The sequence below is a fragment of the Halorubrum trueperi genome (assembly GCF_042662525.1).
In the GTDB taxonomy this organism is placed as follows: domain Archaea; phylum Halobacteriota; class Halobacteria; order Halobacteriales; family Haloferacaceae; genus Halorubrum; species Halorubrum trueperi.
On the sequence record NZ_JBHSXI010000023.1, the window covers coordinates 127714 to 185059 of the forward strand.

Below are 57346 nucleotides of genomic sequence, written 5' to 3' on the forward strand. Positions count from 1 at the left end.
CGAGCACGCGATCGCCCGCGCGGTCGCCGACGACTGCGCGCTGTACGCCTGTGCGAGCAACCGAAACCCGGGCATCCGTCGGCTCGCGGACGGGTTCGAGAGTATCGAGGAGACGGACGGCGGAGCGATCGCGGACTACGCGACCGCGGTCGGGGCGGACCTCGCGGTGATCGGACCCGAGTCCGCGCTCGCCGCGGGCGTCGCGGACGCGCTGGACGAGGCCGGCGTGTACGCCTTCGGCCCGCGAGCGGAGGAGGCGCGCCTGGAGACGGACAAGGCGTACCAGCGTGAGTTCATGGACGAGGAGTCGATCCCCGGCTGTCCGGACTACGCGGTGTTCGACGACATCGAGGCCGCTTGCGCGCACGTAGACGAATACGACGGCGACCTCGCGGTGAAGCCGGCCGGGCTCACCGGCGGCAAGGGCGTGAAGGTGATCGGCGACCAGGTGACCGCCGAGGAGGCCAAAGCGTACCTCCGGGACTCCGACTACGACCGCGTCGTGCTCGAAGAGCGCCTCGTGGGAGAGGAGTTCACGGTGCAGGCGTTCGTCGCGAACGGCGAGATCCGGACGACGCCGGCGGTGCAGGATCACAAGCGTGCCTACGAGGGCGACGAGGGGCCGAACACGGGCGGGATGGGCTCGTACACGGACACCGGACTCTCGCTGCCGTTCATGGCCGAGGGCGACTACGACGCCGCCGTCGACGTACTGGAGGCCGTCGTCGACGCGCTCCCCGACTACAAGGGCGTCCTCTACGGGCAGTTCATGCTCACGGACGCGGGCCCGAAGGTCGTCGAGTTCAACGCGCGGTTCGGCGACCCCGAGGCGATGAACACGCTGCCGATGCTCGACACGCCCTTCGTCGACGTGCTGACGGCCGCGCGCGACGGCGACAGTGCGGCGCACAGCGCCGCTGGCAGCGAGGGACACAGTCCCTCGGGCAACCAGGCTTCGCCCGGTGACAGCCGGACGCAGTCCGGCGACGCACTCCCCGAGCTCTCCTTCTCCGGCGAGGCCACCGTCTGCAAGTACGCGGTTCCGGAGGGGTACCCGACCGATCCCGACGCGGGCGCGAAGATCGAGGTCGACGAGGAGAGCGTCGGCGACGCGCTCCTGTACTACGCGAGCGTCGACGAGCGCGCCGACGGGCTCTACACCACGACCTCGCGGTCGTTCGCGGTCGTCGGTCTGGGCGACTCCATCGCTGCCGCGGAGGCCGAAGCCGAAAACGCGCTGGCGGCCGCCGGCGACCGCGTCCGGATCCGCCACGACATCGGTACCGCCGACCTCGTCGAGCGTCGGATCGAGCATATGAACGAACTCCGAGAATGAGGTGGTCTCGAGACTGCTCACCGTCGGCACAGAGTCACTGACGCCGACGCGGCGAACCCACAGCTGTCGATACCGAATGGCGAACAGGCGGTCATCGATCGCGTCCGCACGGCGGTCGACCGCGCACCCGCCTCGGCCGGCCGTGGGCCCTCGTCAGGTCGTGGGTGCACTGGTCGCGGCATCCGGTTTGAACCCTCACGTCGAGTCCGATGTCGAACGTCGATTTCGCGCCTGTCTCACTGAGAGCGTCGGCGAACCTTTTATATATGCCGTCCGAACGTCCGCTCGTGACTCACGAGGACGACGGCGCGGCGGCGGACGCGACAGAGTACGCGGACGGTAACGAGAGTCCCGACGACTCTCGCGTCGACCGGCTGGAGCGGCATCCGACGAGCGGACCGCACAACTCGCTGTGGTCGTGGCCGGACGCGAAATCGCCGCCGACCGTCGTCCGCAACTACGCCGTGATCGTGCTCGCGCGGATCTGCCCGAGTCTCCGGCTCAAGAACTGGCTGTTGCGCCGGATCGGCGTGACCGTCGGTGCCGGGGTCGCGTGGGGGTTGGAGTCGACCCCCGACGCGTTCTGGCCCGAGCGGATCGTGGTCGGCGACGACGCCATCGTCGGCTACGACGCCACGCTGCTGTGTCACGAGTTCCTCCGCGACGAGTACCGCCTCGGCGACGTGGTCGTCGAGGCCGGAGCAATGATCGGGGCGGGAGCGATCGTCCTTCCGGGCGTCACGATCGGGGAAGGGGCCCGCGTCGCCGCCAACTCCCTCGTCGCCGAAAACGTCCCGCCCGGGACGACCGTCGCCGGCGTGCCGGCCGAGGTCGTCTCGCGGGCGAGCGGGGTGAGCACGGAACGTATCGCGCGTGGTGAGAACGATGCGAGTGGTGAGAACGATGCGAGTGGTGAGAACGATGCGAGTGGTGAGAACGATGCGAGTGGTGAGAACGAGCAGAGCGAAGCGGACGACGACTGACGAACCGGATCGGATTCAGCGTTCGTCGTCGTCGGTCGGCGCACCGTCGCTTTCGCTTCCGCTTTCACCGCCCGCAGCGGGCTCCTCCCCCCCGCTTCCCCCGTCGTCAGCGGCCGCGGCCGCCTCCTCCGCGTCAGTGATGTGCGCCTCGGTGCTCACGCTCTCCAGGTCGACGCCGACCTCGCAAGCGACGGCGTCGAGGACGGCCCGCTGTTCGGCCATCTCGTTTTCGAGCGCCTGCACGCGGTCCGAGGTGTCGATGACCGTCGTCTGAGTCTCCTCGACCTCGTCGCGGAGTTCGTTGATCTTCTGGTACGTGCGCTCCGCCCTGTCGGCGAGCGTCTGGATCTTCTTGGCCGTGTCGCCGAATCCCATACCGGGTCGATGGTCCCCGCGATACGTGTGCCTTTCCGTTCGTCGCGGTCGGCCGACACCCGCGCTGACGACGGTGGACTTTTGGCCGAACCGCCCGACGGGACCGTATGAGCGTCGAGCGGATCCTGTTGACGAACGACGACGGCGTCGACGCCGTCGGACTCCGCGCCATGTACGAGGCGCTCGCGGACGACTACGAGGTGGTGGCCGTCGCGCCGATCGGCGACCAGTCGTCGACCGGCCGGACACTGTCCGACGAGGTCGACGTCCGCGAGCACCAGTTCGGGTACGCTGTCGACGGAACGCCGGTCGACTGCGTGGTCGCCGGGCTCGGCGAACTTGTTCCGGACGCCGACGCGGTCGTCGCGGGCTGTAACGAGGGGGCGAACCTCGGCGCGTACACGCTCGGACGGTCCGGCACCGTTTCGGCGGCCGTCGAGGCAGCCTTCTTCGACGTGCCCGCGGTGGCGACCTCGATGTACGTTCCGGGCGGCGAAGACTGGTGGAAGCGGGAGCTGAAGCCGGCGGAGTTCGCCGAAGCGACCCGCGCGACGCGGTTCCTCGTCGAGGCTGCCGACGACGCAGAGGTGTTCGATCGCGTCGACTACCTCAACGTCAACGCCCCGATTGCGGTCGACGGAGCCGAGGTCCGGTGTGACCGCGCGCCGATGCGCGTCACCGCGCCCTCGGAGTGGTACGGGATGGAAGCCGTGCGGAACGGCGACGGGCGCGTCGCTTTCTCCGACCCGATCTGGGGGCGGATGAACGCGACCGACGTCCCCGATCCGGTCGGGACCGATCGCCGGGCGGTCGTCGACGGCGAGGTATCGGTCTCACCCCTGTCCGTGCCCCACGCCGCGGAACCGAACGCCGGACTCGACGACCTGGTGGAGGCGTACGCGAACGCCGACTAACGGTCCCCCGATCGCTTCGCTACTCCTCGTCGGCGCTGACCGTCACCTTGGCCTCGCTGACCACGCGGTCACCCATCTCGTATCCGGGTTCGTACACCTCGTGGACCGTCCCGTCGGGTTGGTCGCTCTCCACGCGGAGCATCACTTGGTGGCGGCCGGGGTCGACCTCGTCTCCGGGATCGGGGTCGATCGGCTCGACGCCCTCGTCGGCGAGCACCTCGTCGAACTTCTCCAGCGTCGACTCGACGCCCGGACGGAGGTCGCTCCCCTCGTCTTGGTCGAGCGCGCGCAGCAGATCGTTCCTCACCGGGGTGATCCGCTCGACGAGCGACTCGGAGGCGCGCTCGCGGATCTCCTCCTGCTTCCGTTTCGCGCGCTGCTTGTAGTTGCTGAAGTCGGCGCGGACGCGCGCGAGCTTGCTCGTCAGCTCCTCGACCTCGGCTTCCTTCTCCAGAAGCTCCTCTCGCGTCTCGTCGAGCTCGTCCTCCAGCGCCTCGACCTCCGCCGCGAGGGCCTCGTCGTGCTCGGCGACCGCGTCGGCGACGGAGTCGACGTTGGCGACTGAGTCGTCGTCGGCCGCAGCGGGGGCTTCGTTTTCGGGCTCGTCTTCGACCTCGCCTTCGGCTTCCGTCGCGACCCGCTCGGCGGTCGCCGCCGTGCCGTTCGTTCTCGCCGCGGACGCGTCGGCCTCGGTATCGTCCGGGGACTCGACCTCGACGTCGACGGCGTCGTCGTCGCTCATGTCCGATCGAAGTCGGTCGGCGGGCATAAGCGTTGCAGAACGGAACGGCGAGCGGAGCGGCTATCGCTTCGCCGAGCCGCGACCGATCCGCCAAACGGACCGCTGGACGGATCGCCGAACGGACCCGCCGATCGGCGTTCGCGGCGACGCCGACCCGTGGGAGTATTTAAATCGTGACCCCAAAGCGGGAGCAATGACCGCGCCGAACCGGAACGCGCTGTGGGCGCGCGCCCTCGTGGACGAGCTCGTCGCCGCGGGCGTCGACGCCGTCGTCGTCTCGCCGGGAAGTCGCTCGACGCCGTTGACGGTGGCCGCCGTTCGACACGACGACCTCCGCGTCTTCTCGCAGTTGGACGAGCGCTCGGCCGCCTACTTCGCGCTCGGTCGCGCGCGGCGGACGGGAGAGGTGACGCCGCTGATCTGCACCTCCGGCACCGCCGCCGCGAACTACTATCCGGCCGTGATGGAGGCGGACAACGGTCGCGTTCCACTGTTGGCGCTCACCGCCGACCGCCCGCCGGAACTCCGCGATTCGGGCGCGAATCAGACCGCCGACCAGGAGAAGCTGTACGGAGACGCCGTCCGCTTTTATAAGGACCTCCCCGAGCCCGCGCCGAACGGCCGCGCGCTCCGCTCGCTGCGAACCACCGTCGCCAGGGCCGTCGCAGTCGCGGCGGGAGCGGATCCGGGGCCGGTCCACCTGAACGTTCCATTCAAAAAGCCTCTGGAGCCGACGCGGGTTGCAGGCGACGTGCCGGCCGACCTCGATCCCGTCGCGGAGGCTGGACGTGACGGCCCCTACGTCGACGTGACGCGGGGAGCGCCGGAGCCTGGAGACGACGAGCTACGGCGGCTCGCGAGGGATCTGTCCGAGGCCGAACGCGGGCTGATCGTCGCCGGTCCGGCGGATCCGCCGGGGCTCGACGCCGAGGCAGTCACCGCGCTGTCGCACGCGACCGACTTTCCCATCCTCGCGGACCCGCTCTCCGGCGTCCGATTCGGCGGCCACACTCGGGTCGCGCCCGTGATCGGCTCGTACGACGCGTACCTGTCGGAGGCGGTCGCCGGCGATTCGGAGTCGGCCGCCGACTGGAGCGACCCCGACCTCGTCCTCCGGCTCGGCGCGTCACCCACCTCGAAGCACCTCCGAAAGTACCTCGCCGGCACGGGTGCCGACCAGTACCAGGTCGATCCGGCGGGCCGCTGGCGCGAGGCGGAGTTCACCGCGACAGACCTCATCGTCGCCGAGCCGAGCCGCCTCTGCGCGCGTCTCTCTCGGAGCGTCGGCGGCGGCGGAGGAGATCCGGACTGGCGCGCGCAGTGGGAGAACGCAGACCGGGCGGCTCGGGCGATTCACGGGCGCGAGGGCGACGCCGGCGACGTGAGTGAGGGGTCGAACGGGAACGGGACGACAAACGAGGACGGGGCGTCGAACGGGAACGAGGCGTCGAACGGGAACGGGACGACAAACGAGGACGGGGCGACAAACGATGACGAGCCCGTTCCGTTCCACGAGGGCGACGTCCTCCGAGTCGTCGCCGGCGCGCTCCCCGACCCGGCAACGCTTTTCGTCTCGAACTCCATGCCCGTACGCGACCTCGACCGGTTCGTCGGCCCGAGTACGACGAGCGTCACCGCCCTCGGCAACCGCGGGGTCTCCGGGATCGACGGGATCGTCTCCAGCGCCCTCGGGGCGGGCTCGGCGACGACGGACGACCTCACGCTCGTCGTCGGCGACCTCTCGCTGTACCACGACGCGAACGGTCTCCTCGCGATCGACCGCTGCGACGTCGACGTGACCGTCGTCCTGATCAACAACGACGGAGGCGGGATCTTCCACGCGCTCCCGATCGAGTCGTTCGAGCCGACGTTCACGGACGCGTTCAAGACCCCCCACGGAATCAAATTCGAGCCGCTGGCGAACCTCCACGGACTGCGGTACGCCCGGATCGACGCGCGGGCAGCGGAGCGTGGGAAGCCGGCCGCGGAGGAGAGAGAGCCGGCCGCGGAGAACGCTGCGACCGATGTCGACGATGTTGCCGACGATCTCGCCGGCGCGTTCGAACGCGCCCGCAACGCCGACGGCTCCCACCTGATCGAAGTTCGGACCGACGCGGAGGCGAGCCATCGGACCCGCGAACGCCTCGAAGCGGCGGTCGAGCGCGCGGTCCACGGCAACGAAACGGAGTGAGTCGGTGGCCCTCGCCGACCGCCGACGCGCCTAAGTCGGGAGTCCCCCTACGGGAATGCGTGCAGGTCGTCGGCTACGAGACGGGCGAGGGGCTCTACGTCGCCAGCGGCGGCTCGGTCGAGTTCGTGGACGCGACCGCCGGAACCGAGATCGCCTTCGGGCTGGGCGAGCGTCGCTGTGCGGGGACCGTCCACGACGGCGAACACGTCGCGTGCGACGACGCCGACGCGCCCTACTGCGACGCGCACGGAAGCGTCTGGGTGTGTGCCCGCTGTACGGGAACGTGCCTGAAAGACGAGATGGACTGTCACGAGGAGCACGCGATGTACATCGCCGCGTTCGCCCCGGACGTGCTGAAGGTGGGCGTCACCCGACTCTGGCGGCTGGAGACACGGCTCCGCGAACAGGGGGCGGACCGGGCGGCTCACGTCCGCACGTTCCCGGACGGCCGGATCGCTCGGGAGTTCGAGGCGGAACTGGCCGGTCAGGACGACCTCGTCGACCGGGTACGTGTCCCGACCAAGCTCGCGGGGTTCGGTCGCGACGTCGACGAGGCGGCGTGGGAGGAACTGCTCGACCGGTTCGACCCCATCGAGCGCTTCGCGTTCGACTACGGGCTCGACCTCGACGAGCGCCCCGTCGCCGAGACGATGGCCGCCGGCACGGTTCGTGGGTGGAAGGGGCGCGTGCTGGTGGTGGACCGCGGCGGCTCGACGTACGCCGTCGACGCCCGCGATCTGGTCGGCTACGAGCTGACCGACGACGTTCCCGAGCGCGAGCTCCAGTCGAGTCTGGGCGCGTTCGGCGGCTAACCGGCGTCGACGATCGATCGTCGGCCGCCGATCGTCGGGCGCGTTCAGTGGAATCGTTCTCGAAGAGGTAATTCTCAACGAAACGGTTCTGGTGAAATCACCCATAACCGATCCATTCCGACCTGGCTGCTGTCAATACAGGAACGGCGGCGAGCGATTTCTGGAGTGGGTATTGCGGACCGCCGCCGTCGACGTGGTATTTAAACAGGTGAGCGTGACGGCGACGACTGATTATAAATAAAGAGCGGTGCTGTACGGTGGCGCGCCTCCGAGCGTCCGCAGGGCGCGAGGAGTCCGCGAGGGACGCCGCGAGCGGAGCGAGCGGCGAGGTTGGGGAGGTGTGAGGTGCGGTGCGGTGTGGTGCGGGGTGGGACTCAAAGGGGCAGGCGCGAGGAGGAAGACGCGCGACGTTAAGGACCGCAGGAGCGAGCGCATCGACTCCTCGCGGCTGGGGCTTTGTAAGTGTTCACCACGCTAGCAACCACTTATAAACTATCACCGCCAGAAACACAGCGATTCACCGTGCCAACAACGATAGATACACAGCCTCCAGCAACACCACTTGTTCAGTTATAAATGCTCTCTCCAACACACTGAGATACCCACTCCCGCAATTGATCAAGGGGAAATCTCCAGCGAGTGATTGTTCCATCCCGTGTTGGATCTGGAAAATAGGACTTCAACAGACCCAACGAAGCAATTCTCGAAGGGACGATTCTCGAAGAGGCGGTCAGACGCCGCGGCCCTGCAGGCGCTCTTCCTCGGGGATGTCCGCGTTCGACTGACCCTTCATCCCCTTGCCGATCCCGGAGGCGATGTCGGCCAGCTCGTCGGGGTCGTCCCAGTTGTTGACGGCCTCGACGATGGCGTTACCCATCTCGACCGGGTCCTCCGCGCCGAAGATACCGGAACCGACGAAAATGCCGTCACAGCCGTGATACATCATCAGGGCGGCGTCCGCGGGCGTCGCGATCCCACCGGCCGCGAAGTTGACGACCGGGAGCCGTCCGGCTTCGGCGGTCTCGTGGACGAGGTCGTGGGGAGCGCCGTGCGCGCGAGCCCACTCCTCTCGCTCTTCGTGGTTGAGGCCCATGAGCGTCCGAATCTGGTTCTTGATGGTGCGTTGATGCTGGACGGCCTGGTTGACGTCGCCGGTGCCGGCCTCGCCCTTGGTTCGGATCATGGCCGCGCCCTCTCGAATCCGGCGGAGCGCCTCGGGGAGGTTGCGTGCGCCGCAGACGAACGGGGAGGCGAAATCGCGCTTGTCGATGTGGTACTCGTCGTCGGCGGGCGTGAGGACCTCCGACTCGTCGATCATGTCGACGCCGAGCGACTCCAGGATCTCCGCCTCCTTGCGGTGGCCGATCCGGGATTTCCCCATCACCGGGATCGACACCTCGTCGATGATCTCGGTGACGTTTGTCGGATCGGGCATCCGGGCGACGCCGCCGCGCTTGCGGATGTCGGCCGGGACCGCTTCCAGCGCCATCACGGCTACCGCGCCGGCGTCCTCTGCGATCCTCGCCTGCTCGCGGGTGACGACGTCCATGATGACTCCGCCCTTCTGCATCCGCGCGAAGCCGCGCTTGATGAGGTCGGTACCCCGCTTTAGCTCCTCCAGATCCGTGGCCTCGGACATACCGACGGGTTTCGACGCGCGCCACTTAACGAGTCGCTTTCGGCCGGATTTCGTGCGGCGACCGGGCTCGCGATATGGACGGGTCTCGCGCCGCTCCCGACTCACTGGCGTCACCGCCGCACCGAAACCACCGCAACCAACACCCCACAGCAACCACCATCCCATCGCAACCACCATCCCATCGCAACCACCATCCCATCGCAACCACCATCCCATCGCAACCACCATCCCATCGCAACCAACACCCCACCGCAACCGCAAAGTCCCCGGCCGCCGCAGATCCGGCCGTGACGACCGGAGCCATCGTCGCCGGGGGGCGCTCGACGCGCTTCGGCGACGCAGACAAGTCGGTGGCCGAGCTCGCCGGCGTCCCGCTCATACGCCGGGTCGCGGACAGACTCGCCGGCGCTGACGACCCGATCCCGCCGGGCGCGTCGCGCGCGGCGAGCGGCGACCCCGCGGTCGACGACCTCGTGATCAACTGCCGGCCCGACCAGCGGGACGCGATAGCCGACGCGCTCGACGGCCACCCGCTCCCCGTTCGATGGGCGCTCGACGACGAGCTCGACCTCGGACCGGTGGCCGGGATCCTGAACGCCTGTCAGGCCGCCCCCGGAGAGTACGTCGCCCTCGTCGCCTGCGACATGCCCTTCGTCGATCCCGCGTTCGTCGCGTCACTCGTTTCGGACGCGGCGGGCCACCGCGTGGGGGATCGTGTCTCGGCGGACAACGAAACAGGGGGCCACGACGCGGCGGACAACGAAGCAGCGGGCCACGACGCGGCGGTACCGCGGCTCGACGATCGGTGGTTCCAAACGACGCAGGCGGTATACCGCGCGGCTCCGATGGCCGCCGCCTGCGACCGCGCGCTCTCCCGCGGAGAACGGAAGATCCTGTCGCCGCTCGACGAGCTCGACTACGTCGTCGTCGACGACGAGACCATCCGCTCGCGGACGACCGAACGCACGTTCACGAACGTGAACACGCGCGCGGAGCTCGCGGAGGCCAACAGCGCCGTGACCGACGCGCTGGGCGATCGGTGACGCCGGCTACGACCGCCGACATTCGGATCAGTCCGTGAGAACCTCGTACGCCTCGTTCAACTCCTTGAACGCCTCCTCGTCGCCGTCTTCCCCGTCGGGATGGAGCCGCTTCGCCCGCTCGCGGTACGTCGATCGGATGGCGTCCCGATCGGCTGTTCGATCGAGCCCGAGCGTCTCGTAGGCGTCGCGTTCGCTCATCCCGGTCGCCGGGGGTGATCGGTCGCGAGGATCGCCGTCTCCGCCCGCGCGAGGGCCGGCGTCTCCACCGGCCGCCCCGCCGCCGAATCCGCCTCCGAATCCGCCGCCGAACCCACCGCTGGCCGCTTCCGCTCGCCGGTTTGCAGACCGGCGATGCGCGGACCGGCGGTGCGCGGATCGACGGTGTTCCGCGGCCCCGGCGCGCTGGCGGGCTCGTTCGCGGTCGGCCGGTCCCACGCGGGCTGCCTCGCGACGGACGCGGTCGCGAAGCCGTCCGCTGGCGTGGTACCAGAGCACGTACGAGACGACGCCAAACGGGACGGCGACCGCCAGCAGGATCGGGGAGACGACGACCCCGGCGACGAGCATCAGGGCGGTCAGCCCGATGAACGTCGCTGCCACGCCGACGACGATCGCGCGATTCGTCACGGATCCCGATCGGGGACCCAGCGTTGTAAGGCTCCCGGGCGGTGGCGTTGTCGGATTAGTCGTCTCCGCATCGTCCCCTCCACATCGTTCTCCTTCCCCTATTTCCCCTCGGTTCTCCTCCGCACCGTTTATGACCGCGGGCGACGGGATCCATGGTATGCCGACCGCGGATCGAGAGACGGTGACGGGGATCCCGCCGGGAATCGCTGCCGCGCGCGAGGATCTCACGCCGATGCTCTCGCAGTACGCGGACCTGTGTGCGGCCCACGAGGACGCGCTCGTGTTGTTCCAAGTCGGAGACTTCTACGAGGCATTCTGTGAGGCCGCGGCGGCCCTCGCCCACGTCTGCGAGGTGACGCTCACGGAACGCTCCGACTCGACCGGCGACTACCCGATGGCCGGCGTCCCGATCGACAACGCCGCGCCCTACCTCGAATCGCTGCTCGACGCGGGCTACCGCGTCGCGATCGGGGACCAGGTCGAGGACGCCGAACAGGCGTCCGGACTGGTCGACCGCGCCGTCACGGAGGTGATCACGCCGGGGACCGTCGTCGAGGACGACCTCCTCGACGCGGGGACGACCAACTACGTCGCGGCGGTTGCGGCCGACGGATCCGAGGACGGCGACGTGAATCGCAACGCGAGCGACGTCGCCGGTGGTGTCGGCGATCGACGCGTCGGCCTGGCCGCCGTCGACGTCTCGACCGGCGAGTGTCTCGTCACCGCGGGCGATCGCGACGCGATAGCCGGGGAACTCGATCGGATCGCCCCCGCAGAGCTGATCGCGGGGCCCGACGCCTCCGATTTCTCGCCTACCGACGCGGAGCGCGGCTGGGAAACCCACGCGTACGACTCTGCGGTCTTCGACCGGCGAGCCGCGATCGAGCGGCTGGAGCCGTACCTGCCCGCGCCTGACCGGCGGTTCGACGGCGACGCGGAACTACGAGCGGCGGGGGCGGTCCTCGCGTACGCCGAGTACACGCAGGGCGACGCCGGACCACTCTCGTACGTCACCCGGATCCGGCGGTACGACCCCAGGGATCGGCTTCGGCTCGACGCGGCCGCCCAGCGCAGCCTCGAACTGTTCGAGAATCGCGGGTTGGGCGCGAGCGACACCCTGTTCGACGCCCTTGACGAGACGAGCTGTGCGCTCGGCCGGCGCTGTCTGGAGCGCTGGCTCCGGCGGCCCCTCGTCGACGCCGACGCGATCCAAGACCGCCACGACGCGGTGGGCGAACTGACCGACCGCACGCTCGTCCGCGAGGGGGTCGCTGACGCGCTCGGGGCCGCCTACGATCTCGAACGGCTCGTGGGACGGATCTCCCGGGAGCGGGCCGACGCCCGGGATCTCAGGTCCTTGCACGCGACGCTCGCGGTCGTGCCGGAGCTGAAAGCGACCCTTTCCGGGACCCGTTCCGGGGCGGAGGGCGCGGGCGCCGGGTTCCACGAGGAAGACGACGGCGATCTCCCCCGAACCGCCCACCTGCGGGACCTCCGCGGCCGCCTCGACGAGTTGGGCGAGATCCGCGATCTGATCGACGAGTCGATCGCGGTCGATCCGCCGACGGAGATCACCGATGGCGGCGTGATCCGGGACGGATTCGATGGCGACCTCGACGCTCTTCGCGCGACCGAACGCGAGGGGCGCGAGTGGGTCGCCGACCTGGAGGCGGCGGAGCGCGAGCGTACCGGTATCGACTCGCTGTCGGTCGGACACAACCAGGTCCACGGATACTACATCGAGGTGACCGACGCCAACCTCGGTCGGGTCCCGGACGACTACCGTCGGCGACAGACCCTCAAGAACAGCGAGCGCTACTACACCCCGGCGCTGAAAGAGCGCGAGGAGCAGATCGCTGGGGCGTCCGAGCGCGCAGACGCCCTGGAGTACGAGCTGTTCACCGACGTCCGCAAGCGCGTCGCCGACGAGACCGAGCGGATACAGGACCTGGCGGACGCGCTCGCGTCCCTCGACGCCCTCTGCTCGCTCGCGACCGTCGCCGTCGAGTCGGACTACGTCCGTCCGGAGATTGTCGACGACCCGGACGCCGGCGTCGCGATCGAGGGCGGTCGGCATCCGGTCGTCGAGCGCGCTTCGGACTCCTTCGTCCCGAACGACGCCGACCTCCCGCGCGGGTCGATCGCGGTGATCACGGGCCCGAACATGAGCGGGAAGTCGACGTACATGCGGTCGGTCGCGCTCGCGGTCGTGCTCGCGCAGACCGGCTCGTTCGTCCCGGCGCAAGCGGCCTCGCTCCCCGTCTTCGATAGGCTGTTCACCCGCGTCGGTGCCTCAGACGACATCGCCGGGGGCCAGTCGACGTTCATGCGAGAGATGAGCGAGCTGACGGAGATCCTCCACGACGCCGGGCGGGACTCGCTCGTCCTCCTCGACGAGGTGGGTCGCGGCACCGCCACGACCGACGGACGCGCCATCGCCCGCGCCGCGGCCGAGTTCATCCACGACGAGTTGGGGGCGACGGCGCTCTTCGCGACCCACTACCACGAGCTTACCGACCTCGCCAACGAGCGCGAACGCGCCTTCAACCTCCACTTCACCGCGACCCGCGAGAACGGCGACGTGACGTTCCTCCACCGCGTCGTCCCCGGTGCCTCCTCTTCGTCGTACGGGGTCGAGGTCGCCGAGCTCGCCGGCGTTCCCGCGCCCGTCGTCGAGCGATCACGCGGCCTCGTGACACCTGAGACGCCCGACGCGGAGACGGGCGACGCGGAGACGGGGGATGCGGAGACAGGCGACGCGGAGACGGGCGACTCCGACTCCGCGACCGGGGCCCGATCCGAGGGCGACGCGTCCGACGGAAACGACATCGGTAGTGACGCCCTTCCCGACCACCCATCCGATCCCGAGACCGATCCCGAGACCGATCTGGCAGCCGCCCTCCGCGAGTTCGATCTCGCCAGGATGACGCCGATCGAGGCGCTGAACGCCCTCCACGGCCTCCAGTCGCGAGTGGACGATGACGGGTGAGAAACGCGCTACGGACGGGAGCGACCAGGTGGGGTCGGACCGCGTCCGCAGACTCGACCCCGCCACCGTCGATCGGATCGCCGCCGGCGAGGTGGTCACTCGTCCGGCCCGTGTCGTCGGCGAACTGATCGACAACGCGCTGGACGCCGACGCCTCCCGCGTCGAAGTGGCGGTCGACGGCGACGGCACCGACCGTCTCCGCGTCGGCGACGACGGTTGCGGGATGGCCCGCGAGGACGCCCGTCGCGCGGTCGAGCGGCACGCGACGAGCAAGCTGGACCCGGACGGCGATCCCGTCGGCATCGACTCGTTCGGATTCCGCGGGGAGGCGCTGGCCGCGATCGCAGAGGCCGCGCGGCTCGAACTGACGACGAGCGACGGCGGCGCGGTCGGGACGCGCGTCGTCGTCGACGGAACGACCGCGGAGCGGGACGGATCGCGGCCCCCCGCCGTCTCGGACGCCGGCCGGGCCCGCGGCACTACGGTCGTCGTCGAGGACCTGTTCGCGACCCGACCCGCGCGTCGTGAGTCCCTCTCGGGGGCGTCCGCCGAGTTCGCTCGAATCTCGTCGCTCGTCGCCGATTACGCGCTCGCGAACCCCGAAGTCGCGTTCACGCTGGACCACGACGGGTCGACGACGCTGTCGACGCCCGGTTCCGGACTCACCGACGCGGTGTTCGGCGTCTACGACCGCGAGACGGCGAGCCGGTCGACGGAGCTGTCCGCGAGCGCCGAGGTCGCGACGGGCGACGGACCGATCTCGGTGGCCGTCTCCGGCGCGCTCGCGTACCCCTCGATCACCCGTTCCTCCCGAGATCACGTCCGCGTCTCGGTGAACGGCAGACCGGTCCGGAACGATCGGCTCGCGGCGGCGATCCGGGCGGGGTACGACCGGCTGCTCCCCGACGGGCGAGAGCCGGTCGCGGCGATCGACGTCGGCGTTCCGCCGACCCGCGTCGACCCGAACGTTCACCCCGCGAAGCGAGAGGTCGGGATTCGCGACGCCGATCCGATCGCGGACGCCGTCGAATCCGCCGTCGGCGACGCGCTCACCGGTGCGGACCTCCGGCGGAAGTCGGACGTGGACACCGACCTCGGCTCCGCGCTCGACCCCGTCGGCGACGGAGATGGGGGCCGTCCCGCCGCGTTCGCCGACGCGGACCCGATCGGGACGTTTCGGGACCTCTACGTCCTCGTCGAGGCCGGAGACGATCTGCTCGTCGTCGACGGTCACGCCGCCCACGAGCGGGTGAACTACGAGCGGTTCGCCCGCGCGTTCGACGATGATCCGGTGCCGACCGCCGCGCTCGATCCGCCCGCGACCGTCTCGCTGTCGGCCGACGAGGCGGCGGCCGCGGAGGCGCACGCGGACGCCCTCGCCGCGCTCGGGTTCGAGACGGAGCCGTTCGGCGGGGGAACGGTTCGTCTTCGGTCCGTCCCCGCGCCGTTCGGGCGATCGGCCGACGCGGCCGCGTTCCGCGACGCGCTCGCGACGGTATCGAGCGGAGAGTCGCCGCGTGACGCCCGCGACGCGCTGCTCGCGGATCTGGCCTGTCACCCGTCGCTGAAGCGCGGCGAGATCGACGGTCTGAGCGGCGGAGACCTCCGCTCGCTGCTCGACCGACTCGGAGAGTGCGAGCGCCCCTACGCGTGTCCGCACGGGCGACCGACCGTGCTCGCCGTCGACGAGGCGACGTTCGCGGCGGGTTTCGAGCGGGATCGATGAGCGGTCGCGGCCGTCGTCACGTCCCCTCGCCTGCATCGCTCGGTCACTCGCCCGAGGAATCGCCGGAGCCGGGCGGAATCCGTCGGAATCTGGACGGCGTCAACCGTCCTCCGGCCCCTCGACGCGCTCGACGCGCTCGACCGTTTCATCGCCCGCGGCGGTCCCCGGCGGGAACGACACCGTCCGCTGCGGGTACGGGATCGAAATGCCCGCTTCGGCGAAGCGTCGCTGAATCTCCTCGACGGCGGTCGCCTTCGAGCGCCACCGCGCCTGCGGCGTCGGCGGGTCGATCCAGAAGCGGAGGTCGAGCAGGATCGCGGAGTCGCCGAACCCCGACGGGATCACGTACGGCGCGGGGTTGTTCGCGATCGTATTCACGTTCTCCAACACGTCCTCGGCGATGTCGCTCGCGGCGTCGGGGTCGTCGTCGTAGCCGATCCCCACTTCCATGTGAATCCGGAGTCGGCCCTCCCGGCTCCGGTTCGTGATCGCCTGGTTGGTGACGAGGTCGTTCGGCACCACGACGTACTCCCCGTCGAAGTTCCGCATGTGGGTGTTCATGATGGTTATGTCGGTGACGAACCCCTCCTCGTCGCCGATCTCGACCCAGTCGCCGATCTCGAACGGGCGCGCGAACATCAGGACGAAGCCGGCGATGAGCGACCCCAGGGTCTGGCGGGCAGCCATCCCGAGCACGATCCCGAGGAATCCCGCTCCGACGAGGAGGCCCCCGAGATTCACGCCCCAGATACCGAGGACGGTCACGCCCGCCACGGCGAGCACGCCGACCTGCATGATCCGGGTGAGCAGTTGCTCTTGATGGGCCGTGATCCGATCGCTGTCGTCGGACAGCTCCGAGACGTATTCCGATAACACGTCGCTCGCGACGTACGCCGCACCGAACAACAGCGCGGAGAGGAGCGTCCGTGCTCCGACCGTGACGAGACTCTCCGCGACGGGGAGCACCGCGACGACGACGGCGAACCGGCCCCACAGCGCGAGGATCGCGACCGTCGCCGCCGCGAACAGCGCCAGTTGGAGGATCCCGACGAGTAACCGCAGCCCGAACGAGACCGGAACGGCCTCCCGGAGGGTCTCGATCGAGTGCTCTCCGCGGTCGTCGAAGAAGCGCTCCAGCCAGCGCGACGCCAGACGTTCACCGGCTCGCACGGCTCGTGGGAGAAGTAGCCATCCGACGGCGGCCGTCGCGAGCAGGATTCCGGCCGTCGCGGCCACGCGCGCTTCCGTCGTCGCGATGCTCCCCAACAACGCGTCGAGTTGGGGGCCCAGTTGTGCGGTCACTTTCGGTATCTTCGTCCTGTCGCCCATAAATGATGCCCTGCGGCTATCGATTCGGAGAACGGTTCCGAACGACCTCGGGGGAGGGCGGCCGAGACAATCAGCGTCCGCGACGAAGCTCCTCGATCAGCTGTTCGATGAGGGCCGACTGCCTGTCGAGTCGTTCGGATTGAGTCTCGACGGTCCGACGGAGCGCGGCAACCTCCGTCGCGAGGTCCTCGTCCTCGACGCCGGCACTCTCGAACGGCGAGCCGTCGAAAGCGTCCGCGTCGGATGCCTCGATCGAATCGCCATCGGCCGGTCGGCCACCTTCTGAGCCACCCTCGATCGAGTCGCCGTCGACCGAGTCGCCGTCGAGAGGGGCGTCGTCGAGAGGGTCGCGGCCGACCGAATCTCCGTCGAGCGGGTCGGCATCGAGCCGGTCGGCGTTCTCCCCGCGAGTGGCGACCGTGTCGTCACCCGCCGAGGGGGGCGCGCTCGCGTCGCGATCGACAGCTGCGTCCGCGTGGGACTCCGAATCATCAGGCGTCTGATCTGCCGGGCTTGAATCTGCGGGCGTCGGATCCGCGTCCGATTCGTCCGCAGACCCGGCCGGCGTCGGGATCTCCGACTCCGCCGTTGTCTTCGCCTCACCACCCGCCTCCGCTTCCGCCTCCGCGTCGGCGACGGGCGACGCCGACAGGGGATCGGGGCCTTCACCGAAGTCGGTGGTCCCCCCGGTCTCGTCCGCACCGTCTCCGCCCTCGGAGCCGTCGCCCTCGTCGTCGGCGACGGTCACCCGGAATTCCTCGAGGCTGTCGACGCCGCGGAACGAACACACCGCGTCGACGAGAGTCTCCCGGACGGCGCGCGCGGATTCGTTGGGAGCCTTGAACCGCTCCGAGCGGCCGTCGTGGGCGAGCACGACCGCGGTCGCGACGGTCCCCTCCTCGAAGTCGAGATCGGTGAGATCGGCGTAGGGGAACTCCTCGAACTCCGGGTCCCAGACCGCTGAGCCGACGTGTTTGACGAGCCGGTCGCTGGTGACGACGAGAGTCAGCTCGGAGAAGCGGAAGGTCCGCACGACCGATTCGCCGGGGTCGGTGACGCCCGTCGCGGACAGGACGCCCGCGAGGATCGGATGGAGCACGTCGTCGGCGCGCTTCGCCGGCACGGAGATGGTCTCGTCGCCGTCGAGGCCGTAACTGAGGGTGAGTTTCGCCTTGCGGCGGCCCGTCGAGACCGCGATGCGCTCGACGTCGTGGGAGTACTCCTCGACGGACTCGTCCGACAGCAGCCCGTCGCCCCGGTAGACGAGGGTCCGCGTCGGCGTGACCGCGAGTCGGTCGGCTCCCCCGAGCGAGATCTCGGCGACGACGTCCTCGTCGCCGACGGTCCCCGCGAGCAGGTCGGGAAGACTCATATCCCGGAGATTCGACCCGTCGGGCATAAATCCGCGGGGTCCGCGACGCCGGTGCCGGACGCCGCGCCCGGCCGCGTCGGACTGAGCACCGCCGCGAAGCGCCTCCTTCGGACTCTGTCACCGGTTCGCACCCTTCCGACGGATGGGAAGGTTAAAGGGTTTCATCGCGGTACGGGAAGGTGAGGCCGGGTGGCTTAGCTGGACATAGCGCCGCACTCATAGGGTTCGGAGATTCGGTGCGGTGACGCCTTGGAAGCGTCCGCGTCCTTCCCGTGGCTCCGCCGAGCCTCGGACCTGGGACATGCGGAGATCGTGGGTTCGGAGCCCACCCCGGCCACTCAACAATCTGTCGTCACTGCGATTTTCTGGCTGCTTCCACTTTCGCTTCCAGAAGTTGCGTGAGCTCCGCGATCGGCACCGCTTGGTTGTATCCGATCTGTATGGTCTCCTTTCCGGTTTTGTACCCCTCTTCTTCGAGCCTTTTGCGGTCTTCACTACCAAGCGCGTCTGCGCCAATACCGAAGGTAGCGTGGTTCTCGAATGCGCCAATGCCGACGTGGGTTCCGTGAAACGTATAGAACGGGACGTTGTAGCGTATCTCCTCCTCCGCCTCGGGAACCGCCGATTTGATCATCCCGCGGAGCGCTTCGAGCGTCGGCCGGGCGTTTTCGTCCGCATCGGAAATATATGAATCCACATCGGTTATCTCAGACATGTTCCATCACCGTGATCCACATACGGGTGACCGCATCGTAAGTGAACCCTGCGGATCCCACGATCCCGTCGAACCGCCCGTCTTTTCCTTCGAGACGCCTGGGGTACGGCGATCGTAGCGACCTCGGAGTCTCGTCGGGGCCGTCCCACCGGTACGTCGGCGGGGTCGGCCGAAACGCCTACGGGTGCCGGCCGCGACCACGACCGTATGCAAGCCCGTGACCTGATGGAGACCGACGTGAAGACGGTCGCCCCCGACGACGACGTGGCCGACGTGTTCAAGCGGTTCGCCCGGTACCCGTTCAGCGGGTTCCCCGTGGTCGACGAGGACGGGCGCGTCGTCGGCGTCGTCACCGAGTCGGATCTCGTCGACCTGTTCGAGCCGGACGACGAGACGCTGTGGATTCCCATCGGACTCCCCCCGTTCGTCGACACGCTCACGTATCAGGTGAAAGCGCCGTGGGCAGACATCGATCTGGGCGTCGACATGGTCCGCAACGCCGACCGCCCGATTGCCGACGTGATGAGCACTGCCGTCGCGACGGTCACCCCAGAGACGGACGTGGACGACGTGCTCGACCTGCTCTCCGGGGACGACCCGAACATCAACCGCGTGCCGGTCGTCGACGACGACGGAGCGATCGTCGGTATCATCGCCCGCCAAGACGTGATCCGCGCGTTCAGGGACCGCCGACTGGCGTAGATCGGATATCTACCCGCCGCGAGCGACGGCCCGTCTCATCCGCTCTCCGAACGCCGGGCGGATCGACCCCCGTTCTCAAGTGGATCGCCCGAGTATCGGGGCGTATGCTCGTCGAGGAGGTGATGTCGACGGAGCTCGTCACCTGCGACGTCGACGCGTCGGTGCGGGACGCCGCGGAGCGGATGCTCCGGAACCGCGTCGGGAGCGTGATCGTCACCGACGGCGGATCGCCGGCCGGGATCGCGACCGAGGCCGACGCGCTCCACGCGGGGTACGCGACGGACGACCCCTTCTCGGCGATCCCGCTCCGGAAGGCGATGACCTCCCCGGTCGCGACGATCCAACCGACGATGACGCTTCGAACCGCGACCGATCGGATGCGGTCCGAGGGTGTGAAAAAGCTCGTCGTCGTCGAGGACATGCGCCCGGTGGGGATCGTCACGACGCAGGACGTCGTCGACAACTACGCCGGTATCAGGCGGGAAGTTCGGGATCTCGCGTCCGACGCGGCGAACTGGTCGAACCGGAACGATCGACTCGACGACTGAGGGGATCGTGGTCGTCGAGGTCGTGACCGTCACGACCGTGACCGTTGCGGTCGCCGTGAACACCCCGCCGGCCGGATCGATGACTCTCTCGGGTATCGGCGGTGGCGCTTGAGACACGAACCACGCTTCCGCGATCAGCAGGCGAACGTGTTCGTGCGGTGGCTTACCCCCGAGCGAGACGTACGATAGCGTATGCCAGCCGGTCACGAGTCGACGGCGACCGCCGAAAGGACAGTCGACAGATCGAGCGACGAGGTGGTCACCGACTCGGGAAACGAGGTGGCCACCGACTCGGGAAACGAGGTGGCCACCGACTCGGGAGGCGAGGTGGTCACCGACTCGGGTGACGGGTCGGCCGTCGAATCGTATGACGGGGAGAGATCGGACGTCGAAACGATGTCGGCTGGCGGTTCGGAGTCGGACGGGGGGCCGAGAGCGGCGACGACGGTCACCGTTCGCTGCACCGGTCACGTCCGCACCGAACTCGGGACGTACGAGTTCGAGTACGCGTTCGCCGGCGACACGCTCCGCGAGTTTCTCGACGCGCTGTTCGATGAGTACCCCCAGCTCCAAGACATGCTCATCGCGGAGACGGAAGCCGACGCCACGCACGGCGGCTGGGCACCGACCCCCGACGAGCTCCCCGGGACCTGGACGAAGAACCCGCTCGGCGAACAGACCATCGCGTACGCCCGGATCCTCGTGAACGGCCGCTTCAACGAGAACGAGAAGGGTTTCGACACGACGTTGGAAGACGGCGACCGCGTCGCGCTCGTCTACCCGTTCATGTTCTGTTGCTGATCATGCCGACGAACGTCGCCGTCGGCGCGGTTCTGCCTATTCCCCGCCCAGTTTCGTCTCGCCGACGGGGTCGTGGCCCTCGATGACCTCGGTGCCACCCATGTACGGGCGCAGCGCCTCGGGAACGGTAACCGTGCCGTCCTGGTTCTGGTAGTACTCCAAGACGGCGACGACGATCCGGGGGACCGCGAGCCCGGAGCCGTTCAGCGTGTGAAGGAATTCGGCCGACTCGTGGTGCTCCTCGCGGTATCGGATTCCGGCGCGGCGCGCTTGGAAGTCCTCGAAGTTCGAGACCGAGGAGACCTCCAGCCAGCGCCCGCCCTCCTCGGGCCCCTCGTCCATGTCGTCGGCGGGGGCCCACACCTCCAGGTCGTACTTCTTCGCCTGCGTGAATCCGAGGTCGCCGGTGCACATCTCCAGCACGCGGTAGGGCAGTTCGAGGCGGCGGAGCACCTCCTCGGCCTCGTCGACGAGCCCGCGGAAGCGCTCGTCGCTCTCCTCGGGCCGGACGAAGTTCACCATCTCCACCTTGTTGAACTGGTGGACGCGAACGATCCCGCGAGTCTCGGTGCCGTGCTCGCCAGCCTCCTGCCGGAAGTTCGGCGTGTACGCCTGGTACTTGAGCGGAAGGTCCTCGCCGAGTAAGATCTCGTCCCGGTGGAGGTTCGTGACCGGCACCTCGGCGGTCGGGAGCAGCCAGAGGTCGTCGTCCTCGTACGGCTCCTCGTTCGTCCCCTCGATACGGTAGGCGTCCTCGGTGAACTTCGGAAGCTGGCCGGTGCCCCGCATCGAGTCTGAGTTGACCGGGATCGGCGGGAACACGTCGTGGTACCCCTGCTCGCGGTGCACGTCGAGCATGAACTGGATAAGGGCGTGTTCGAGCCGGGCCCCGTCGCCCTTCGCGACGTAGAACCCGCCGCCGGAGACCTTCGCGCCGCGCTCGAAGTCGAGTATCTCCAGCTTTTCGCCGAGGTCGTAGTGGGGCTCCACGTCGTCGGGAAGCCCGCGAAGGTCGTCGAACCCCTCGCGGCGCACCTCGACGTTCTCGGACTCGTCGGCCCCGACGGGAACCGACTCCTGGGGGATCTGCGGGAGCTCGAGCAGGGACGTTTCGAGCTCCGTCTCCAGTTCGTCGGCGCGCTCCTCGATCGCCCGCAGCTCCGATTTGAGCTCCTGGGAGCGCTCGATGGCCTCCTGCGCCTCCGCCTCCTCGCCGGCCTGTTTGAGGTCGCCGATCGTGGAGGAGACCTCGTTGCGCTCGTGGCGCAAGTCGTCGCCGCGGCTCTTGAGTTCCCGCCACTCCTCGTCGACGTCGAGTATCCGGTCGAGGTCCACGTCGACGCCCTTGTTGTCGAGCGCCTCGCGGACGACCTCGGGATTCTCCCGGACGAACTGTCGAGACAGCATTTGTCGTCGATTCCGCCGGACGACCCAAAACCGTATCGGAGCGTCGGCACCGTCCCGTCGGAATGAACAATCGTTGGTGTCGGCGACGCGGCGAACACCGCCAACGCCCCACCTCGGCCGCACCGCTCCCGTAACTCGGCCGCACCGCTCCCGTAACTCGGCCGCACCGCTCCCGCAACTCGGCCGCACCGCTCCCGCAACTCGGCCGCAGGCGCGCGCCGGTCCACTGATTCGGCTTCCGTCGCGTCCCTCCTCGTCTGTCGGGCGTCGCAACCGGGCACCAAATCGGATCTCCGTCGAGGCCGTCGGGTACTCGCCCCGTTTATATCGCTCGCGCTCATGGTGAGCGTATGCGAAACGTGGACGCCGCGGGGCTCGGGATCGGCGACGACCACCCACCGCGGATCATGGGCGTGCTCAACGTCTCCGCGGAGTCGCCGTACGACCCGAGCGTGTACGACGACCCGGGCGAGGCCGCCGCCTACGTCGACGAGGAACTGATCGGCGAAGGGGCCGACATCGTCGACGTCGGCCTCGAATCGGCGAATAAGGACCTCGACGTGCTCTCGGCCGAACAGGAGCTGGACCGGCTAGACACCGCGATCGAGACGCTCGAATCGACCGCTGGCGACGCGGTCTGGTCGATCGAAACCCGCTACCACGAGGTTGCCGACGAGGCGCTCTCACGCGGGTTCGACATGGTCAACGACATCTGCGGGTTCGCCGATCCGGAGATGCCCCGCGTCTGCCGCGAACACGACGCCGCCGTCTCGAAGATGGCCTCCCCGCCCGACTTGGAGCGGCCGGGCGCGGTCGAAGACGTCGATGAGATCTACGACGCGCTCTCGCGGAACGGCTTCACCGACAAGACGATCCTCGACCCCGCGTTCGGCGGCTGGTCGGCCGAGAAGACCCACGCGGACGACCGGGAGACGTTCCATCGGCTGCGCGAGTTCAGCGGCTACGGTCGCCCCCTGCTCGTCTCGATCAACCGGAAGAGCTTCCTGAAGACCATCGCCGACCGGACCACGGCGGAGGCGCTCCCCGTCTCGCTGGCGGCAACGTCGATGGCGGTCGAGCGCGGCGCACACGTGATCCGAACCCACGACGTGGCCGAGACGCGCGACGCGGCGCTGGTCGGCGCTGAGCTCGCTCGCGACCGGACCCGTTCGGACCACGACGGCGGCGACGTCGCCGTCGAGGAGCTCGACGTGACGACGGTCCGCGAGGCGGAGCGACACCTCGACCGGCTCGACGCGGAACGGTCCCCGGCCGGAGACGCGGTGGTTCACACGTACGAGTTGGACGCGCTGACCGACCCGGCGGTCCGCGCGCTCCGGGCCGCCACCGCGGGCGACCACGACGGCTCGGAACACGCCGCCGCGTCGAGGGCGGCCTTCGTCCGCGCCGGTTCAGCGGCCGAGACGAGGGTCCCGCTATCGGCGGCCGACGGGGGCGCTCCCGGCGGCGATGCGGTCGGCGGTTCCGCGGGCGGTTCCGACGCCGTTGACGCCGGCGGCGTCGCCGGTTCGGGATCCGGACTCCTCGTCGGAACGCCGAGCGCCCTCTCCGCCGTCAAAGCGGCCGTTTCGGGCGTCTCGGCCCCGCTCGACGCGGCGATGGAATCGATCGTCGGGGGCTCTAAGTAAGAGAAAGTTTATGCCGTCGTGTAGACAATCAGTCGACTGGACGCCGGAGGGGCACGCGGGTAGGGGTACTCTGTGCTACTCCGGCCCATACCATATTCGACTCCGCCAGCGACTGCACCGTCCGTCGTCGCCGCGACGGGACGGTTTGGCGTCCGTCGCGGAGCGTGATTCGGCGTGAATTTCGACGCGTTCGAGCCGGTGTACCGGGCAATTCTCGATGATTTCGGCTTCGAGCGCGTTGCGGATGAGCGAGCGCGAGACGTCGCCGCCGAGCTGGCGACGCCGTTCCCGCTCGGTCGACTCGGCGACTGGCGCGGAGAGACGGTCGCAATCGCCGGGGCGGCACCCCGCTTGGCCGACGACATCCACCTCGCTCGCGACGCGGACGTCGTCGTCGCCGCCTCCACCGCCGCGGACGTCCTCCGCGACCGCGGCGTCGACGTCGACTGCATGGTGACCGACCTCGACAAGAACCCGGAGACGGCCGCGGAGCTGACGCGCGAGGGCGTCCCGGTCGCGGCGCACGCCCACGGCGACAACGTCCCCGCGGTCCGAGAGTGGCTGCCGCGCTTCGACGACGAGTGGACGCTGGTGACGACACAAGCCGCACCGGTCGGGCCGGTGTCGAACACGGGGGGCTTCACCGACGGCGACCGCGCCGCCTTCCTCGCCGACCACGTCGGTGCCGGCCGGCTCGTCTTTCCCGGCTGGGACTTCGACGACCCCGCCGTCGGGCCGATGAAAGCGAGGAAGCTGGACTGGGCCGCTCGACTCCTCAGATGGCTCGAACGCGGACGCGGCGAGCGGTTCGATATCCTCGACGGCCGACGGGACGACCTGGACGCGGCGCTGGCCCCGATTCTGGATCGATGAACGACGGTGGTAGCGCCGGTGAATCCCGGAGAGGACGACAGCAAGGGCGGCTACGCGACGCGGTCCTTCGGAAGCAGTTCCTCGCGATCGCGGGCGTCGAGCCACTCCACCAACTGCACGAGCTGATCGGCAGCGGCTTCGAACAACTGCTCCGCCTTCTCGGGAGTCACGTCGGTCGGATCGCCGAACGCGCCGTTCGCGGAGTTGTCGATCGAGTCGTAGAACGTCCGCGCGCCGTGGACCATCGCATCGGATCCGTCGAGGTCGACGAGCCCGCCGTCACGGGCGTTCTCGAACTGGTCGTCGCGGACCAGTTCGGGCGCGATGTGGGTGATCATCGCCGTCTCCTTCGGGCCCGCGTGCGGGCCGTTATGCTCGAATAGGTCGTCGACGAGCTCCGGGATCGACTCGTCCCACATCCACTCCAGCGCGTACGCGGTCCCGTCCTCGTGGAGGCGGCGGCCGACCTCCCGGAGGTGCTGGACGTTGCCGCCGTGAGCGTTCACGAAGACGACGCGGTCGATCCCGTGGTACGTCAGGTTCCGCGTGAAGCTCTCGACGTAGTCGCGGAACGCCGGCGGATCGACCCACATCGTGCCCGGGAACTGCCGGTGGTGCGGGCTGACGCCCACGGTGATCGTTGGCGTGCGGACGACGCCGGTCTCGTCGGCGGCCGCGCTCGCGAGCGCCTCCGCGATCAGATGGTCAGTCGCCAACGGGAGGTGCGGCCCGTGCTGCTCGGTCGATCCCAGCGGAACGACCGCGACGGACTCCTCCGACAGCGCGTCTCCCAGCTCCGGCCAGGTCCGGTCGGCGAGATACATACGCGTGGATGGAGGGTCGGGCCTATGAAACCCGCCGTCTCGCCTCCGTTCGTCGGGTCGGTTCGGTCGTGCGGGGCGCTCCGTCGCCGCGTGTCGCCACCCTTTTTGTCCCGTCCGGCCGAACTCTCGGGTATGTTCGGAGGAGGCGGCATGAACCCGCGGAAGATGAAACAGATGATGAAACAGATGGGGATCGACGTCGAGGAGCTCGACGCCGAGCGGGTCGTCATCGAGACGGCCGACGGCGACCTCGTCTTCGACGGTGCCCAGGTGACCAAGATGGACGCCCAGGGTCAAGAGACCTACCAGATCGTCGGCTCGCCGGAGGAAGTGAACGACGCCAGCGCCGGCGGGAGCCCGTCGGCGGTCGAGGGCGATGCGCCCGACGCGACGGAACGCGACGCGGGCGTGACGGACGCGATCCCCGACGAGGACGTGGCGCTCGTCGCCGAGCGCGCGGGCGTCCCGCAGTCGGCGGCCCGAGAGGCGCTCGAAAGCGCCGACGGCGACCTCGCGACCGCCATCGCGGATCTGGAGTGACAGACGCCGCGTACCTGCTGGTCCACGAGGACCGGGAGTACCTGCTCGAACCGGGCGAGGAGTTCGGCACCGACCTCGGCGTGATCGAGGTTCCCGAGGACGTCGAGGGGGGCGACGAGATCGAGACGCACCTCGGCACGGTCTTCGAGGCCCGGGAACTCCGCGGTCCCGATCTCTTCAACCACCTCGAACGCACGGGCGCGCCGATGATGCCTCGCGACGTGGGGCTCGTAATGGGCCACGCGGGGATCTCCGGCGGCGACAGGGTCCTCGATGCCGGAACGGGAACCGGGATCCTCTCCGCCTACCTCGGCCGCGCGGGAGCCGACGTCACGACCTACGAGGTCGACGCCGACTTCGCCGACGTCGCCCGCGCGAACATGGAGACCGCCGGGGTCGCCGACCGCGTCGAGGTCCGGACCGGCGACCTCACCGAGGCCCTCGACGACCTCGCGGACGAGGACTCGTTCGACGCGCTCACGCTCGACACGGGCGACGCGCCCGCGGTCGTCGAGCGCGCCGCCGACCTCCTCGTCCCTGGCGGCCACCTCGCCGTGTACTCCCCGTTCGTCGAGGGGACCCGCGAGGCGGCGCTGGCCGCCCGCGAGGCCGGATTCGAAGGGGTCGAAACCCTCGAAACGATCCAACGGGAGATGGATTTCTCGGAGCGAGGCTCCCGCCCCTCGACCGCGGGCGTGGGCCACACCGGCTACCTCGTGTTCGGGCGGGCACCCTGAGTCCGAGACGACGGCCGGTCGCAGGTAGCGACGTTCGACCGGCGCAGTGGCACCGACCTCGCCACAACGTTCTTTTCGCTGGCGTCGCCACGGAACCCATGAGCCCTCCTGCCGACGGCGACTGTCCTGCCGACGACGACTGTCCTGCCGACGGGGACCATCTCACCAAGAGGGACCCTCCGGGTTCTTCGACGGCGGACGAACCGTCCGAGGTTGCGGCCGCGATAGCGCGTGTGGACGACGCGCTCGCCGATGCGGTCGAATCGGCGCTCACGGGTCGCTCAGACGTCGTCGCAGTCGGCGTGCCGCTGGGACTGCTTCCGCCGATCCTCGCCGCTCGCGAGGGCTCCGGCGGCGGCGCGTGGCGGGTCGCGTGTTGCCCGGGGGTCGTCGACTCGCTCGGCCGCGCGTTCGTCCTCGGTACCGCGGTCGCGGAGGCGGTCGCCGACGGGGCCATCGAGCTCCGACGCGTCTCGGACGGCGCTCGGAACGGCGACGGGGCGACCGCCGCCCGGATCCTGTTCGCGACGCAGAATCGCGTCGACGCGATAGCGGGGCCGGCCGGCGCACGGACCGTCGTGACCGAGACGGACCCGGGGCGCGTCCGCCCAGCCGGCCGAGCGGTCACGGAACGGTTCGACGCGGCCTCGCGCGCGTCGGTCGACATGCCGTCCCGGACGCGCCTGCTCGCGGCGGCGCGAGAGCGGCTCGACGATCGGTTCGCGACCGACGTGGCGGCCGTCCTGGACTCGTTGGAATACGGTACCGTCGGGCGAGGTGGCACCGTCACCGATCAGACGCTCCTCGTCGCGCTGGCCGCCCGCCACGACCACCTCTTTCGGGACGTACGGGCGTGGATCGGTACCGAGGAACAGAGGGGCGGCGGCCACGAGAACGGAGTCGGACCCGGTTGCGGGGGTGCGGTCGGATCCGGAGACGAGGGGACGGTCGGATCCGGAGACGGGGGGGCAGTCGAATCCGGAGGCGGGGCTGCGGTCGGAGGCGGAGTCGGGATCGCACCGGGTCAGGAACTCACGGCCGACCGTCGGGCGCTCGTCGAGCGGGAACTGATCGAGTCGATCAAGGTCCCGATGGGTCCGGGACGACCAAAACTCAGGCTTCGGGCAATCGATGACGCGCTGTTGCGGGCCAGACCGGAGGTGGTTCTGCGCGTCCTCCGCGGCCGGTTCGACCTCCCGCTCTCCGACGACGGGACGGTTCAGCGCGGGCAAGAGAACGGCGATCGTCGCCCGGTCTGGGAACGGATGCGCCGGCGGTGAGGTCGACGTGACAAGAACTAACTCCCGGCGGCGCTCCCGAACGGGTATGACGACGTTCTCCGACAGGGTCGAGCGGATCTCCATCAGCGGAATCCGCGAGGTGTTCGAAGCGGCGGGCGACGGCGCGATCAACCTCGGGCTGGGACAGCCAGACTTTCCGACGCCAGAGCACGCGCGGCGAGCCGCAACCGACGCGATCGAGGGCGGGAAAGCCGACGCCTACACCGAGAACAAGGGAACTCGATCGCTGCGGGAGGCTATCGCCGCGAAGCACCACGCCGACCAGGGAATCGACCTCGACCCGGACGACGTGATCGCCACCGCGGGCGGAAGCGAGGCGCTCCACATCGCGCTGGAGGCCCACGTGAACGAGGGGGAGGAAGTGCTGATTCCAGACCCGGGATTCGTCTCCTACGACGCGCTGACGAAACTGGCCGGCGGCGAACCCGTACCAGTTCCCCTCCGAGACGATCTCACCATCGATCCGGCCGCGATCGAAGCGGCGATCACCGACGACACCGCGGCGTTCGTCGTCAACTCTCCGGGGAACCCCACGGGAGCGGTCTCATCCGAGGCAGATATCCGCAAGTTCGCGCGGATCGCCGACGAACACGACGTGCTCTGCGTCTCCGACGAGGTGTACGAGTACACCGTTTTCGACGGCGTACACTGCTCTCCGATGGAGTTCGCGGAGACCGACAACGTCGTCGTCGTCAACTCCGCCTCGAAGCTGTTCTCGATGACGGGCTGGCGGCTCGGCTGGGTGTACGGGTCGGCCGACCGCGTCGAGCGAATGGTCCGCGTTCACCAATACGCTCAGGCGTGCGCCTCGGCTCCGGCTCAGTACGCCGCGGAGGCCGCGTTGCGCGGTGACCGTGATATCGTCGACGAGATGACCGCATCCTTCGAACGCCGGCGCGACCTCCTTCTGGAGGGTTTCGCGGAGATCGGCATCGACTGTCCCACGCCGCAGGGGGCGTTCTACGCGATGCCGCGCGTTCCCGACGGATTCGTCGACGAGTGCCTCGACCGCGGGGTGATCGTCGTCCCCGGAGAAGCCTTCGGCGACCACGGCCGCGGCCACGCGCGGATCTCGTACGCGACCGACGAGGACGAACTCCGCGAGGCACTCGACGTGATGGCGAATGCGTACGAGGCGGCAGATTGAGGCAATATCTGCCTAAAAATAACTAAAGAGCATTAGATGGGCCCGGGAGGTTTCCGCAAGTTATACTGTAGCCGGCGAAGTACCGGCTGGTAATGGACCGGAACATACAGGTCAGCCGCCTCGACCGGCGCGCGGTCGAGGATCAGGAGGTCGAGATCGTCGAGCGGAAGGGTATCGGACACCCGGACTCGATCTGCGACGGGATCGCTGAGTCGGTGTCGCGGGCGCTCTCGCAGCTCTATTTGGACCGCGTCGGCAAGGTGCTTCACTACAACACCGACGAGACGCAGCTCGTTGCCGGCCGCGCCGCGCCAGCCTACGGCGGCGGCGAGGTCGTCGAGCCCATCTACCTGCTCATCGTCGGCCGCGCGACGAAGGAGTACGACGGCGAGCAGCTTCCCGTCGATTCGACCGCGCTGGCGGCCGCCCGCGAGTACCTCGCCGAGGCCATCCCGGAGCTGGAGTACGGTACCGACGTCGTCGTCGACGTGAAGCTGGGTGAGGGCTCGGGCGACCTCCAGGACGTCTTCGGCGAGGAGACACAGCAGGTGCCGATGGCGAACGACACCTCCTTCGGCGTCGGTCACGCCCCTCTCACGGAGACGGAAGCGATCGTCCACGAGGCCGAGCAGGCGCTCAACACGACGTATCACGGCGAGCATCCGGAGCTCGGACCCGACGTGAAGATCATGGGCAAGCGCGAGAGCGACCGGATCGACATCACCGTCGCGGCCGCGATGGTCGACGCCCACGTCGACGGCCTCGACGACTACGACGACGCCGTCACCGACGTGCGAGAGTTCGTCACCGAGCTGGCCGAAGCGCGCACGGATCGCGAGGTCAACGTCGACGTCAACACCGCCGACGACTACGACGAGGGCTCCGTCTACCTCACCGTCACCGGCACGTCCGCCGAACAGGGCGACGACGGCTCCGTCGGTCGGGGGAACCGCGCGAACGGGCTCATCACGCCCAACCGTCCGATGTCGATGGAGGCGACCTCCGGGAAGAACCCCGTCAATCACATCGGGAAGATTTACAATCTGTTGTCGACGCGAATCGCGGAGTCGGTCACCGACGAGGTCGACGGGATCCGCGACCTGCAGGTCCGACTCCTCTCGCAGATCGGGCGTCCGATCGACGAGCCGCACGTCGCCGACGCGCAGCTGGTCACTGTCGAGGGCGTCGAGCTGGACGATATCGAAGACGAAGTCGTCTCCATCGTCGACGACGAGCTGGCCGACGTCACCGACGTGACTCGCAGCGTCATCGACGGCGACGTCTCGACGTTCTGAGACGATCCGGAGCGTCCGGCGACGGGACCGGCGCGACCCGTGCAACTCGTACGACCCGTGCAACTCGTACGACCCGTGCAACTCGTACGACCCGTGCGACCGCAACCGATTTGAGGAGCGGGCGAATCCGATAGCGTGTGACGCGGGTGTGTCTCCTCGGCGATCCGGGCGTCAACCTCACGTACGAGCTGCTGTCTCGCGAGACGGCGCGGGACGCGCTCGCGACCTACGACATCGAGGAACCGTTCGAGAACAGCGTCGCCGTCGACACGGTCAGTCTCGGCGCGGCCGTCTCGCTGTTGAACGACCTCAACTGGTACCTCGTTCGCTTCGTCGCCGACGCGCTCGTCCGCGAGCCGTCGATCTCGACCGACGAGTGGCTCTCCCGCGACCTCGCCCGGGAGGTGCGCGACGGCACGGTCCCGCCCGAAGAGACCGACCAGCGGCTGAAGGTGTTCGGACTCGTCGACGGCCAGCCGGTCGAACCCCTCTACGTCCGTCGGACGCAGGGCGAGACGCCCGAGTACGACCTGCGAGACGTCGACGAGACGGTCATCGTCCGAGTGAGCGAATCCGAATTTTCGGGATAATTCGGAACATTCCGGGAGTGAGTATATCAATTCGGTCGACGGGTCGTTTATAAGTGAACGAGTGGTGTTGTTAGCGGCTGTTTATATGTCGTTGACGGCGCGGTGAATCGCTCAGTGTGTGGCGTCGATTGCTTATAAATGATTGTCGACAGCGCGGTGAACACTTCCAAAGCCCCAGCCGCGAGGCGGGCGCACGCTCGCTGCGCTCCTCACTCGGTCGCCCACTTCGTTCGCTCCCGCGTTGCGGTGTCGCCGGCGCTGCGCGCCGGCTTCAAGAGGGACCTCCTGTCCCTCCCTGCTTGTGTCGCCTGCGCCCGCCTCGCGGCTGCCCCTTTGAGCCCCCACCCCGCACAGGACCGCAACCGCACCTCATGCCTCCCCAGCCTCGCCGCTTCGCGCCTTTAAAAGGCGCTCGCGGCGTCCCTCGCGGGCTCTTCGCGCTCGCTTAAAAGCGAGCGCTCAGAGGCGCGCCACCGATTCTCTATTTATAAATAGCCGTCGCCGCCACATTCGTCCGTTTAAGTACCACGTCGCCGACGGCGGTCTGCGATCCTCACTCCCGCTATCAATCAAGTGGCCGTCGTTGACGAACGGCGATCTCATGTAAGAACAGATCGTCAGAACAGAACAGAACGGGGCGAGAAACGCGATAAGACGAACGTGACGGCACCGCCGCTCGAAACGTAGCGGTCGGAAGGAATTGTGCGTGGGTGCTGTCGTAGAGACAACACCGTGCATCGAGGGGGTGTACCCCGTAGCGATGCGTGGGACCGGATTTGAACCGGCGGACCTCTACAGGACAGCGCCCTCAACGCTGCGCCGTTGGCCTGGCTTGGCTACCCACGCTCGCGGTGTTCTGTCGCATCTTCAGGTACCCTTCCCCCAATTAAAAGCCCTTCCATTCGGTAGTGCCGTGTCGGCCAGTGCCACCGGGAACGACGGCCGGAACCGGCACGCGTTTGGGGACCGCGCTCGTTCTGTCGGGTATGTCCGAGTGGGCCCGCGAGAACGTCCCGTTGCTGACAGCCCTCCTGTCCGCCGTCGCGCTCGCGCTCGTGTTCGGTGCCGCGGGCGGCGCGATCCCGAGCGGTCTCCTCCCCCGCGCGAGCGACGGCGTTCTCGCGGCGATCCCGCACGCCAACGCCGCGATATCCGCGACCGCGATCGCGACCATCCTCCTCGGATGGCGGGCGATCGCCCGGGGCGACGTCGCTCGACACGAGGCGCTCATGCTGATGTCGTTCGGGTTGTTCGCGGCGTTCCTCGCAGGGTACCTCTACCGACTGATCCACGTCGGCACCGCGACGTTCCCCGGCCCCGAATTCGTGTACACCTACCTCTACCTCCCGTTTCTGGCGGTTCACATTCTGCTCGCGATCTGCTGTATCCCGGTCGTGTTTTACGCCCTGCTGTTGGCCGCGACGCGCCCGTACGAGGATCTGTACCACACCCGGCACGCGCGGGTCGGCCGCGTCGGTGCCGTGCTCTGGCTGATCTCCTTTTCGATGGGGATCGGCGTCTACCTGCTGTTGTATCACCTGTATTGACGGCGGCGGTCGCCGGTCATGCAGAAAACTGCGGTCGCCAGCGCGAGCGAAGTCGAGGTCGCTCCCCTGCAGCAAGCCCAAATCGACGTCTCGGCCGTCTCGGGCCGACTAGGCGTCTTCGTTCGCCATCTTGTGAGCCGCGTAGAACAGCGGGACGAGCAACGCCCCCGCGAGGCCGAATCCGAGCGCCAGTGCTCCGATGTCGCCCGTGGAGAGGTCCCGTCCGCCACTCCCGCCGTCGCTCGCGTCTCCATCGGCTCCGCCGTCCTCTCCGTCGCCACCGTCTCCACCGCCGCCCTCACCGGGCGTCACGAGGTCGTCGTCGACCTCACCGATCGCGATCGACCCCTTCATTCCGGCCGCCTCGTGCGGGGTACAGGAATAATTGAACGTATCACCCTCGACGACGTCCTCGAAGGTGTACTCGAACGTGGTCCCCGCCTCCTCGACCGGGTCGCCGCTGTCGAACGTCTCGTCGGTGGCGACGACGTTGTGGCCGCCTCCCTCACCGGTCCACTCCCAGACGACGGTCGTCCCGGGGTCGATCAGGATCGCCGCCGGGCCGAACTTGAGTCCGTCGACCGCGCCGACCTCGACGGTCACCTCGTCCTGTCCGGTGTAATCATGGGTGCCGTCGTAGTTGTCGACGTCGTCCAACCACCCGTCGTACTGGGCGACGACACTCCCCGATCCGGCGGCGACGCCCGCCGCGACCGCGGCACCGGCGGCGCTCGCCCTGAACAGCCCTCGACGGCTCATCGTCATGTCGTCGGCGTTGGATCTCATGTCCGTACCTCCCGTCGTGGACGTATTTAAATTCCCGATCGGTGTGTCGGACTGCGGGATCGACGAAACCGCAGCGAGAAGAGCGAATTCAGTGGTCTGCCGAGATCAGTCATCTGTCAAAGTCAATCGTCCGCCGGGTTCGGTTCGGACGTCGCGTCCGAAATTTCCCGATCGGTCTCCTCGCCCTCGACGTCGAAGGGGTACTTACCGGTGACACAGCCCAGACAGAGGTCCGCACGACTCTCGCCCAAGGCGTCGGCGACGGCGTCGACGGAGAGGTACGACAGCGAGTCCGCGCTGACGGCTTCGCGGATCTCGTCCGTCGACGCGTCCGCGGCGATGAGCTCCTCGCGCGTCGCCATGTCGATGCCGAAGTAGCAGGGCGCGATGATCGCGGGCGCGCCGATCCGGAGGTGGACCTCCTCTGCGCCGGCCTCGCGGACGAGTTCGACGAGCTGTGTCGAAGTCGTCCCTCGAACGATGGAGTCGTCGATGATGGTGACCGACTTCCCCTCCACCGTCGAGCGGATCGGGTTGAGCTTCAGCCGGACCGCGCGCTCGCGCTCGTCCTGGGTGGGCATGATGAACGTCCGACCGACGTACCGGTTCTTCATCAGCCCCTCGGCGAACTCGATGCCGCCGTCGCCCTCCTCCCTCGGCGTCCCGTCGGGTTCCGTCTCGCCGGCCGCGTCGGCGTAGCCGGAGGCGAACGCCCGGCCGGAGTCGGGGACGGGCATCACCACGTCGGACTCGACGCCGGACTCCTCCCAGAGCTTCCGCCCGAGCTTTCGGCGGACCTCGTACACGAGGTTCTCGTCGATGACGGAGTCGGGGCGGGCGAAGTAGACGTGTTCGAAAAAGCAGTGGGCGGTCGACTCGTTCTCGACGAGTTGATAGGTGTCGTAGCCGGTACCGTCGGGGTCGAGGACGACGAGTTCCCCGGGGCGGACGTCGCGGATCAGCTCCCCGTCGAGGGTGTCGATGGCAGCGGACTCGCTTGCGAGCACGTAGCCCCCCTCGATCTTCCCGAGACAGAGCGGGCGGTTTCCGAGGGGGTCGCGCAAGCCGAGAACGGTGTCGTCGTGGGTGATCGTCAGCGAGTAGGAGCCGTGGATCCGGTTCATCGTGTGTTTGACCGCTCGGACGAGATCCTCCTCCAGGAGGTTGCGTGCGAGGTCGTGGGCGATCACCTCGGTGTCGCCATCGGAGGTGAACGCGTGGCCGGCCGCGGCCAGCTCCTCGCGGACCTCGTCGGCGTTCACGAGGTTTCCGTTGTGCGAGAGCCCGAGCGAGCCGGACTTGAAGGAGACGGAAAACGGCTGCGCGCAGCTCTTGTCGAGGCTCCCCTCGGTCGGATACCGGACGTGACCGATCCCGGTGCCGCCCGAGAGCGACTCCAGATCCTCCTCGTCGAAGGCGTCGCCGACGAGTCCGCGCTCGACGTGGCCGTGCTGTTGGAACCCGTCGTGCGTCACGATCCCCGCGGACTCCTGCCCGCGGTGTTGGAGCGCGTAGAGCGCGTAGTAGAGCGGCCTCGCGGCCTCCCTGTCAGCGAGCGAGACGCCGACGACGCCGCACTTCTCTCGCGGCTCGTCGGAGGTGTGGTCCCCACCGGCGTTCATATATCAGACCGTGGGGCGGGTATCGATAAAAATCCTCGTGTTCGTGGCATATGAACCCCTATTAGTGCCACGTATTATCCACGTATGTGGATCACTCTGTGCCGACGAGCTCGTCCAGCCGCTCGAAGTACTCCTCCCGCGGCACCTGGTAAGCGGCTCGATAGTCCACGTCGCCGGCGGCGAAGCGCTCCGCGACGTCGACCGCGGCGTCGGCTCCCGCCTCCCGACCCTCGTACGTCTCCGAGACGGCCTCGATCTCCGGCTCCACGAAGAGGACGACGTGCCACTCGTCGGTCGCGTACTGACCGGACCCGGGTCGCGCGTTCCGCGCGCCGTTCGTCAGGTAGATCGTCGGAAGGCACTCGGGCGGGAGGTCGTCGCCGTTGAAGACGTCCGGTCGGTAGACGAGGATGGCCCGGCCGCTCGGCTCCTCGTTCCACACCCGCCAGCCGTCAGGCAGCGCCTCGAAGCTCATGGACGGATGTCCGTCGTCGAGGCTTGAAAGGGTCGCGCTCCGGGACGGCTCGACACGTCTCGACGGTCGGCTCGGCCGACGATCGACTCAGCCGACGATCGACTCAGCCGACGACCGCCTCACTCGACGATGTCGGAGCCCCCCGGCGGGAGGAACTCCTGGAGCTGGTCCGCGCTCGCGACCTTCCGCACGAACGACTGGTCGGCGAACCGCCCTTTCAGCTCGCGGTACACCATCATCGCGGCGTCGTTCTGCGCGTACATCCCCGGTTCCAGCGTGACGCTCGTCGCCGCGCGGTCGACGATCGCCGAGGGCGGCCCGCCGATGGCGCGCGTGACGGGCTCGCACTGGACGCCGACGGCGACCCGACAGGGAACGTCCTCGAAGTAGGTTCTGTCGCCGCGGATCACGAAGCTCCCCTTCTCGATATACTCGCCGCTCTCGGGCGTCTTCGACACTTGATCGGGATCGACCATGTACGCGTCGCCCGCCCCGCGACCGTCCTTCCAGTCCGAGGAGTACGACACGGCGAACTGCGCCGCCTCCCGCAGCGTCTCCTCGGAGAAGTCGACCGGATCGGCCGACTCCGAGGGTCCCGCGGCCTTCAGGAGCGTCACCGGCCCCCCGTGCGCCTGCGTGTGGAAGAATCGGTCGTGTTTGCCCATGTACTTCTTGACGAGTTCTTCGTTCTGGTCGGCGTTGCGTCCGCCGATGACGAGGTAGCCCGTCGAGGTGTGGAACCAGCGGAACCGCTCGAACCAGTCGTCGGGGCTTCGGATCGGGATCGACGAACGCGAAAGCCAGTCGGTCTCGTACTCCTCGTCGCCATCCTCGCCGTCTCCACCGCCTCCGTCTCCGCCGCCTCCGCCGCCGTCACCGTCGTCGGCCGCCTGCGCCGCCTCCCACTCCGCCTTCCGTTCTGTGACCGCCTCCAGATCCTCGCGGGTCGACTCGATCGCCTGCATCGCGCCCTCCTTTTTCCCCTCGACTCGCTTGGCCTCCTGATACAGCTGATCGGCGTTGACCTCGACGCCCGCACTCGCGTCGAGATCGATCCGGATCGCGTTCCCGTCGTCGCCGCCCTCGTCACCGTCGCCCTCGTCATCACCGGCCTCATCGTCGAGCTCGATCGTTACGGTTCCCTCGCCGCCGTCGACGGACACGACGGCCTCCGCAGCCGGGATTCCGCGCTCCGCGCCCGCGTCGAGTGTCGCCGAGATTTCCTCCCAGGGCACGTCGTTCTCGCGGGCCTCCTGTACCGTCGAGAGCACCTCGTCGACGAGATCGTAGTTGGCGTACAGCAGTTCCGCGCGCTCGCGCTCTCGCTCGGCCTGCTCCTCGAACCCCTCTATCGCTCCCTCCTGTTGCTCGATGATCCGTTCCTGTTTGGCGATCTCCTCCTCGAAGTCGGGACGAGAGGAATCGGCGTCCGGGGGAGCCTCGCCCTCGCCGGCGTCCTCGTGTTCGAGCCTGTAGAAGTACTCGTCGACGGCGGCGTTAAACGAGTCGAAGCCGACGCTCGGGAGCCCCTCGTGCTCCGAGAGGGGAAACGGGGTGACGTCGACGACGCGGGGGCCGCGGTCTTCGTCGGACTCCGCGTTTGACCCGTCGTTGAGTTCCTCCTCGTACACCCGCGGGTCGACGTCTCCCGATCGGAGCCGGTCGCCGATGCGTTCGAGGGCCTCGTGGAGCGCGCGGAGCTGGTCGCCCGTCGCCTCTTCGATCGGCGTCTCCTTCTCGACCCCGGCGCGGGTACACACCTCCTCGGCGTAGAGGCCGCCGAGGTTGAGTTGGGTCGCGAGCGTCCGCACCACGTCGCTGTCGGACTCGCGCATGTGTCGTTCGAACCCGCCTAGGCTCACGTCGAGGGGGTTGAGCCGCGAGGCGGGGTACTCGTACTGCGAGCCGGGCGCGACGGTTCGGGACTTGAGCCGGACCGTCGAGAGCGATCCGACGACTTCGCCGGTCTCATCGAGCGCGGCGACGTTCCCCTGCCCGAACAGTTCGGCGACGAGGGTCGTGTTCTCGTCCTCGCGCTCGAACTCGAACGTGAGGATCCGGTCGAACTCGTACTGCTCGACCCCCGCGAAGTCGGCCCCCGACAGCCTGTTTCGAAGCATCTTCGCGAAGTTCGGCGGGCGGCCAGGCGCGTCCGCGACGTGCTCCGGATCCGCGATGTGAGCGCGTTTGATGTCTCCCACCTCGATCATGAGTTCGACACGGCCGCGGTCGAAGTCGCGGAGCTTCAGCCGGAGCAGGTCGTCGTCGTAGAGGTACGCCTTGTCGACCTTCGCGCCCGCGTACCGATTGAGCTCGGTGACGAGCGCGCCGAGGTCGATGCTCGACAGCTCCCGCTTCTGGTCCATACGAGTATCAGACAGCCGGCCCGGAAAAAGGCGTGTCGTTGTGACGGCGGCCGTCGAGCGAGAGCGCGATCCCGTCTGGAGTCGGCTACAGCCGCTTCGACACGTACGGCCCGTCCTGGTGGTAGCCGAGCTTGGTCCGGTAGTACTCCCGGGCCCCGATTCCCGAGATGATCGCAAGCTTGCGGTAGCCGGCGTCGCGGGCGATCGCCTCCGCGCGTTCGAGGAGCCTCGTCCCGTACCCTCGATGCTGCCAGTCGCCGTCGCCGCCGATGGCGACCTCGCTGCCGTACACGTGCAGCTCGCGTATCAGCGCGGCGTCCTCGAGCTCGCGCCGGATCGCGTCGTCCTCGGTGCCGGGCGCGCCGGACTGGTCCGGCGCAAACGACGGGAACCGCAGGCGACAGAACCCGACGAGGAGGTCGCGGACGGGGTCCTCGAAAGAGATGAAGTGCTCCGTCCCGCCGCCGGCCTCGTAGGTGAGGACGTCGAGTTCTACGTCGTCGGGGTCCGGGTCGGCGTCGTTGTGGCCGACCTCGCGGGCGCGGATATCGCGCTGGACGATCCCTTTCTGTTCGGCCCGCTGGTCGGCGAGCTGTCGGAGGTTCGACTTCCAGACGCCCCCCTCGATGAAGTCGGCCGGGATGTCGCGCTGGACGCGCTGGAGCCGCGTGTACTTCGGGATGAGGTCCATCGCCTCGGCGACGACGTCGGCCGCCTCCTCGTTCGAGAGCGGCTCGAACTCGTCTCGTTGCCAGCGGTCGTACACCCGAGTCCCCCCGACCACCAGCGTCGGGTAAATCTTCAGGTAGTCAGGCCGCCAGTCGGGGTTCGCGAACAGCTGGTTGAAGTCCTCGATACACATCTCCTTCGTCATCCCTGGCTGGCCCGGCATCATGTGGAAACCGACCTTGAACGCGGCGTCCCGCAGCCGGCGGTTGGCGTTTCGGCTCGCCTCGTTGCCGTGCCCGCGGTGCATCTCGCGGTTGATCCGCTCGTAGGTCGTCTGGACGCCGACCTCGACTTTGGTGCCGCCCAGATCGAGCATGCGGTCGATCTGCTCGGGGTCACACCAGTCGGGTTTCGTCTCGAAAGTCGTCCCGATGTTGCGGATCGCGTTCGTCTCGTTCTCGGCGATCACGTCTTCGAGGTACTCGAACTCGGTCGCCTCGGGATCAGGTGCGAACGACTCGCCCTCTGCCGGTTCCGGCTCTTTCTCGAGGTCGTAGTCGTTCATCGCCTGCAGCGCCCGCTTGACGAACCACTCCTGGTAGTCGTGCGAGCGCGCGGTCATCGTCCCGCCCATCAGGATCAGTTCCACCTTGTCGACGGGGTGGCCGATCTTTCGGAGCTGTTCGAGTCGGAGGGTGACCTGTCCGTACGGGTCGTAGTCGTTCTGTTCGCCCCGGGCCGCCGCGGGCTCGTGGCCCGTGTACGACTGCGCCGAGGAGAACTCCGAGGCCGGACCGCCGGGACAGTAGAGGCACTTCCCGTGGGGGCACAGCTTCGGCGACGTCATGATCGCGACCGGCGAGACGCCGGAGGCGGTTCGGACGGGCTTCCGCTGGACCACCTCGATCACGTCGTCACGGGCCTCCGCGGGCGCGCGATCCAAGATCTCGGTGTTCTTCGGCACTTTCGGCGAGGAGAACTCCGAGCAGGCGTCGAGCTTGGCGGATTCGAGGTCGTCGCGGTCGATCTCCCCCGCGAGGATCCGGTCAACGAGGGCCTCGCAGGCGCGGATGAACGCCTCGGATTCGCCCTCGGCGTCGACTTCCGCGTCGCCGTCGCCCTCGGCGTCCGCGTCACTCGCCGCGTCGGTACTCATTACCCTCCGATCGTCGGGTTTCGGAGTTAAGCGTGTCGCACCCGCGCGGGGACGAAAAATCGCGGCGGAACGACCGCAGACGAGATTCGCGACGGAACGACCGCAGACGAGATTCGCGACGGAACGACCGCAGACGAGGTTTGCGGCGGAACACCGTCGAAATCGGCCACGCGCGGTGATCGCGACGCCCGCGAGCCGCCGGATCCGCGGTGCACCGTCGCATCCCCAGATATATTACCTAGTAATATAACCTAGTTATAGATGGCAGCAACACAGATACGGCGGGCCCGGGACGGGGAGATCACGCCAGCGATGGAGCGGGTCGCGGAGCGAGAGAACTGCGAGCCAGGGTTCGTCCGTCGGCAGGTCGCCGACGGGCAGGCGGTGATTCCGGCCAATCGAGGCCACGAATCGCTCGATCCGATGATCATCGGGAGGGAGTTCTCGACGAAAGTCAACGCCAACATCGGCAACAGCGAGGGGACCAGCGACCTCGACTCGGAGCTACGGAAGCTCCACGCCGCCGTGCACTACGGAGCCGACACCGTGATGGACCTCTCGACCGGCGAACGCCTCGACGAGACCCGCGAAGCGAACGTCGCGTACTCGCCGGTTCCGATCGGAACGGTTCCGATATACGAGGCCCTCAAGCGCGCGAACGACCCCGCCGAGATCACCCACGAACTACTGCTCGACGTCATCGAGAAACAGGCCGAACAGGGCGTCGACTACATGACGATCCACGCGGGCGTGTTGATGGAGCACCTGCCGCTGACCGACGGGCGAAAGACCGGAATCGTCTCCCGTGGCGGCTCGATCCTCGCCAGGTGGATCGAGGAGAACGGGATGCAGAACCCGCTGTACGCGAAGTTCGAGGAGATCTGTGAGATCTTCGCGGAGCACGACGTGACTGTCTCGCTCGGCGACGGGCTCCGTCCCGGCTGTCTCGCCGACGCGAGCGACGAGGCGCAGTTCGCGGAGCTCGCAACGCTCGGCGAACTCACGCACACCGCGTGGGATCACGGCGTCCAGGTGATGGTGGAAGGACCCGGCCACGTCCCGATGGACGAGATCGCCGACAACGTCGACCGACAACGGGAGGCGTGTGACGGCGCGCCCTTCTACGTGCTCGGCCCGCTCGTGACGGACATCGCCCCCGGGTACGACCACATCACGAGCGCGATCGGCGCGACCGAGGCGGCCCGTGCGGGCGCGGCGATGCTCTGTTACGTCACCCCTAAAGAGCACCTCGGCCTCCCGGATGCGGAGGACGTGCGAGACGGTCTGGCGGCATATCGAATCGCGGCCCACGCTGCCGACGTCGCCAACGGTCTGCCGGGCGCGCGCGACTGGGACGACGCCCTCTCGGAGGCGCGCTACGAGTTCGACTGGCCCCGGCAGTTCGACCTCTCGCTCGACCCCGAGCGCGCGCGATCGTATCACGACCAGACGCTCCCGGGAGACAACTACAAGGAGGCGCGGTTCTGCTCGATGTGCGGCGCGGAGTTCTGCTCGATGCGTATCGATCAGGACGCGCGTGACGCGAACGGCGAGATGACCGCCATCGACGGCGAGACCGACCTCGACGCGTCCGCCGCGGCGGCGGTTAACGTGCCGCCGGTGGGCACCCACGACGCCAGCCGCATTCCGGACGAGATCGAGATCGACGGGGTCACCTACACGCCGGAAACGCGACACGCCGACGACTGATCCGCTCTCGGACGGCAGCCGCGATGGCCGACCGGATCCGCTCGTTTTAGGTCGACCGGACCGTACCGCCGGACCGTGCTACGAAAGGACCTCCTGCGCGTCTCACGTGCGGGTGGCGGATACCGCCCGCAGTTCGCGGGCCGCGAGCACCGTCCCCTCGCGGCGCGGGTGCTCGGGGCGTTCGAGGCGCACGTCGGCGAGCGCCGCGGGGACCTCGACGACGCGCTCGACGCGCTGGAGACCGACGCCGCCGATCGCGGCGGCGACTTCAAGCTGGTCCGCGGGCTCGCGGCGCTCGTCGATCGCGAGTGCGCCTTCGAGACCCGCGCGCCGGTCCCGCCGCGTCGCGTCCGTCGGGCCACGTTCGAGGCCGCCGAGGTCGTCGGGGTCGCCTCCGAGTCGGAGCGCGAGGCGGCGGTCGACAGCGCTGCCGACTCCCTGGGGATCGCCCCCGGCGACGTCGAGGCGTCGCTGTACGCGGACCGCGACGTCAACGAGGTCCTCGTCGACGCCGACGTGCGCTGGGACCCCGACTCGCTGTTGGCGCAGTACGACCTCTCACTGGCGCAGACCGCGCTGTTCGACGCGACCGAGGTCCGGGTGCGATCGAACGATCCGAAACGGCTCGTCTCCGCGATCAAGCGGCTCCGATTGATGTACGAACTGGAGAAGACGCCGGAAGGCCGAGAGCTGGTCGTCACCGGTCCGGACGCGCTCTTTTCGCGCACCCGACGGTACGGGACCGCGTTCGCGCGGCTGCTCCGGACCGTCGCGGCGTCCGCGGAGTGGTCGCTGTCGGCGACGATCGACGACCGCGGTCGCGAGCGCACGATGCGCCTCTCCGACGGCGACGTGGTCGTACCCGGCGTCGAACCGGTCGCGGAGCCCGACTTCGACAGCGGCGTCGAGGCCGATTTCGCCGGGCGGTTCCGCGGGCTCGGCCTCGACTGGTCGCTCGTGCGCGAGCCGGAGCCGTTAGAGACCGGGACGCGGGTGATGATCCCCGACTTCGCGTTCGACTACGCGCACGCCGACTTCCGGCTGTTCTTCGAGGTGATGGGCTTTTGGACTCCCGAGTACGTCGAGAAGAAGCTCGGTCAGCTCGCGGACGTCGAGGACGTGGACCTGCTCGTCGCCGTCGACGAGACCCTCGGCGTCGGCGAGGAGATCGCTGCAGCCGATCACCGCGTGGTCACCTACTCCGAGACCGTTCGCGTGAAGGACGTCGTCGACGTGCTCCGCGAGTACGAGGCCGAGTTCGTCACCGACGCGGCCGCTGACCTCCCCGCGGCGCTCTCGCCCGACGCGGACGCGATCGGGCTGGACGAACTGGCAGCCGAGCGGGGCGTGAGCGTCGAGGCGATCGAGGACAAGACGTTTCCCGACCACGAGCTGGTCGGACGCACGCTCGTCCGCCCGATGGTGTTGTCAGCGGCGGCAGACGACATCGAGCCGGGGATGTCGCTGTCGGCGGTCGAGTCCGCGCTCGCCGATCACGGGATCGACGACGCGAGCGCCGCGCTCTCGCGGCTCGGATACCGCGTCGAATGGGAGGGACTCGGCGGCGGAACGGTCCGAGAGAAAGGAGCGTAGCCGCCGGCGACGAGGCTGGGGCTTTGTGAGTGTTCACCGGGGCACCACGGATTACTTATAAAGGGATCCCGATCGGTTAAGCCGATCGTCGGTGATGACACGGGTATGAACGGACGGATGGTCGCGACCGTCGGTAGCGCGGTGACGACGTTCCTCCTCGTGAGCGCCGTCCTCACGGAACTCCTCGCGGCGCGTATCGAGTTCTCCGCGCTCGTCGGGCTTCCGGTCGGGATCGTCGTCGGAGGCGCGGTGGGGCTCGCGACGTGGATCCGCCTCTGGCGCGACCCCGCGGCCCGTCCGGCGCTCCTGGGGTGGTCGGCGATCGGCTACGCTCTGATCGTCGCCGCCGCGGTATCGTACGCCGTGCCGTCCGCTCGGGGGTTCGTAGGCGTGGCGACCGCGGTCCCGTTCGCCGGCCTCTGCGGGGCCGCCGCGTTCTGGCTCACCCGGCGGTACCCGGAGTTGGTTTCGGAGTGAACGTCTCGATTCCCCGTGGTGAGCGGCGCAAGCGACGCCGAACGCGTCGATTCAGGCGAACACGACGAACCGGAACAGCCACAGCACGACCATCCCGACCGTGATCGTCGCGAACACGTTCTCGGTGCGCCACGCGACGGCCCCCGCGACGACGCCCGCGATCAGCCGCTCGTCGGCGAGGGTCGCGACGACCGAGGGCCGTAACGTCACGAGATCGGGGAGCACCAGCGCCGCGAGTACCGCGGGGGGAACGTACCGCAGGGGTCGTTTCACCGACTCGGGCACCTCCTCGATCCGCCCGAAGAGGTGGATAAAGGAGAGCCGAAAGCCGTACGTGGCGACCCCGATGGCGACGATAGCGATCCAGACGCCCGCGGACCCGCCGAGGAGGCCGTCACCGACTCCGAACCTGCCGGTCATCGACCCCTCGCCTCCGTCAGCAACCCGACGAGGATGCCGGTGATCGCCCCCACGAGCAGCCCGAGGTTCAGCGGGATCCCCGCCGCGACGACCGCGACGCTCCCGCCGGCGACTCCCGCCGCGGTGGTCGGACGGTCCTTCATCGCCGGAACGAGCAGCGCGAGGAAGACGAGCGGCACGGCGAAGGTGAGCCCCCACGCGTCGGGGACGCCCGCGCCGACGACGACGCCGACGACCGTTCCGATCTGCCAGACGATCCACAGCGTCGCCCCCGCGCCGAGGTAGTACCGCCAGCGGCTTCGGTCGGGATTCGCGTCGAACTCGGCGACCGAGATCGCGTACGCTTGGTCCGTGAGGAAGTACGCGAGCCCGGCCCGCATCCGGCGGGCGTACCGCGAGAAGTGCGGGGCGATCGACGCCGAGTACATGACCATCCGGACGTTGATCACGACCGCAGTACCGATCACGACCGCGAGAGGCGCGTTCGACCCGATCAGATCGAGAGCGGCCAGTTGAGACGCGCCCGCGAACACGATCACCGACATCCCCACCGCCTCGACGAGCCCGAGCCCGGCGTCGACGGCGGCGATCCCGGCGACGAGTGCAAACGGCGCGATACCCAGTATCAGCGGCGAGACGTCGCGCACGCCGGCCCACAGGTCGCCGTCAGCGGAAGTGTCGTCCATCGGAGTCACTCCCGGGGATAGACCGGCTCGTCGTACTTGGCGGCGAGGTGGTCGGCGTGCTCCAGCTTCGCGTTCGCCTTGCGGAACGTTCCGAGCAGCGAGTGCACCTCGCGTTCGGTCGGGTGCGCGCGCCCGAGTAGCCGGCGCATCAGCAGGGCGTTCTTCTCGCGGTGGTGCTCGCGTTGGCCGGTCGACGCCAGAAATTCGTCGAAGTACTTGTGGAAGCGCTCGATGTCGGGCTCGGCCGCACGGATGACCTCGGCGTCGGGCAACTGCGTCTCCTCGACCGTCAGGTCGCGAAGCTCGTACAGCAACACGGTCGCGGCCTGGCCGAGGTTCAACACGGGGTACTCGTCGTCCGCGGGGATCGAACACACCTCGTCCAACCGCGAGAGCTCGTCGTTGTTGAGTCCGCGCCCCTCTCGGCCGAAGACGATCGCAGTTTGCGCGTCGACGGTCGCCAGCGACTCCCGGAGCGCCGCGGGAGTCTTGAACGGGAACCGCTCGTGACTCCGGTCGTCTTCGCCGGTGATGGCCGTGGTGCCGACCGTGTGGTAGTTCTCGACGATCTCCTCGAAGGTCACCTCGTCGGCGTTCGGGAGCACGTCCTCGCGGGCGTGGCCGGCGAAGCCGTACGCCTCGCCGTCCTCGTGCAGTTCCGGGGGGTTCACCAGCTTGAGGTCGTCGAGACCGAAGTTCTTCATCGCTCGCGCGATGGTGCCGACGTTGCCGGGCGTCTCCGGCTCGACGATGACGACGACGGGATTCCGGTGGGTGTCGGCGTCGTCTCGGCTCTCCGTCTCGCTCTCGTCTCGGCTCTCCGTCTCGCTTTCGCCGCTATCTTCTGCCGGTCCGCTCATCGACCCGTGGGGTAGTCTGTTGAGAGGTCGATATCGGAGTCGGCGAGATCCGCCTCGTTCAGACGGTCCTCGTCGTCGCCGTTTCCGCCGGCGAGTTCGACGATGTCGATGCGCTCGCCGTCGAAGTTCTCCTCGACACGCTCCTGGACGTCCTGTTGGTCCGGGAGGTCGGGGAGGCCGTCGGGGTCCTCTTCGACGTGTTCGACCGAACCGTAGTCCTCCGGAGCCTCGCCGCCCGCGGCGACCCACTCGTGGAAGCGGTCGCCGAACTCGATCTCCCCGGCGTGGTCGCTGCCTCCCTCCTCGCGGAACCAGTAGAGCAGGTCCGGCTCGTGTTCGGGGCAGAGTAGCACCTCGCCTTTGGGTTCGCCGTAGACGATCTCGGCCTGGTTACACCGGTGGATCTCCGCCTCTCCGTGTTCGAGGTAGCAGACGTCGCAGGGCTCCTCGACGAGGCCGACGAGCCTGACGAGACGCTCGCGGGGCTCCTCGGGGATCTCGTCGAGGGGCTTCAGCTCCTCGTCGTCGGTGAAGATGTCGTCCTCGTCGAACCGCCATCCGCGGAGGCCGACGCTCACTTTCGCCATGTGCCGAGATACGCGCGGCGGCGATAAAAGCGCGTCCTTCCGGGCGCGAGCTTCCGGTTCGCGAGCCATTTACCGTTGCGGTGCGTATCGCTGCCAATGCGACGCCGGACACTCCTGACCGCAGTCGGCACCGCGTCCCTCGGTGGGATCACGGGGTGTTCTCGGCGAGGCCCGGTTGCGAGTGGGGACAACGCGGACGACGACGCGGGCGACGGCGCAACTGGCGCAAACGACGCGGGCGACGGCGCAACTGGCGCAGACGACGCGGATGATCCGGGCGATGTCTCGGCGGGAGACTGGCCCTCTGGCCCCTACGCGGACTACGAGACGACCGAGGTCGAGGTACGCTCCGCCGACGGCGACGCGCTCGGTGCGGTGCGAGCCGCGATCGCTGACACGGGAGGAAAGCGGCGTTTGGGACTTAGCGACGCCGAATCCCTGCCCGAAGACGCCGGGATGCTGTTCGTGTACGACGCGCCACAGGAGAACCTACGGTTCATCATGCCGAACATGGACTTCGGGATCGACATCGTCTACGTCGACGACGACCGGAAGATAACGCGGATCCACAACGCGCCGGAACCGGGGCCGAACGAAGACGGGAGCGAGCAGCGGTATCCCGGGTCCGGCCAGTACGTTCTCGAAGTTCCCTACGAGTGGACCGACCGACACGGCGTCGAGGTCGGAGACTCGCTGGCATTCGAGCTATTTGTGTGAATATCACGCCGCTGGCGACGGTTCACACCAGCCACTCTCGTGGTCGATCGCGGTAGACCGATCTGCCGCGCGCGACGTCATCCGATCCGACGGCGAAAACGCACGCTTACGACGGGGTTTTAAACCGGGCTGTCGTATCGTGCTACATGATGACACAGATCGCCGCGGGCTCCCGGTTCGCCGGCGAGACCGGCGGTGGAGCCAGGATCACGGGCAACAGGCTTATTCCCGAACCGGGTGCAGTTACGGGTATCCCCCGCGAGGAACCATGAACGAAGTCCAACTCGAAGTGGCGAAGGCGTACCCGAACGATTCGGGGCGCGGTATCGCCCGGCTCGACCCCGATACGCTGTTGCACCTGAAGCTCTCGCCCGGCGACATCATCGAGATCGAGGGCGCGGAGACGACCGCCGCGAAGGTCTGGCGCGCCGACCGCCAGGACTGGAACACCGACACGGTCCGCGTCGACGGCTTCACCCGTCAAAACGCCGACGTGGGTATCGGCGAGCGCGTCACCATCCGGAAGGCCGAGGCCGAGAAGGCCGACAAGCTCGTCTTGGCTCCGCCGGAGGAGGCGTCGGTCCAGTTCGGCTCCGACGCCGCCGGTATGGTGAAACGGCAGATTCTCAAGCGGCCGGTCGTCGAGCGCGACATCGTCCCCGTGATGTCCTCGACGAACCACCCCTTCATGCGCTCGCCGGGACAGGCGATCCCGCTGATCGCGGTGGAGACGGAGCCGGAGGGCGTCTGTCTCATCACCGAGGACACCGAAGTCGAACTCCGCGAGGAACCGATATCGGGGTTCGAGAAGACCGGCGGCGGCATCACCTACGAGGACATCGGCGGCCTGCAAAACGAGATCCAGCGCGTCCGAGAGATGGTCGAACTGCCGATGAAGCACCCGCAGATCTTCTCGAAGCTCGGGATCGAGCCCCCGCAGGGCGTCCTGCTCCACGGCCCGCCGGGGACCGGGAAGACGCTGCTCGCGAAGGCCGTCGCCAACGAGACGAGCGCGTCGTTCTTCTCCATCGCTGGCCCGGAGATCATCTCGAAGTACTACGGCGAGTCCGAACAGCAGCTCCGGGAGATCTTCGAGGACGCCAAGGAGGAGTCGCCGTCGATCATCTTCATCGACGAGCTGGACTCGATCGCGCCCAAGCGCGAGGACGTCACCGGAGAGGTCGAGCGCCGCGTCGTCGCCCAGCTGCTGACGATGATGGACGGGCTGGAAACGCGCGGGCAGGTTATCGTCATCGGCGCGACCAACCGCGTCGACAGCGTCGATCCCGCGCTCCGCCGCCCCGGACGGTTCGACCGCGAGATCGAGATCGGCGTCCCCGACGAGATTGGTCGCAAGGAGATCCTTCAGATCCACACCCGCGGCATGCCGCTGTCGGACGACGTCTCCCTCGACCACCTCGCCGACGAGACGCACGGCTTCGTCGGTGCCGACATCGAGAGCCTCACCAAGGAGGCGGCGATGAAGGCGCTGCGTCGGTACCTCCCCGAGATCGACCTCGACGAGGAGGAGGTTCCGCCGAGCCTCATCGACCGGATGATCGTCAAGCGCGACGACTTCTCCGGCGCGTTGAACGAGGTCGAACCCTCGGCGATGCGCGAGGTGCTCGTCGAGCTTCCGAAGATCTCGTGGGACGACGTCGGCGGTCTCACGGACGCCCAACAGCAGGTCCAGGAGTCGGTCGAGTGGCCGCTCACCTCTCCGGAGAAGTTCGAACGGATGGGCGTCGACGCCCCCAAAGGAGTGCTTCTGTACGGCCCGCCGGGGACCGGGAAGACCCTGATGGCGAAGGCCGTCGCCAACGAGACGAACGCGAACTTCATCTCGGTGCGCGGGCCGCAGCTGCTCTCGAAGTGGGTCGGGGAAAGCGAGAAGGCGATCCGCCAGACGTTCCGGAAGGCCCGACAGGTGAGCCCGACGATCATCTTCTTCGACGAGCTGGACAGCCTCGCGCCCTCGCGCGGGCAGGAGATGGGGAACAACGTCTCGGAGCGCGTCGTCAACCAGCTGCTGACGGAGCTCGACGGTCTCGAAGAGATGGGCGACGTGATGGTGATCGGTGCGACGAATCGTCCCGACATGATCGACCCGGCGCTGCTCCGCTCGGGCCGGTTCGATCGGCTCGTGATGATCGGCCAGCCCGATCAGGAGGGTCGCGAGCAGATCCTGGAGATACACACGCAGAACACGCCGCTCGCGCCCGACGTGAGCCTGCGGGAGATCGCGGAGATCACCGACGGCTACGTCGGGTCCGACCTCGAAGGGATAGCCCGCGAGGCCGCCATCGAGGCGCTCCGCGACGACGACGCCGCCGAGGAGGTCGAGATGAAGCACTTCCGGCGGGCCATGGAGTCGGTTCGGCCCACGATCAACGAGGACATCCTCTCGTACTACGAGGAGGTCGAACAGCAGTTCAAGGGGGGCGGCGGCGAGTCGCTCCGCGACACCGGCGGTCGGATCGGGTTCCAGTGAGTCGGATCGGGTTCCAGTAAACTTCTCCGCCCCCCGGCCGCGTCCGGTTCGCGGTCGCGGATGCCGGCGGTTCCGTTCCGCGCCTTTTAACCACGACACCGGCCAATGACGTCCATGTCCCAGCCGCGCGTCCCCGGCGGCGACGAGAATGCGCTGGAGTTGCCGTGCGGAGAGACGGTCGCGTCGAGCGAACTGGATCTGGGGATGCGCGAGTTCGAGTGCGACTGCGGCGAGACACACGCGGTCGTGATGGACGTTCATCCCCCGGAGCGGTTTCTTCCCGACTTTCTCGTCGAGGTGCTCCGTGAGGCCGTCGAGACGACGAGCGAGGAGATGCCGGAGTTCGACACCCCGCACCTGCTCGGAGTCGTCTTGGAGGAGTTCCCCGAGGCCGTCGTCGCCCACGACGCCACCGAGAACGCGGATGTCGGCTACGCGATGGCGTGGGTGACAGATTTCGACGCCCGTCGCCTCCACGAGATCATCGTCGAGCTCGTGGTCGAACTGATGGAACACGCGGTGAGCCACGCAGACGACGACGAGGCGCTCTCGGCGTTCGAAGCGGAGATGGTCGAGTTCGACGTGAGCGAGTTCGTCGACCAGTATCGCGCCGAGCGCGACCTCGAAATAGATGATCCCTACGCCTGACTCGGAGTTCCACGCTTCGCGTCAGACGTTTGTCTGACTCATGTCTCACTGAACCCTATATGCTCGGGAGACGTACGTAAGACGCATGAGCGCCGGTGAATACGACCGGTACGACCGGATCCGCGCCGTACTCGCCGAGGCCGACGAGCCGCTGACTGCGCGGGAGATCGTCGCACTTCTCGGGGAGTGCGAAGACCTCGACAACCCGCATCGGGTGGCGACCGTGCTGGGTCGGTGGGCCGACCGCGGAGAGGTCGAGGTCATCGCCGAGCGACCGTACCGCTACGCGATCGACATCTGACGCCACCTATCCCCGTAGTCGACGATCTTCGTAGTCAATGATCCCCGGTGTCGACGATTCCCGAATGCACGGGGAGCGCGAGGAACGGAGAGTGCGGTACGCGTCGACATACCTTGCGAAAATCGCAAAGTCCCTGCGAGATTCGTATTCTATCGTCGGCCTTATTACGATGAACGTACTTCGTCGCGATAATGAGCGAGGACCGGACCATTCTACTCATCGGTAGCGGGCCGATCCAGATCGGACAGGCAGCGGAGTTCGACTACTCTGGCGCACAGGCGTGCCGCGCACTCCAAGAGGAGGGCGCTCGCGTCGTCCTGGTGAACTCGAACCCGGCGACGATCATGACCGACCCGGAGACCGCGGATCGGGTGTACATCGAGCCGATCACGCCGGAGGCCATCGCCGAGGTCATCCAGATCGAGGAGCCCGACGGCGTCATCGCGGGACTCGGCGGTCAGACCGGACTGAACGTCACCGCCGAGCTCGCCGAGGAGGGTATCTTGGAAGCGCACGACGTCGAGGTGATGGGGACGCCGCTCGACACCATCTACGCGACGGAGGACCGGGACCTGTTCCGCCAACGCATGGAAGACATCGGTCAACCGGTGCCGAAGTCGACGACCATCGCGCTCGACGATGACGAGTCGGTCACCGACTACGACGAGGAGTACTTCCGCGAGCGCGTGCAGGAGGCAGTCGACGCGGTCGGCGGGCTTCCCGTCATCTCCCGGACGACGTACACCCTCGGCGGCTCCGGCTCCGGGGTCGTCGACGACTTCGAGGAGCTCGTTGAGCGCGTCCGCAAGGGGCTCCGCCTCTCGCGGAACAGCGAGGTGCTCATCACCGAGTCCATCGCGGGCTGGGTCGAACTGGAGTACGAGGTGATGCGGGACGCCGACGACTCCTGTATCATCATCTGCAACATGGAGAACATCGACCCGATGGGCATCCACACCGGCGAGTCGACGGTCGTCACACCCTCTCAGGTGATCCCCGACGACGGCCACCAGGAGATGCGCGACGCCGCGCTCGGCGTCATCCGCGAACTCGGCATCCAGGGCGGCTGTAACATCCAGTTCGCGTGGCGCGACGACGGCACCCCCGGCGGAGAGTACCGCGTGGTGGAAGTGAACCCGCGCGTCTCTCGCTCGTCGGCGCTCGCCTCCAAGGCGACCGGGTACCCGATCGCCCGCGTCACGGCCAAGGTCGCGCTCGGCAAGCGCCTCCACGAGATCGACAACGAGATCACCGGCGAGACGACCGCCGCCTTCGAGCCCGCGATCGACTACGTGGTGACGAAGGTGCCGCGGTGGCCCATCGACAAGTTCGAGGACGTCGACTTCGAGCTCGGGACGGCGATGAAGTCCACCGGCGAGGCGATGGCGATCGGCCGGAACTTCGAGGAGAGCCTGCTGAAGTCGCTCCGCTCGTCCGAGTACGATCCGGCGGTCAACTGGGTCGACGTCGGCGACGACGCGCTCGAAACCGAGTACCTCGAACGCCCCTCGCCGGACCGGCCGTACGCGATCTTCGAGGCGTTCGACCGGGGGTACACCGTCGACGACATCGAGTCGCTGACTGGCATCAAGCCGTGGTACCTCGAACGGTTCAAGCGCGTCAGCGACACCGCACAGGCCGCACAAAACGGCGAGTTCGCACAAGCGGCCACCTCGGGCCACACCAACGCCGAGATCGCGGCGCTCGCCGGCGGCGGGACCGACGTCGACGCGGTCGAGGCGGACGTGCCCGGCCGGACGTACAAACAGGTCGACACGTGCGCCGGCGAGTTCGCCGCCGAGACTCCGTACTACTACTCCGCCCGCCAGTCGGAGTTCGAGCGCGGACCGCTCAAGGGAGACGCCGCGGCCGGCGAGCTTGTCGTCGACAAGAGCGTCGACAGCGTGGTCGTCGTCGGTGGCGGACCGATCCGTATCGGGCAGGGCGTCGAATTCGACTACTGTTCGGTCCACGCGATCCAGGCGCTCCGTGAATTGGGCATCGAGGCGCACGTCGTCAACAACAACCCGGAAACGGTTTCGACCGACTACGACACCTCCGACGGGCTCTTTTTCGACCCGATCACGGCCGAGGAGGTCGCCGACGTGGCCGAGGCGACAGGCGCGGACGGCGTGATGGTCCAGTTCGGCGGACAGACGTCGGTGAACATCGGCGAACCGCTCGAAGCGGAGATCGAGCGTCGCGGACTCGATTGCTCGATTTTGGGCACCAGCGTCGAAGCGATGGACCTCGCGGAGGACCGCGACCGCTTCAACGTCCTGATGGAGGAGATGGACGTCTTACAGCCGGAGGGCGGCACCGCGACCAGCGAAGCCGAGGCGCTCGATCTGGCACATCAGATCGGCTATCCGGTCCTCGTTCGCCCCTCCTACGTGCTCGGCGGCCGCGCGATGCGCGTCGTCGAGGACGACGCGGAGCTAGAACGGTACATCGAGGAGGCGGTTCGCGTCTCGCCGGACAAGCCGATCCTCATCGACCAGTTCCTCGACGACGCAGTCGAACTGGACGTCGACGCCGTGTCGGACGGCGAGGACGTGCTGCTCGGCGGCGTGATGGAACACGTCGAGAGCGCGGGCGTCCACTCCGGCGACTCCGCCTGCATGATCCCCCCGCGCTCGCTCGGCGACGACACCCTCGTCCGGGTTCGCGAGGTCACCGAGTCCATCGCCCGCGCGCTCGACACGGTCGGTCTCCTGAACGTCCAGCTCGCGGTGACGGGCGTGCACGACGACGAGGCGGACTCCGAGGTGTACGTGCTGGAGGCGAACCCGCGCTCCTCGCGGACGGTTCCGTTCGTCTCGAAGGCGACGGGCGTCCCCATCGCGAAGCTCGCCGCGAAGGTCATGACCGCCGATCTGTCCCTGTCGGACCTCGACGTCGACGAGCAGATCCCCGAACACCGCAGCGTGAAGGAGGTCGTCCTCCCGTTCGACCGCCTGCCGGGGTCCGATCCACGTCTCGGTCCGGAGATGAAATCCACCGGCGAGGTGATGGGAACGGCCACCTCCTTCGGGAAGGCGTACGACAAGGCGCAGGACTCGACCGGCAAGCCGATTCCGGAGTCCGGTACCGCCGTCGTCGACCTCTCTGCCGAGGAGTTCCCGGAGCCGGACACCGAGGCCGGCGAAACGTTGGTCGAGGGGTACGCCGAGCACTTCGAGCTGTCGACGGCGACGGACCTCGTCGAGGCCGCACGCCACGGCGAGATCGACCTCATCGTCTCCCGTCAGCGCGAGCTGTTGGAGGTCGCCGTCGAGGAGGAGATCACCTACTTCTCGACGTACGCCTCCGCAACGGCAGCGCTCGAAGCGATCGAGCACGCGGACGACGACCTCGACGTGATGGCGGTCTCGGACCGTCCGAAGCGCGTCGAGAAGTGGGGCGCGTCGGAGTAGAGTTCGGAATCGAGACGACGCGCTGATCACTTCTCGGGACCTCACTCCGCCGAGGGGTAGACCTGCCAGAGGGGAACGCCCATGAGGATCCGGGACGTCTCTCGGTCATGAACGTCGATATTTTAGTCTACGACGGGTTCGACGAACTCGACGGGATCGGCCCGTACGAGGTGTTCGACTACGCCCAGGAGTACGCCGCAGAGAGCGAGACGAGAGATGAGGGGGCCGCCGGCGAGCGTCCCGACCGCGTCCGGTACGTCACGCTCGCCGACCGCGAGACGGTGACCGCGAGCCACGGGACGCGGGTCGGCGTCGACGGTGTCCTCGCGGAGCCGGACAGTGACCGTGCTGCCGACGGTGATCCGGGCGCGGCCGTCCCCGACCTGCTCGTCGTCCCCGGCGGCGGGTGGAACGCGCGCGACGAGACGGCGAGCGCGTGGGCGGAGGCGAAAAAAGGCGACGTGCCGCGCGCGCTCGGCGCGCACCACGCCGCGGGAACCCGGATCGCGTCGGTGTGTACCGGATCGATGCTACTCGCCGAGGCTGGCGTCACAGACGGCCGCCGGGCCGTCACGCACGCCGGGGCGGTGGACGAGCTGCGCGAGTCCGGCGCGGAGATAGTGGACGCCCGCGTCGTCGACGACGGCGATCTGCTCACCGCCGGCGGGGTGACCTCCGGGATCGACTTGGCCTTGTATATCGTCGAACGCGAGTTCGGCGAGGCCATCGCCGAGCGCGTCGCGACCACCATCGAGTACGATCGGCGCTATGAGGTCGCTGGACGCGAGGGGGAAGATAGACGCGGATAGACGCGGCATCGGTCGAATGAGACTGCCAGCGATCAGCCGCAATCGGCAGCGATCAGCCGCAATCGGCAGCGATCAATCGCGTTCGAAATCAGTCGTCTGCGCCGTCCTCCGGGAGCGGCGCGGTGTCTCCGGGAGATTCGCCCGCCTCGTTGCTCGTGGTCTCTCCGTCGGCCTCGACGGTGATCACGGTGCAGTCCAGCTCGCCGCGGAGGAAGGTGTCGATGTCGGGGTCCGAGAGGAGTTTCTGGACCATCCGTCGCCAGCGCCCGGCCTGCTTCGAACCGATGACGACGACGTCCGCGCCCTCGGCGACGATCTCTTCGAGGATCGTCTCCTCGACGAGGAAGCCGCGCCGGACGACGTACCGCGCGCGGTCCAGCCTGCCGATCCGCTGTTCCACGGCTCGTTTGAGATCGCTACGGGAGACGCCGCCGGAGTTCTGATAGAGGTCCACGTGGAGGATCGTGAGCTCGGCGTCGCGCTCCTCCGCGACGCGGACGGCCTCCCGCAGCGTCGCCTCCGAATGCGACGACGGCGGGAACCTAACCGGGACCACGACGAGAGTCATGTCTGAACGGTTGCATGCGAGGATTAAATACGCTGTCGGTGCAAATAGTTACGTTGAGAATCGAGGCGGGTGTCATTTCACACGACGAGAGCGCCTGCGATCGCTGTGATTTATAAGCGGTTCAGGGTACGAGCCTCGAATTGAACTCGTCGAGACAGTCCGGGCGTGCGGCTCGCTTCGCTCGCGGGGACGGGGGACAAGTCGATTTACAGTCGACTACGAATCGGCTGGAAAGGAAGTCCGCCCTCCCCGAATTGAACGGGGGACAAGTCGATCTACAGTCGACTGCTCTACCAGGCTGAGCTAAGGGCGGTTACCGTATTCTACCCGCCGGATTCGACTTAAGGGTTCCCTTTCAGCGGAGGTGTGATCCGCGGTACCGCGGGCGTTTCGAGGGCACGACCTGACCCCAGTGATCCCGTCCACCGCACGGGATTTTTAAGTCGTTCGCGGCGGGAGCGGTCGTATGGCCGACGGCGACGACAGACAGGCGACGTTCGGGTCGGACGGGAGCTTGGAGACCGACACGACGCCCGATGCGACCGGCGAGAACGACTTCGGCGAGCCGAAGGAGCCGAACGAGACCGACGGCGGCTACAACCGCTACGCCGTTTCCAGCCTCCTGCAGAAGGCGGTGCGCCGCTCCGACGAGGAGGTCGCCGCGTGGGCCGCGTGGGAGCTGGCCCGCTCCGGCTACGCGTGGAACCTCTGGGACCGCCTGAACCTCTACGTCGTCGAGGATCTCCGTGCGGGCAGCGACGTCGCGCTCACCATCGAACGCTACGAGGAACTCGCCACCGAACGCTGGGAGCCCGCCGAGTGGAAGGGCCGTATCTGTGCGATCCACGCCTCGCTGGCGGCCGCGCGAGCCCAGTCGACCCGCGAGGGCCCGAACGCCGACGAGTACTTCCGCGCCGTCGCCGAGCGCCGCGCCGAGGCTCGCGATCGCGGCGAGGAGCCGGCTCACGACTTCCCCGTCGGGGACCTCGAACCGGGCGGCGAGTTCGATGCGATCTTCGACGGCCACACGGGCGAGGGCTCGCGTCTCGGTCGCGGTACGCGCTTTTTCAAGACCCGCGGCGCGCGAGTCGGTCCGGAGGGCGAGGACGAACACAGCGCGCGCTGGCAGCGACTCGCGATGCTGCTCGACGAGGAGCACGACTACTCGGCCGCCGAACTCGACCGCGCCGTCGAGCCCGTCGACCCCGACGATCCGTGGACGGAGCCCGAAACCATCGGCAAGGATGACGGCGGAGACGACGGTAACCATGGGGACACGGGCGACGGTAGCGACGCGAACACGGTCGACGGCGGTGACCCGGCGGAGCCGGAGGACGCCACCGACGTCGACACCGCTGACGGCGACAACACCGACGACGACACCGCTGACGGCGACACCGACGACGGCGAAACGAGAAACGACGATTCGGATGGGGGACCGCTTTCGGAATTTACGTCGTAGCCGGGTTCACGCTCGGCCGCGCTGTGACCGCTCGTCGGGATGACCGGTTCCGACACTTCTTATCCGGGCGAGCCCGTTGTCGGAGTTATGGTAGACGTAGCAATCGTCGGCGGCGGACCGGCCGGGCTCAGCGCGGGACTGTTCGCGGGCAAGAACGGGCTCGACACGGTCCTCTTCGACACGGACGGCACCTGGATGCACAAGGCGCACCTGTTCAACTACCTCGGGATCGGTTCCGTCGGCGGCAGCGAGTTCCTCGCAACCGCCCGCCAGCAGGTGGACGACTTCGGCGTCAACCGCCGGCAGAGCGAGGAGGTCACCGCGGTCGAATCCGCCGGTGACGGCTTCGCGCTGACCACGGACGAAGACGAGTACGAGGCTGACTACGTGGTGTTGGCGACGGGTGCGAACCGCGACCTCGCCGAGTCGCTCGGCTGCGACTTCGCTGACGACGACACGGTGGACGTCGGCGTCTCGATGGAAACGAGCGTCGAGGGCGCGTACGCGACCGGCGCGATGGCACGCGCCGAGGAGTGGCAGGCGATCATCTCCGCGGGCGACGGCGCGGCCGCCGCGCTCAACATCCTCTCGAACGAGAAGGGCGAGCACTACCACGACTTCGACGTTCCCGACACCGCCGCGTCGGTGTTCGGCGGCCTGATCGACGACGAGTAGCCCTCCGACTCCGAACCGATTTCTCAATCCGTCAGTCGAGAGCGGAGCAGGTGTTACATGCGGTCGGAGTGAACGTTTATACGTGAGAGAGTGGTGTT

At 68.1% G+C, this 57346-nt stretch carries 51 protein-coding genes and 3 tRNA genes (1 of these 54 cut by a window edge); 33 read left to right on the forward strand and 21 right to left on the reverse strand.

What is annotated here, in order from left to right; translation table 11 throughout:
- Both purD and ACFQEY_RS15835 read left to right on the forward strand, forming a co-directional pair.
- Nucleotides 1-1336, forward strand: partial view of a phosphoribosylamine--glycine ligase gene (purD, locus tag ACFQEY_RS15830; RefSeq protein WP_379770433.1) — the 3' portion only. 38 nt of this gene lie to the left of the window's left edge; the window shows 1336 of its 1374 coding nt (coding positions 39-1374); its start codon lies off the left edge, out of view; it ends in the stop codon at nt 1334-1336.
- 287 nt (nt 1337-1623) lie between these two features.
- Nucleotides 1624-2319, forward strand: coding sequence for an acyltransferase (locus ACFQEY_RS15835; RefSeq protein ID WP_379770943.1), 696 nt, complete (start codon nt 1624-1626; stop codon nt 2317-2319).
- 15 nt (nt 2320-2334) lie between these two features.
- Here ACFQEY_RS15835 and ACFQEY_RS15840 read toward each other — a convergent pair whose 3' ends face one another.
- A complete protein-coding gene (locus ACFQEY_RS15840) occupies nt 2335-2694 on the reverse strand; it encodes a DUF5798 family protein (RefSeq protein ID WP_379770436.1) in 360 nt (119 codons plus the stop codon).
- Nucleotides 2695-2801: 107 nt separating this feature from the next.
- Here ACFQEY_RS15840 and surE point away from each other — a divergent pair, with 107 nt between their 5' ends.
- Complete coding sequence (surE, locus tag ACFQEY_RS15845; RefSeq protein ID WP_379770438.1) at nt 2802-3608, forward strand: 5'/3'-nucleotidase SurE; 807 nt, start codon at nt 2802-2804, stop codon at nt 3606-3608.
- 19 nt (nt 3609-3627) lie between these two features.
- On the opposite strand, the gene ACFQEY_RS15850 is transcribed toward surE, so the two are convergent.
- Complete coding sequence (locus ACFQEY_RS15850) at nt 3628-4350, reverse strand: nucleotide exchange factor GrpE (protein ID WP_379770441.1); 723 nt, start codon at nt 4348-4350, stop codon at nt 3628-3630.
- Between the two features lie 193 nt (nt 4351-4543).
- On the opposite strand from ACFQEY_RS15850, the gene menD reads away from it, so the two are divergent.
- Nucleotides 4544-6541 carry a 2-succinyl-5-enolpyruvyl-6-hydroxy-3-cyclohexene-1-carboxylic-acid synthase gene (gene menD / locus ACFQEY_RS15855; protein ID WP_379770945.1) on the forward strand — a complete coding sequence of 666 codons (1998 nt, stop codon included), beginning with the start codon at nt 4544-4546 and terminating at the stop codon, nt 6539-6541.
- Nucleotides 6542-6600: 59 nt separating this feature from the next.
- On the forward strand, nt 6601-7353 hold the full coding sequence (locus ACFQEY_RS15860; protein ID WP_379770443.1) for a DUF2797 domain-containing protein: 753 nt from the start codon (nt 6601-6603) through the stop codon (nt 7351-7353).
- A 730-nt stretch (nt 7354-8083) separates the two neighbouring features.
- Here ACFQEY_RS15860 and pdxS read toward each other — a convergent pair.
- Entirely contained in the window at nt 8084-8992 is a 909-nt protein-coding gene (gene pdxS / locus ACFQEY_RS15865) for a pyridoxal 5'-phosphate synthase lyase subunit PdxS (protein WP_379770446.1), read from the reverse strand.
- Between the two features lie 287 nt (nt 8993-9279).
- Between pdxS and mobA the strand changes: the two genes are divergently transcribed.
- Nucleotides 9280-10035, forward strand: coding sequence for a molybdenum cofactor guanylyltransferase (mobA, locus tag ACFQEY_RS15870; protein WP_379770448.1), 756 nt, complete (start codon nt 9280-9282; stop codon nt 10033-10035).
- A 27-nt stretch (nt 10036-10062) separates the two neighbouring features.
- On the opposite strand, the gene ACFQEY_RS15875 is transcribed toward mobA, so the two are convergent.
- Nucleotides 10063-10662, reverse strand: a complete 600-nt coding sequence (locus ACFQEY_RS15875; protein ID WP_379770451.1) for a DnaJ domain-containing protein — start codon at nt 10660-10662, stop codon at nt 10063-10065.
- A 157-nt stretch (nt 10663-10819) separates the two neighbouring features.
- On the opposite strand from ACFQEY_RS15875, the gene mutS reads away from it, so the two are divergent.
- Nucleotides 10820-13651 (forward strand): DNA mismatch repair protein MutS, encoded by a 2832-nt coding sequence (mutS, locus tag ACFQEY_RS15880; protein WP_379770453.1) that lies wholly within the window; start codon nt 10820-10822, stop codon nt 13649-13651.
- Nucleotides 13641-15377: a DNA mismatch repair endonuclease MutL gene (gene mutL / locus ACFQEY_RS15885; RefSeq protein WP_379770455.1), complete on the forward strand. Its 1737-nt coding sequence runs from the start codon at nt 13641-13643 to the stop codon at nt 15375-15377. Before mutS ends, mutL begins: the two co-directional genes overlap by 11 nt.
- Nucleotides 15378-15476: 99 nt before the next feature.
- Here mutL and ACFQEY_RS15890 read toward each other — a convergent pair whose 3' ends face one another.
- Nucleotides 15477-16679 (reverse strand): mechanosensitive ion channel family protein, encoded by a 1203-nt coding sequence (locus ACFQEY_RS15890; RefSeq protein WP_379770457.1) that lies wholly within the window; start codon nt 16677-16679, stop codon nt 15477-15479.
- Between the two features lie 97 nt (nt 16680-16776).
- Nucleotides 16777-18078: a DUF7115 domain-containing protein gene (locus ACFQEY_RS15895; RefSeq protein ID WP_379770459.1), complete on the reverse strand. Its 1302-nt coding sequence runs from the start codon at nt 18076-18078 to the stop codon at nt 16777-16779.
- Between the two features lie 183 nt (nt 18079-18261).
- Between ACFQEY_RS15895 and ACFQEY_RS15900 the strand changes: the two genes are divergently transcribed.
- Nucleotides 18262-18415 (forward strand) — tRNA-Met (locus ACFQEY_RS15900).
- A 15-nt stretch (nt 18416-18430) separates the two neighbouring features.
- On the opposite strand, the gene ACFQEY_RS15905 is transcribed toward ACFQEY_RS15900, so the two are convergent.
- Nucleotides 18431-18793, reverse strand: a complete 363-nt coding sequence (locus ACFQEY_RS15905; protein WP_379770461.1) for an iron chaperone — start codon at nt 18791-18793, stop codon at nt 18431-18433.
- A 207-nt stretch (nt 18794-19000) separates the two neighbouring features.
- Here ACFQEY_RS15905 and ACFQEY_RS15910 point away from each other — a divergent pair, with 207 nt between their 5' ends.
- From ACFQEY_RS15910 to ACFQEY_RS15920, 3 genes are all read left to right on the forward strand, one after another.
- Entirely contained in the window at nt 19001-19495 is a 495-nt protein-coding gene (locus ACFQEY_RS15910; RefSeq protein ID WP_379770464.1) for a CBS domain-containing protein, read from the forward strand.
- Between the two features lie 104 nt (nt 19496-19599).
- Nucleotides 19600-20043 carry a CBS domain-containing protein gene (locus ACFQEY_RS15915; protein WP_379770466.1) on the forward strand — a complete coding sequence of 148 codons (444 nt, stop codon included), beginning with the start codon at nt 19600-19602 and terminating at the stop codon, nt 20041-20043.
- Between the two features lie 396 nt (nt 20044-20439).
- Nucleotides 20440-20844: a MoaD/ThiS family protein gene (locus ACFQEY_RS15920; RefSeq protein WP_379770947.1), complete on the forward strand. Its 405-nt coding sequence runs from the start codon at nt 20440-20442 to the stop codon at nt 20842-20844.
- 36 nt (nt 20845-20880) lie between these two features.
- On the opposite strand, the gene serS is transcribed toward ACFQEY_RS15920, so the two are convergent.
- Complete coding sequence (gene serS, locus ACFQEY_RS15925) at nt 20881-22251, reverse strand: serine--tRNA ligase (protein WP_379770468.1); 1371 nt, start codon at nt 22249-22251, stop codon at nt 20881-20883.
- Nucleotides 22252-22601: 350 nt separating this feature from the next.
- Between serS and ACFQEY_RS15930 the strand changes: the two genes are divergently transcribed.
- Nucleotides 22602-23900 (forward strand): dihydropteroate synthase, encoded by a 1299-nt coding sequence (locus ACFQEY_RS15930; protein WP_379770471.1) that lies wholly within the window; start codon nt 22602-22604, stop codon nt 23898-23900.
- Between the two features lie 174 nt (nt 23901-24074).
- Nucleotides 24075-24773, forward strand: coding sequence for a 6-hydroxymethylpterin diphosphokinase MptE-like protein (locus tag ACFQEY_RS15935; protein WP_379770473.1), 699 nt, complete (start codon nt 24075-24077; stop codon nt 24771-24773).
- Nucleotides 24774-24823: 50 nt separating this feature from the next.
- Here the strand turns inward: ACFQEY_RS15935 and ACFQEY_RS15940 are convergent, their stop codons facing one another.
- Complete coding sequence (locus tag ACFQEY_RS15940; RefSeq protein WP_379770475.1) at nt 24824-25597, reverse strand: creatininase family protein; 774 nt, start codon at nt 25595-25597, stop codon at nt 24824-24826.
- Between the two features lie 132 nt (nt 25598-25729).
- Here ACFQEY_RS15940 and ACFQEY_RS15945 point away from each other — a divergent pair, with 132 nt between their 5' ends.
- The 6 genes from ACFQEY_RS15945 to ACFQEY_RS15970 all read left to right on the forward strand — a co-directional run bounded on the left by ACFQEY_RS15945 (nt 25730) and on the right by ACFQEY_RS15970 (nt 31207).
- Complete coding sequence (locus tag ACFQEY_RS15945) at nt 25730-26137, forward strand: nascent polypeptide-associated complex protein (protein ID WP_379770478.1); 408 nt, start codon at nt 25730-25732, stop codon at nt 26135-26137.
- The gene (locus ACFQEY_RS15950) at nt 26134-26874 is read left to right on the forward strand and encodes a methyltransferase domain-containing protein (RefSeq protein WP_379770480.1); all 741 of its coding nucleotides are present in this window, start codon (nt 26134-26136) and stop codon (nt 26872-26874) included. Before ACFQEY_RS15945 ends, ACFQEY_RS15950 begins: the two co-directional genes overlap by 4 nt.
- A gap of 98 nt (nt 26875-26972) precedes the next feature.
- On the forward strand, nt 26973-28154 hold the full coding sequence (locus ACFQEY_RS15955; protein ID WP_379770482.1) for a transcriptional regulator TbsP domain-containing protein: 1182 nt from the start codon (nt 26973-26975) through the stop codon (nt 28152-28154).
- 46 nt (nt 28155-28200) lie between these two features.
- Nucleotides 28201-29322 (forward strand): pyridoxal phosphate-dependent aminotransferase, encoded by a 1122-nt coding sequence (locus ACFQEY_RS15960; RefSeq protein WP_379770484.1) that lies wholly within the window; start codon nt 28201-28203, stop codon nt 29320-29322.
- 92 nt (nt 29323-29414) lie between these two features.
- Entirely contained in the window at nt 29415-30617 is a 1203-nt protein-coding gene (locus tag ACFQEY_RS15965; protein WP_379770487.1) for a methionine adenosyltransferase, read from the forward strand.
- Between the two features lie 137 nt (nt 30618-30754).
- Nucleotides 30755-31207, forward strand: coding sequence for a DUF5804 family protein (locus tag ACFQEY_RS15970; RefSeq protein WP_379770489.1), 453 nt, complete (start codon nt 30755-30757; stop codon nt 31205-31207).
- Nucleotides 31208-31968: 761 nt separating this feature from the next.
- Here the strand turns inward: ACFQEY_RS15970 and ACFQEY_RS15975 are convergent.
- Nucleotides 31969-32053: transfer RNA gene (locus ACFQEY_RS15975), tRNA-Leu, on the reverse strand.
- 140 nt (nt 32054-32193) lie between these two features.
- On the opposite strand from ACFQEY_RS15975, the gene ACFQEY_RS15980 reads away from it, so the two are divergent.
- Nucleotides 32194-32754 carry a DUF420 domain-containing protein gene (locus ACFQEY_RS15980; protein ID WP_379770491.1) on the forward strand — a complete coding sequence of 187 codons (561 nt, stop codon included), beginning with the start codon at nt 32194-32196 and terminating at the stop codon, nt 32752-32754.
- Between the two features lie 108 nt (nt 32755-32862).
- On the opposite strand, the gene ACFQEY_RS15985 is transcribed toward ACFQEY_RS15980, so the two are convergent.
- The 5 genes from ACFQEY_RS15985 to ACFQEY_RS16005 all read right to left on the reverse strand — a co-directional run bounded on the left by ACFQEY_RS15985 (nt 32863) and on the right by ACFQEY_RS16005 (nt 39828).
- Nucleotides 32863-33540 (reverse strand): halocyanin domain-containing protein, encoded by a 678-nt coding sequence (locus ACFQEY_RS15985; RefSeq protein ID WP_379770493.1) that lies wholly within the window; start codon nt 33538-33540, stop codon nt 32863-32865.
- Nucleotides 33541-33662: 122 nt separating this feature from the next.
- Complete coding sequence (purF, locus tag ACFQEY_RS15990) at nt 33663-35162, reverse strand: amidophosphoribosyltransferase (RefSeq protein ID WP_379770495.1); 1500 nt, start codon at nt 35160-35162, stop codon at nt 33663-33665.
- Nucleotides 35163-35253: 91 nt separating this feature from the next.
- A complete protein-coding gene (locus ACFQEY_RS15995; protein WP_379770497.1) occupies nt 35254-35637 on the reverse strand; it encodes a DUF5820 family protein in 384 nt (127 codons plus the stop codon).
- Nucleotides 35638-35756: 119 nt separating this feature from the next.
- Nucleotides 35757-38003, reverse strand: a complete 2247-nt coding sequence (gene rqcH / locus ACFQEY_RS16000) for a ribosome rescue protein RqcH (RefSeq protein WP_379770499.1) — start codon at nt 38001-38003, stop codon at nt 35757-35759.
- 85 nt (nt 38004-38088) lie between these two features.
- A complete protein-coding gene (locus tag ACFQEY_RS16005; RefSeq protein ID WP_379770501.1) occupies nt 38089-39828 on the reverse strand; it encodes a tRNA uridine(34) 5-carboxymethylaminomethyl modification radical SAM/GNAT enzyme Elp3 in 1740 nt (579 codons plus the stop codon).
- Between the two features lie 261 nt (nt 39829-40089).
- On the opposite strand from ACFQEY_RS16005, the gene thiC reads away from it, so the two are divergent.
- The 3 genes from thiC (at nt 40090) to ACFQEY_RS16020 (ending at nt 43608) form a co-directional block, all read left to right on the forward strand.
- Nucleotides 40090-41538, forward strand: a complete 1449-nt coding sequence (thiC, locus tag ACFQEY_RS16010; RefSeq protein ID WP_379770503.1) for a phosphomethylpyrimidine synthase ThiC — start codon at nt 40090-40092, stop codon at nt 41536-41538.
- A 75-nt stretch (nt 41539-41613) separates the two neighbouring features.
- Nucleotides 41614-43131, forward strand: coding sequence for a DUF790 family protein (locus tag ACFQEY_RS16015; protein WP_379770505.1), 1518 nt, complete (start codon nt 41614-41616; stop codon nt 43129-43131).
- 105 nt (nt 43132-43236) lie between these two features.
- Entirely contained in the window at nt 43237-43608 is a 372-nt protein-coding gene (locus ACFQEY_RS16020; RefSeq protein ID WP_379770507.1) for a DUF8147 domain-containing protein, read from the forward strand.
- Nucleotides 43609-43659: 51 nt separating this feature from the next.
- Here ACFQEY_RS16020 and ACFQEY_RS16025 read toward each other — a convergent pair whose 3' ends face one another.
- The 4 genes from ACFQEY_RS16025 to ACFQEY_RS16040 are packed head-to-tail and all read right to left on the reverse strand — an operon-like array spanning nt 43660 to nt 46161.
- A complete protein-coding gene (locus tag ACFQEY_RS16025) occupies nt 43660-44028 on the reverse strand; it encodes an AzlD domain-containing protein (RefSeq protein ID WP_379770509.1) in 369 nt (122 codons plus the stop codon).
- Nucleotides 44025-44714, reverse strand: coding sequence for an AzlC family ABC transporter permease (locus ACFQEY_RS16030; protein WP_379770511.1), 690 nt, complete (start codon nt 44712-44714; stop codon nt 44025-44027). Before ACFQEY_RS16030 ends, ACFQEY_RS16025 begins: the two co-directional genes overlap by 4 nt.
- 5 nt (nt 44715-44719) lie before the next feature.
- Complete coding sequence (locus ACFQEY_RS16035) at nt 44720-45574, reverse strand: RNA methyltransferase (RefSeq protein WP_379770513.1); 855 nt, start codon at nt 45572-45574, stop codon at nt 44720-44722.
- Nucleotides 45571-46161, reverse strand: coding sequence for a hypothetical protein (locus tag ACFQEY_RS16040; protein ID WP_379770516.1), 591 nt, complete (start codon nt 46159-46161; stop codon nt 45571-45573). Before ACFQEY_RS16040 ends, ACFQEY_RS16035 begins: the two co-directional genes overlap by 4 nt.
- A 96-nt stretch (nt 46162-46257) precedes the next feature.
- On the opposite strand from ACFQEY_RS16040, the gene ACFQEY_RS16045 reads away from it, so the two are divergent.
- The 7 genes from ACFQEY_RS16045 to ACFQEY_RS16075 all read left to right on the forward strand — a co-directional run bounded on the left by ACFQEY_RS16045 (nt 46258) and on the right by ACFQEY_RS16075 (nt 54543).
- Entirely contained in the window at nt 46258-46878 is a 621-nt protein-coding gene (locus ACFQEY_RS16045) for a DUF192 domain-containing protein (protein ID WP_379770519.1), read from the forward strand.
- A 146-nt stretch (nt 46879-47024) separates the two neighbouring features.
- On the forward strand, nt 47025-47150 hold the full coding sequence (locus tag ACFQEY_RS16050; RefSeq protein WP_379770521.1) for a hypothetical protein: 126 nt from the start codon (nt 47025-47027) through the stop codon (nt 47148-47150).
- On the forward strand, nt 47147-49369 hold the full coding sequence (locus tag ACFQEY_RS16055) for a CDC48 family AAA ATPase (protein ID WP_379770523.1): 2223 nt from the start codon (nt 47147-47149) through the stop codon (nt 49367-49369). Before ACFQEY_RS16050 ends, ACFQEY_RS16055 begins: the two co-directional genes overlap by 4 nt.
- A 114-nt stretch (nt 49370-49483) precedes the next feature.
- Entirely contained in the window at nt 49484-50017 is a 534-nt protein-coding gene (locus ACFQEY_RS16060) for a DUF5815 family protein (RefSeq protein WP_379770526.1), read from the forward strand.
- An 85-nt stretch (nt 50018-50102) separates the two neighbouring features.
- Nucleotides 50103-50318: a hypothetical protein gene (locus ACFQEY_RS16065; protein WP_379770528.1), complete on the forward strand. Its 216-nt coding sequence runs from the start codon at nt 50103-50105 to the stop codon at nt 50316-50318.
- 191 nt (nt 50319-50509) lie between these two features.
- Complete coding sequence (carB, locus tag ACFQEY_RS16070; RefSeq protein WP_379770532.1) at nt 50510-53734, forward strand: carbamoyl-phosphate synthase large subunit; 3225 nt, start codon at nt 50510-50512, stop codon at nt 53732-53734.
- Between the two features lie 107 nt (nt 53735-53841).
- Nucleotides 53842-54543, forward strand: a complete 702-nt coding sequence (locus ACFQEY_RS16075; RefSeq protein ID WP_379770534.1) for a DJ-1/PfpI family protein — start codon at nt 53842-53844, stop codon at nt 54541-54543.
- Between the two features lie 88 nt (nt 54544-54631).
- Here ACFQEY_RS16075 and ACFQEY_RS16080 read toward each other — a convergent pair whose 3' ends face one another.
- Nucleotides 54632-55111, reverse strand: coding sequence for a universal stress protein (locus tag ACFQEY_RS16080; RefSeq protein WP_379770536.1), 480 nt, complete (start codon nt 55109-55111; stop codon nt 54632-54634).
- Between the two features lie 239 nt (nt 55112-55350).
- Nucleotides 55351-55424: transfer RNA gene (locus tag ACFQEY_RS16085), tRNA-Tyr, on the reverse strand.
- A gap of 153 nt (nt 55425-55577) precedes the next feature.
- On the opposite strand from ACFQEY_RS16085, the gene ACFQEY_RS16090 reads away from it, so the two are divergent.
- The gene (locus tag ACFQEY_RS16090; protein WP_379770539.1) at nt 55578-56573 is read left to right on the forward strand and encodes a hypothetical protein; all 996 of its coding nucleotides are present in this window, start codon (nt 55578-55580) and stop codon (nt 56571-56573) included.
- Between the two features lie 87 nt (nt 56574-56660).
- Nucleotides 56661-57248, forward strand: coding sequence for an FAD-dependent oxidoreductase (locus ACFQEY_RS16095; RefSeq protein WP_379770541.1), 588 nt, complete (start codon nt 56661-56663; stop codon nt 57246-57248).
- Nucleotides 57249-57346 lie beyond the last annotated feature (98 nt).

Coding starts and splice junctions, on each gene's coding strand:
- ACFQEY_RS15840 (WP_379770436.1), bottom strand. CDS start 2,694: ATGGGATTCGGCGACACGGCCAAGAAGATCCAGACGCTCGCCGACAGG.
- surE (WP_379770438.1), top strand. CDS start 2,802: ATGAGCGTCGAGCGGATCCTGTTGACGAACGACGACGGCGTCGACGCC.
- ACFQEY_RS15850 (WP_379770441.1), bottom strand. CDS start 4,350: ATGAGCGACGACGACGCCGTCGACGTCGAGGTCGAGTCCCCGGACGAT.
- menD (WP_379770945.1), top strand. CDS start 4,544: ATGACCGCGCCGAACCGGAACGCGCTGTGGGCGCGCGCCCTCGTGGAC.
- pdxS (WP_379770446.1), bottom strand. CDS start 8,992: ATGTCCGAGGCCACGGATCTGGAGGAGCTAAAGCGGGGTACCGACCTC.
- mutS (WP_379770453.1), top strand. CDS start 10,820: ATGCCGACCGCGGATCGAGAGACGGTGACGGGGATCCCGCCGGGAATC.
- mutL (WP_379770455.1), top strand. CDS start 13,641: ATGACGGGTGAGAAACGCGCTACGGACGGGAGCGACCAGGTGGGGTCG.
- ACFQEY_RS15895 (WP_379770459.1), bottom strand. CDS start 18,078: ATGAGTCTTCCCGACCTGCTCGCGGGGACCGTCGGCGACGAGGACGTC.
- ACFQEY_RS15905 (WP_379770461.1), bottom strand. CDS start 18,793: ATGTCTGAGATAACCGATGTGGATTCATATATTTCCGATGCGGACGAA.
- ACFQEY_RS15910 (WP_379770464.1), top strand. CDS start 19,001: ATGCAAGCCCGTGACCTGATGGAGACCGACGTGAAGACGGTCGCCCCC.
- ACFQEY_RS15915 (WP_379770466.1), top strand. CDS start 19,600: ATGCTCGTCGAGGAGGTGATGTCGACGGAGCTCGTCACCTGCGACGTC.
- ACFQEY_RS15920 (WP_379770947.1), top strand. CDS start 20,440: ATGTCGGCTGGCGGTTCGGAGTCGGACGGGGGGCCGAGAGCGGCGACG.
- serS (WP_379770468.1), bottom strand. CDS start 22,251: ATGCTGTCTCGACAGTTCGTCCGGGAGAATCCCGAGGTCGTCCGCGAG.
- ACFQEY_RS15930 (WP_379770471.1), top strand. CDS start 22,602: ATGCGAAACGTGGACGCCGCGGGGCTCGGGATCGGCGACGACCACCCA.
- ACFQEY_RS15940 (WP_379770475.1), bottom strand. CDS start 25,597: ATGTATCTCGCCGACCGGACCTGGCCGGAGCTGGGAGACGCGCTGTCG.
- ACFQEY_RS15945 (WP_379770478.1), top strand. CDS start 25,730: ATGTTCGGAGGAGGCGGCATGAACCCGCGGAAGATGAAACAGATGATG.
- ACFQEY_RS15955 (WP_379770482.1), top strand. CDS start 26,973: ATGAGCCCTCCTGCCGACGGCGACTGTCCTGCCGACGACGACTGTCCT.
- ACFQEY_RS15960 (WP_379770484.1), top strand. CDS start 28,201: ATGACGACGTTCTCCGACAGGGTCGAGCGGATCTCCATCAGCGGAATC.
- ACFQEY_RS15965 (WP_379770487.1), top strand. CDS start 29,415: ATGGACCGGAACATACAGGTCAGCCGCCTCGACCGGCGCGCGGTCGAG.
- ACFQEY_RS15980 (WP_379770491.1), top strand. CDS start 32,194: ATGTCCGAGTGGGCCCGCGAGAACGTCCCGTTGCTGACAGCCCTCCTG.
- ACFQEY_RS15985 (WP_379770493.1), bottom strand. CDS start 33,540: ATGAGATCCAACGCCGACGACATGACGATGAGCCGTCGAGGGCTGTTC.
- purF (WP_379770495.1), bottom strand. CDS start 35,162: ATGAACGCCGGTGGGGACCACACCTCCGACGAGCCGCGAGAGAAGTGC.
- ACFQEY_RS15995 (WP_379770497.1), bottom strand. CDS start 35,637: ATGAGCTTCGAGGCGCTGCCTGACGGCTGGCGGGTGTGGAACGAGGAG.
- rqcH (WP_379770499.1), bottom strand. CDS start 38,003: ATGGACCAGAAGCGGGAGCTGTCGAGCATCGACCTCGGCGCGCTCGTC.
- ACFQEY_RS16005 (WP_379770501.1), bottom strand. CDS start 39,828: ATGAGTACCGACGCGGCGAGTGACGCGGACGCCGAGGGCGACGGCGAC.
- thiC (WP_379770503.1), top strand. CDS start 40,090: ATGGCAGCAACACAGATACGGCGGGCCCGGGACGGGGAGATCACGCCA.
- ACFQEY_RS16020 (WP_379770507.1), top strand. CDS start 43,237: ATGAACGGACGGATGGTCGCGACCGTCGGTAGCGCGGTGACGACGTTC.
- ACFQEY_RS16025 (WP_379770509.1), bottom strand. CDS start 44,028: ATGACCGGCAGGTTCGGAGTCGGTGACGGCCTCCTCGGCGGGTCCGCG.
- ACFQEY_RS16030 (WP_379770511.1), bottom strand. CDS start 44,714: ATGGACGACACTTCCGCTGACGGCGACCTGTGGGCCGGCGTGCGCGAC.
- ACFQEY_RS16035 (WP_379770513.1), bottom strand. CDS start 45,574: ATGAGCGGACCGGCAGAAGATAGCGGCGAAAGCGAGACGGAGAGCCGA.
- ACFQEY_RS16040 (WP_379770516.1), bottom strand. CDS start 46,161: ATGGCGAAAGTGAGCGTCGGCCTCCGCGGATGGCGGTTCGACGAGGAC.
- ACFQEY_RS16045 (WP_379770519.1), top strand. CDS start 46,258: ATGCGACGCCGGACACTCCTGACCGCAGTCGGCACCGCGTCCCTCGGT.
- ACFQEY_RS16050 (WP_379770521.1), top strand. CDS start 47,025: ATGATGACACAGATCGCCGCGGGCTCCCGGTTCGCCGGCGAGACCGGC.
- ACFQEY_RS16055 (WP_379770523.1), top strand. CDS start 47,147: ATGAACGAAGTCCAACTCGAAGTGGCGAAGGCGTACCCGAACGATTCG.
- ACFQEY_RS16060 (WP_379770526.1), top strand. CDS start 49,484: ATGTCCCAGCCGCGCGTCCCCGGCGGCGACGAGAATGCGCTGGAGTTG.
- ACFQEY_RS16065 (WP_379770528.1), top strand. CDS start 50,103: ATGAGCGCCGGTGAATACGACCGGTACGACCGGATCCGCGCCGTACTC.
- carB (WP_379770532.1), top strand. CDS start 50,510: ATGAGCGAGGACCGGACCATTCTACTCATCGGTAGCGGGCCGATCCAG.
- ACFQEY_RS16075 (WP_379770534.1), top strand. CDS start 53,842: ATGAACGTCGATATTTTAGTCTACGACGGGTTCGACGAACTCGACGGG.
- ACFQEY_RS16080 (WP_379770536.1), bottom strand. CDS start 55,111: ATGACTCTCGTCGTGGTCCCGGTTAGGTTCCCGCCGTCGTCGCATTCG.
- ACFQEY_RS16090 (WP_379770539.1), top strand. CDS start 55,578: ATGGCCGACGGCGACGACAGACAGGCGACGTTCGGGTCGGACGGGAGC.
- ACFQEY_RS16095 (WP_379770541.1), top strand. CDS start 56,661: ATGGTAGACGTAGCAATCGTCGGCGGCGGACCGGCCGGGCTCAGCGCG.